This window comes from Nostoc sp., assembly GCF_036919575.1.
Lineage (GTDB): Bacteria > Cyanobacteriota > Cyanobacteriia > Cyanobacteriales > Nostocaceae > Nostoc.
In genome coordinates this window covers 57,672-115,342 of sequence record NZ_JBALBY010000067.1, presented here as the reverse complement: position 1 = coordinate 115,342, position 57,671 = coordinate 57,672, and the positions used below count along the sequence as shown (strand labels likewise).

Here is a 57,671-nt window from a genome sequence, read left to right as displayed (position 1 = left end):
GGCTAACCAACAGTTCAGGAGACGGTGCTGATGGAAAGTCTCACAGTGGCAACTATGAAGTTAGCATAAAAGGTGTGCCTCCCGTAGCAGTACCAGAACCATCAGTAATGCTTGGTCTGCTAGGTGTTGCGGGTGTGTTTGCTACCCAACGCAAATTTAAAAAAGCATCTATTTAAGATTGAGGGTTCAAAACTACAAATAAGTCAGGGAGCTGTTAGCTCCCTTTTTTTTGAATAAGCTAATCGGCATTTAAACTGCATCATAGCCACTATTTCCCTTGTTTTTATCTTTCGATGCCACTTAATGACTAACTTACCCTGATTCAATTTTATTTAGCTAATTAGGCGCACACTAGATAAGCCATCGAACTCACGTTAAATCTACGTTGCTCTGATTAACTTTTAAAAAAAGGTAGCAGATGGGTAATTTTTACCCCTCTGCTACGAGCAAACGGAGGTATAAACTTGATTATTTAATTGGCATGAACCAATTCTTGAGGCGCTGCGGCATCATATTCTACAGCTTTAACAAATTCCTTGAGAACATCTTTGAGTCTTTGCTCAATTTCCTCATCTAACAGAACGCTGTTATCAGCTTGCCGTTGAACTTGTTTGTCTATCGCATAAATAGTTGCTAGGATATGCCGCGCTCCTAATTCAGATAACACAGGTTTCAAGGCATATTCAATTGCCAATAAATGAGCGATCGTCCCACCTAGAGCAATTGGTAACACGGGTTTACCTGTGAATGATTTTTGTGGCAGCAAATCTAGAAATGTTTTCAGCACTCCTGTATAAGCAGCTTTGTAGATTGGGGTGGCAATAATCACACCATCTGCCTTTGCTAATAAAGCTTTTGGCTGTTCTAAAGCAGGGCTGTCATATCGTCCAAAAATTAAATCTTCAGCAGGCAAATCCCGAACTGAAATAATGTCTACATCCAAGCCTTCTTGTTGTAAAAGCTTGGCAGTGTATTCGACAACACCATAGGTTCTAGATGGATGAGTTGGACTACCAGCGATCGCTAGAATATGAGTCATTCAATTAAACTCCCAATTTCTAAAATGGGTTGAGTATGTTTTGTGGTTTTGGTCTTCATAGCTGATGCTGTGTTAACCTTCTCACTCAGACGTTTGTAGGGACGGCGCAAGCTCATACTCTCTACTTCCCAGATGTAGCCATGAATAACTACATCCTGGGGAATTAAAGCAGAATTACGCAGCAATTCCACCTGCTGTATGCAGATTTCATCCACATCGGTAAACGTTTTGATCCATTTGGAAAAAACGCCTTTTGGTAGCTTCAACTCTGGCAAAGCAGGATCGACACTAACTTGATCCACATCAATACCTTGATTTCGCAATACCTCACTGAGAAAGTCTCCTGATGCTGTCATCATGCCACATTCGGTATGATTAATAACGATGATTTCTTTTGTGCCAAAAAACTGTGTAGTTAACATCGCTGACCGAATAGCATCATCTGTAACTAACCCCCCGGCATTACGGAAAATATGAGCATCTCCTTCACCAATTCCTAATGCTTTCTCCACAGGTAAACGTTCGTCCATGCAAGCTAGCACCCACAAGCGCTTATTGTTAGGTATCCCCACCTGACGACGCAATGCCCACGCTTCTTTTTCTGAGATTTTTTGGTCAATTTGTTGGTGCAACATGGCTGGTAATCTACTAGTTCTTAATTACTAGGATATGGACGTAGCTCTTTCTTGAGGCTGTTGCTTAGGGAAATCTTCATTTGCCACAATCTCACCAAATGGACTCAAAACATGTTGTTTTTCCACTGCTGGCAGATTCTCTAAGGGCAGATGGGGAAATAGAAGTTCTGCGACTCGATAAGCTTCCTCTAGGTGGGGATAGCCAGAGAGGATAAAGGACTCAACACCCAAAGCAGCGTATTCCAACATCCTGGCGGCAACAGTTTGGGGATCGCCTACTAAGGCCGTTCCCGCACCACCCCGCACCAAACCGACTCCCGCCCAGAGGTTCGGGCTAATCTCTAGCGCCTCACGATTACCGTGGTGTAATTGGGTCATCCGCCGTTGTCCTTCTGAATCCATCCGGGCATAAGCTTTTTGAGCTTTAGCGATCGCTTCCTCATCCACATACCGAATTAAGTCATTCGCCGCATCCCAAGCTTGACTCTCGGTTTCGCGCACAATCACATGTAGGCGAATCCCAAACCGCAAAGTCCGGCCTTCTACTTCTGCAAGTCTGCGAACTGATGCAATCTTCTCGGCTACTTGCGCCGGTGGTTCGCCCCAAGTTAGATAGACATCTACATGTTTAGCAGCAATTTTTTGAGCAACAGGAGAAGAACCGCCAAACCACAAAGGCGGATGCGGCTTCTGAACGGGTGGAAACAGTAGTTTCCCATCCTGAATGTTGAAATAGTCGCCCTGGAAATTAGCTTGTTCACCACTAGCGATCGCTCGCCATACTGTCAAAAATTCATCTGTTAATTCATAGCGCTGATCGTGACTTAAATGCAAGCCATCTCCCGCCAACTCCACAGGATCGCCCCCTGTCACAACATTAATCAGCAACCGTCCTCCAGAGAGGCGATCAAAGGTCGCCGCCATCCGCGCTGCTACCCCAGGTGATACCAAGCCGGGACGAATCGCCACCAAAAAACGCATCTGTCGCGTCAGTGATACCAGCGTTGACGCTACAATCCAAGCATCTTCACAAGAGCGACCCGTAGGCAACAATGCCCCTGTATAACCAAGGTCATCCACCGCTTGGGCTATCTGCCGCAGATAAGGAAAGCTTACTGCCCGTCCGCCTGTAGCAGTTGCAAGGTAACGTCCGTCGCCGTGGGTTGGGATGAACCATAGTAGCTGCATGAGTCTTGTCCTTTTAAACTACGATAAGTCGATAGAAATACCGTGTTTTGTTTATAGTTCTGAAAGTACCACATATTCTACTTAATTAAGCAAGAAGTTTTCAGAAAACTACGGTATCTCTATCAAACCAATGTATATTAAGCCGTGTTCAATCAGGTGGCGATCGGAAAAATTGGGTATTGGGTATTGGGCATTGGGCATTGGGCATTGGGCATTGGGCATTGGGCATTGGACATTGGGCATTGGGTATCAATTGTCCCCATGCTCCCCTGCATTGATGTCAACTTAAGCCAAAACCCTTTTCAAACCTCGTTTCCAGCCTCTGGCTGGAAATGATGCTCGTTGCGGCTCTGCCGCAAGTCTTGAGGCGGCAGCCCCCTAATAGGCATTCCCAGTCGGAGACTCTTAACGAGACAATCTCTAAAAGCTACTTATAGACTGGCTTTCAGCTTAAGTTGACACCTATGGCTCCCCTGCTTCTCCTACAATCTATGCACGACCTGTAACACACATCCAGGTATACTGTCCAAAATCAGGTCAAGTTGATCGGATTCCCATGCAGTATTTTGTTATTTCTTAGCTAATTTTAATGAGATTATCAGGGCTAATTCAGGGCGATCGCTGATTATAGTCATGAAGTAGTGAATCCCGTACTGGAGTTGATTGGCCAGTTAAGGGGAAAATAGAAAATAATAGATATATGGACAAACGCTATTTTTTACAGGCTAGTGCAGTAATAGTCGGCACAGCATTGTTATCAAGGTATATCAATTGGGAGTCAGAAGCGATGACAACTTCTCAGAGTGGATTTGAAATTACCAAACCAGAGTCAGAGTGGCGCACGATTTTAACGCCAGAACAGTTTAGTGTGTTGCGTAAGCATGGTACTGAACGCCCTCATACCAGCCCATTGGATAAGGAATACGATAATGGCACTTATTTTTGTGCCGCATGCGAACAGCCACTGTTTACATCTGATACAAAATTTAACAGTGGTACTGGCTGGCCGAGCTTTTTTAATCCAATTGAAGGTGCGATCGCTCTAACTGTAGATAAGTCGTTGTTTATGACCAGAACTGAAGTACATTGTAGTCGCTGTGGTGGTCATCTGGGTCATGTTTTTGATGACGGGCCTGCACCGACAGGTAAGCGTTACTGCATGAACGGTGTTTCGCTGAAGTTTGTTCCAGCTTGATTAGAGTCATCGAGGGTAACAGCCCGTCGTAGACATCGCACACACAAACCTAAATCATCCTATTTGCTTGGCTCTTGTTTCTCCTTTTTGTCTTTGGGATCTTTTTTAGGTTTTTTAGCTTCTTTATTACTTTTTCTTTCCTTAGACATCAGCGTTCTCCAACTAGGTTAATCAGTGAAAGCTTCCACATTCTGCCGTCAGTAAATCAGGAGATGACTTACCTGATTTTTTTTTAAGGCAAAAAAGAAAGTATCAGACATGAATGCTACCAACTACCATCATAGGGTGTTGTTTCATTCACTGTCGGTTAAATCTATATTGCCAGAGGTTGCCTAAATTCCATAAAGATTTAGGATACAGAATACAGAGGATAATTTTCTTGACTCTCACCTGTAATCTCTCTCCTTCTTAACAAAGTTTAGGGGTTTAATTCCCCCCTCTTGACAGGCAGCAAGTATGTAAGTCTTGTTCTAAATCCCCACAGCATTACTTAATTACGTTCGCGTAGCGTGCCGGAGGCTCTATTACGAATTACGAATTACGAATTATTTAACTCCTAACTCCCTTTGCTAATTGCTCTAATGATTTTATCCTCTGCCACCAACGATTTAGGGGATAATAGACTACAGGTGCCCACAGACTACTAAGAATGGCAGATGCTAGGGCGACACGTTGGTAATATGTCCAAATATCTGTTATTTTGCGTAGGCTGTGCCCGCCTTCGGCATCGTCGCTGATCAAAGTTAATTGCAAGCCAAAGATAGTTTCTGCCAAAACTGCCATACCAAAGACAATTACAGCAATCGAAATAAAATCTTCTTCGATAAAACGTTGTTTTTGGAGCAGACTAGTTAAAATTCCCACTATACCTAAACTGAGCGCATGGGTAGGGTTAGGTGATGTCATTGAATCTTGAAGTAGCCCCAGAACTATACCTGCGAATGCTCCAAAAAACACTGGGCGCTTCACACTCCAAGCTACCACCCAAATTAACAGCCAATTGGGGCCAATTCCCAATAATTCCATACCTGGGAAGCGGGTTGGCAATAATAATAAACATAACAGCACAGATCCAACCGTCACTATCCAACCCAACAACTGACGTATACCGGGATGCCAACGAGAAAGCGGCTGGATTTGGAATTTCGATTTTAGCTCTGACGATTTTGGCTTTCTCTGCCTGCTGTTACCAAATGCAGGAATCTTCATTTTTATATGGATTTTCTCAAAGAATTTATTTAGACTTTTGCGGCACTTGATTTTCTGACTCTTGGTTTTCTGGCTTTGGATAAACAGCTACCCAATCGAGAGAGCGGATTGGCGGAAAAAGCTCAATTTTTGCCACTGATGCGGGAAGTTTCTTTAAATCTAGCGATTTAATTCGTCCTACTGCCAAGCCAGAGGGAAATTTCTGACTATAAGTAGATGTGGAAACTAAATCTCCTACCTTGACATTTGGGACTTTTTCATAAAACTCCAGCACAGCTTCCGCCGAAGAATCTCCTCGCAAAACGCCTTTAGCTGACGTGCGGCTAACTGATACACCCACTTGACTATTGAGGTCACTGATTAACAACACGCGGCTAGTATTGGGAGTTACACTCTCCACCAGACCCACCAATCCGCCATCTGCCTTGACTATGAAGCCTTCACCAATCCCCACATTCGCACCGCGATTCAGTGTAACTTGTTGCCACCACTGGTCAGCACTACGTCCTACCACCCGTGCTGGAATTGGCCGTGATGCCAGTGGCTCTTTTTCCACATAACCTAATAAATCTTGTAGCTTTGTCTTTTGACTTTCCAAATCTACTATCCGAGTTTGCAATTCCAATATCCGGGCATCTCTAAGACGTTCTTCTGGAGTTGGCCCTGACTGCAACATCTCTAATGGACGGGTAATTGCCTGGTATGTCTCAAGCACCAGTTCACCTTGAGTCTGTCGCAATATCCAAGCACTACCAACTACTAGAGCTAACAACCCGATTTGTAACCCTTTCCGATCCCACCAACGCCGTATTGTAACCATATATACCTTTGTATACTTATACAGATTAAGTTCTACTTGGATTCTATTTATATAGAACCCAAATAGAACTCAAATAGAACTCAAATATGATATTTTTTTTGCTACATATTGCGAGAGCTTTCGGTGACAACTCGTTCCAACTGTTTAAAGTTTTCTAACACACGACCTGTTCCCAGGACAACACAACACAAAGGATCGGCAGCAATGTGGGTTATAATCCCTGTTTCATGGCTAATTAAGGTATCTATGCCTTTGAGCAAAGCACCGCCACCAGCTAACATAATACCTCTGTCAATAATGTCTGCTGCCAGTTCTGGAGGTGTCCGTTCCAGTGTCCGCTTCACAGCTTCTATTATTACTGATAGTGGTTCCAACATGCTTTCACGGATTTCTGGGGCTTTGATTGTGACAGTTCGCGGTAGACCAGAAAGCAGGTGTAAGCCTCGGACTTCCATCATGGCTTCATTATCATCATGAGTCGGATAGGCAGAACCAAGCCGAATCTTGATGTCTTCGGCAGTACGTTCACCAATGACTAAGTTATGAACTTTCTTAATATACTGAATGATCGCTTCTGTCAGTTCATCTCCAGCAATGCGTACTGATTCGCTGATTACCGTACCCTGAAGACTTAGCACCGCAACTTCTGTTGTCCCACCACCAATATCGATGATCATGTTGCCAGTCGGTTCGGCAACAGGTAATCCTGCACCAATTGCCGCAGCTATGGGTTCATCGATTAAATACACTTTTCTTGCCCCTGCTTGATGGGCTGCATCCATCACAGCTCGCCTTTCTACTCCTGTGACACCACTGGGAATACCAATGACAATCCGGGGTAAAATTAAGGATCTGCCTTCATTTACACGCTGAATAAAGCTTTTCAGCATTAGCTCGGCTATATCGAAATCAGCGATTACACCATCACGCAAAGGGCGGAGGGCAATCACATTTCCGGGTGTGCGACCGAGCATTTTTTTGGCTTCTTCTCCGACTGCTAGTGCGACCTTTTCGTTGACATCGATCGCAACTACAGAAGGTTCTTGTAGTACAATACCTTTACCAGATACATAAACCAGAGTGTTAGCGGTACCGAGGTCGATACCCATATCCCATGATGTGCGAAAGTTCCTAAAAAGACCCACGCGTGTCTAAGCCCCCTATCTGCGATACTTTTTGACTACAACGGTTAGAGTTAATCGTGCTGGATTTGATGAAGTTTGTATCCTGAGTTGAGTAAACTAGACTATATTTTTAGATTATTCTCAGGAATATTTACTATGTCTCAGGCTTCTATTTTTTGATATTTTCTGGTTAACTAAGTATATCTGTATACTTTTATGTGTTTCTCCAAGTAGTATGTATAATTTTTCAATTCAACTATATTGTTAACTGTTTAACAGATTATTTTCAAGTGTTTCACAATTCGCTATGATGAAAGTCGGAATTAACGAGTACACCTGTACTTAAAGGTAACGCACATGAGTATTAATATTGTCACCCTTGTTGGTCGTGTAGGCGGCGACCCTGATATAAAATATTTTGAATCTGGTAGTGTTAAGTGTAGATTGACACTAGCTGTAAAAAGGCGATCGCGCAACAGCGATGAACCTGACTGGTTCACGCTGGAATTATGGGATAAGACGGCTGAGATAGCAGGTAATTATGTCCGCAAGGGAAGCCTAATTGGTATCAAAGGTTCCTTAAAGTTTGACACATGGAGCGATCGCCAAACAGGAGCAAATCGTTCTACACCAATTATTAGAGTAGACCAACTAGATTTATTAGGCTCTAAGCGAGATGGAGAAGGCGGTACAGCAGATACGTCTTCAGAACATTTTTAATTGGGCATTGGGCACTTGTACTGAGCGAAGCCGAAGTATTGGGCATTGGGCATTGATTATTAGTAGGTTGGGTGGAGGCTTTGCGTAACCCAACATCCTGATATATGTTGGGTTGCGCTTCGCTCCACCCAACCTACGTCTAAGCGAGATGGAGAGGACAGTACAGCAGATACGTCTTCAGAACATTTTTAATTTATCATTGGTCATTAGTTCTTAGTAATGCTAATGACCAATGACCAATGACCAATGACCAATGACTAATGACAAATGACCAATGACAAATGACCAATGACTAATAACTAATTTGCAACGTCACCGATGCTTCTACTTCCTGTTCACCGCCAATTACAGGGGTGGAAGCATCAGCTGACTTGGCAGCCTCAGCCCGTAAAAACATGGGTGGTCGAGGTGGACTGGCATTATTAACTTGAATGCTCACTATTTCTTTGGATTTGAAACCCAAGGCACTGAAAACAGCATCAGCTTGCTGCCGCGCGTCTTGAGTAGCTTCTTTTAATGCTTGTTTTTGAGCAGCTGCGATCGCTTCATCATTCGCAACAAAACTAATGCCGTTAATTTGTGTTGCACCGGCTTTCACTGCATCATCCAATAATGTACCAGCTTGCTCGGTAGGAATGCGAAAACTCACGGTGTTATTGGCAGCATAGCCTGTAATCCTCTGCACATTATTGGTGTAGCTGTAAACTGGGTTGAGACTGATACCAGTAGTTTGTAATTTTTCGACATTTTTGCTCTTGAGAAACGCAACTACAGCAGATGACCTCCGGGCGGCTTCTTGCTGTACCTCCTGTGCTGTTTTCCCCTGAATCTCTACTCCTAAACTGACTTGCGCCAGGGTTGTCGGAATTGTTTCGACTCCTCGACCACTGACACTAAGGGTTCGCCACAATTTCTCTTTTTCTTGTGCCAACGCAGGTAGTACAAAAGTTGCACATAAAAGCATTGCTAAAGGCAGTATTTTCCACAGGTTTCCATTGGGAAACTGAGAACCGGGTAAAGTGGCTCTAGTCATAAGATTTGCACTCCTCAAAGTATCCACAGATGTTTTTAACAAACGTATGTAACAATCTTTTGGTGGCCGTTGAGACTCAACGGCTACCACAAGTTTTTCATAACTTAAGTGCGATCGCACTTATCCGATTTGTATGTTCTTACTTTGACACTGCGATCGTCAAATGCTGAAATGGTTACATTTTTGGAAACTCAAAAAATTACACTCGCCTTTTTGGAGATTTTGTCGTGGCGTATTGGCTGCTGAAAACTGAACCGGAAAATTATTCTTACTTCGATTTAGAACGGGACGGCAGTACAGTTTGGGATGGAGTCAATAATTCCCTAGCGCTCAAACATATACGTACCATGCTTCTTGGTGACTTGGCGTTAATTTATCACACAGGCAAAGAACGTCAAGTCATTGGTTTAGCAGAGATAATTGGTCAACCCTATATCGATCCAGCACTCAATGACAGCAAACGGGCAGTTGTAGATGTGCGGGCATTACGAAGAGTACACCAACCCGTTACCCTAGCCCAAATAAAACAGGACAATAAATTTACAGATTTTGACTTACTGCGACTTCCGAGACTGTCTGTAGTCCCGGTTGGGGAAGTCTACTGGCAGCGCTTGATTGAGTTGACAAATGGTACAAAGTAAGGTTTGAAAGCTGCCAATTACGTCTCCATTGATGGATGTTTTTCAGAAACGCGTCAGAATCAAAGAGAAGGATTTTCACAGAACCCATGCATTTGTTAGATCCAATCAGCTTCTCTTTTCCTCTGCTGGCCAGCGCAACACAAGCCGCAGACAGTTCAATGGTAGTCGCAGCAGTGCTACTAAGCTTAGTAGTCATTTATCTCGCTAGCAAAGTTGGTGGAGAGTTATCAAACCAAGTGGGTTTGCCGCCCGTCTTAGGAGAACTCGTAGGTGGTGTGATAGTTGGCATCTCTGCTTTCCATCTTTTGGTGTTTCCAGAAGGCAGCACAGACAGTTCTAGCTCTTTGATCATGTCCTTCCTTCAAATCACTGCTGGTTTAACACCTGAAGCCACTCCAGGGGTGTTTGCAGCGCAGTCCGAGGTCGTTTCCGTTTTGGCAGAATTGGGTGTGATCATCCTGCTCTTTGAAATCGGCTTAGAGTCAAATTTAAAAGATTTAATGGCAGTTGGTATCCAAGCTACCGTCGTCGCAATAGTCGGGGTAGTAGTACCCTTTGCTGCTGGGACTGTGGGACTGATGACTTTGTTTGGTATCAATGCAGTACCCGCAATTTTTGCCGGGGCAGCTTTGACTGCCACTAGTATTGGGATTACTTCCAAAGTGCTGTCAGAATTGGGGCGACTCAATTCTAAAGAAGGGCAGATTATTTTGGGTGCTGCCGTAATTGATGATGTACTAGGAATCATCGTTTTAGCGGTAGTTGCCAGTTTAGCTAAAGATGGCGTGGTGGATGTGAGCAAAGTCATTTATTTGATGATCAGCGCCACTGGTTTTATCTTGGGAGCAATCTTACTGGGTAATGTTTTCAATAAATCCTTTGTAGCGATCGCTGATCAACTCAAAACACGCGGTGGACTGGTAATACCAGCATTCATCTTCGCCTTTGCTATGGCATACTTTGCCGCCGTCATCCACTTAGAAGCAATTCTGGGAGCTTTTGCGGCAGGTTTAGTCTTAGAAGAGACAGATAAGCGCAAAGAACTGCAAAACCAAGTCTATCCCATTGCCGATATATTAGTGCCAATTTTCTTTGTGACTGTTGGGGCAAAAACCGATTTGGGAGTGTTAAACCCAGCAATTCCCGACAATCGTGAAGGTCTAATTATGGCAACTTTCCTGATCGCAGTAGCCATTCTCGGTAAAGTAATCACAGGTTTAAGCGTGTTTGGTCAACCGGAAATCAACCGTTTAGCGATCGGTGTGGGGATGATACCTAGAGGCGAAGTCGGGTTAGTGTTTGCTGGTGTTGGCGCTGCCAGTGGCGCTCTCTCGAAACCGTTAGGGGCGGCAATTATCATGATGGTTATCTTGACAACCTTTTTAGCTCCTCCTTTGTTACGATTTGTATTTCCAGATCCAAAAACTGTAGATGCAGGCTCAGAGCAACTAATTTTAGACGGTTCCTCTGGGACATCGTTGGTAATTGAACCACCTCCGTCGAGGGTGCCAGCATCAAATGACAGTGGCAATTTGGAAGTAACCCCAGATTCAGGCGATCGTTAATCATTGGGCATGGGGCATAGGGCATAGGGCATGGGGCATAGGGCATAGGGCATTGGTTATTTCCATCTTTCTCCCTCATCTCCCTCATCTCCCTCATCTCCCTCATCTCCCTCATCTCCCTCATCTCCCCCATCTCCCAAAGGCTATCTCAAGTGCCTTGGGATGTTGCGATTGTGCAATGGAAACTTCTGTTCCCAAATCTCCGTCCCGTGTGATTGTAGAATAATCGTTTGTTTGTAATTTCTACCAGCATTCAGAATGTTACTTATTTCCGTCTCAGTTGTCAGTCCTCGGCTTGTGAGCCTTTATCTGAATATTTTCCAGGTAATTGGGAATAATACCCATAGATTTTGCTAGATCATCTGACAGTAATGGGAATAATTTACTCAGTGCATCAATGGCAAAAAAGAAGAAACACTTATCAGTGAACCGCTATCAGTTATCAGTTTTCTAGCTTTATTGGGAGTCAGAGTCCCCCACCTCTCCTCTACAGGTGGATATTTCGCATGGGGATTTAGACCCAATATGAAACCTGATAACTGATTTAAGTGTCTACTTACAGCAGTTTTCAAGTATTTAGACTACGACTGAGACGGGAGTGGGGAGTAGTGTAGTTCAATTACTTGAAAAGTGCTGTAATACCAGCTTAAAAATCAAAAAAGGCATCAGAGGTCAAGTTGAGGTGGTGACGGTGTGATGATTTACCAATAAGTTGAGATATTGACGGCTCCCATGAACGTGAATTAGGAGAAAGGACTGTGAAATTACACTGGTTACTACCCAGCACTATTGGAACTATCTTCATGCTATCGTCGCCGGCAATGGCCGCGAGACTTGAATCTTGGCGCTTTGATGCCAATCAAAACAGGCTGGAAATTAATACTGTGGGAACAGTTCAACCCCAGGCACAACTAATTTTCAACCCGACTCGGCTGGTAATTGATTTGCCAGGAACTACATTTGGGCGTCCGCAGCTAACCCAACAGGTAGGCGGTGGAATTCGCTCGATCCGTGTTGGCCAGTTTGATACAGAGACAACCCGGATAGTCATCGAACTGACTCCTGGTTATACTTTAGACCCCAAACGAGTCCAATTTGTTGGGACAACTGGCGATCGCTGGACGGTGCAATTACCTAGACCGGAAGTTGATAAAGTTGCCTCATCTCCGAGAAGTGCTTACAGTGTAGTCACCCCAGACTCTGAGCCTCAACCTCGGATTTCAAGGGTTGCCACTACTACACGAGGGGCGACTCAACTTGAGAACTTACAAGTAACAGGCGATGGATTGTTCATTCGCACCAGTGGTGGTAATCCTCCGATTCAGGTAATTCGCAGCCGCGATCGCGCTACCATCTTCATGGATATCTCTGACGCATCTTTATCACCACGTCTGGCGCAACACAATAATATACCCGTTAACAAATATGGTCTTAGCCGCGTCGAATTCACCTCATTGCAAACCCAACCTCCTGGCATCCGCCTGACTTTGCGCGTAGATAAAAATAGCCCAGATTGGCGAGTAACTAATAGTAACGGTACTGGTTTGGTAGTTCTACCTAGTCGCCTTGTCAGACTGCCTGGAAGTAATAATTCAAACAACCGACCGGACAATCAATCAGATGCCGTTTCCTTTCCTACCAGACCATCTGCCAACAACTCGCCAGCCACAATTGAGTCTGTGCAACTGGCTGATAATGGCACACAATTGCTAATTAGAGGCGACCAACCTTTATCTGCTACGGGAACTTGGGATAGAGCCTCTGGTCTGTTCCGCGTCACAATTCCCAATGCCAAATTAGCTCCCAGAGTCACAGGCCCTACCTTTGCTGCCAATAGCCCCATTCTCCGGGTACGTTTGCAACCCCAAAAAGCCAACACTGTGATTGTCTTAATTCAAGCAGCAGGCGGAGTGCAAATTGGGCAACCCAAGCAAATCGGCGACGGGCTTTTGTCTCTACCAATACAAGGCTCTCGGCGAGTTGTCGCCCTCCCCGGAAGACCCCCCTTTGCTTTACCGGGGCTACCACCGCCAAACCGGGGGCCATTCCCAGACCCAAATAATCCCAATCTCCAGCCTCTATTACAACCACAGCGCCGAGTTAGCAATGGGCGAGTGGTAGTGATTATTGACCCTGGACATGGCGGTAAAGACTCAGGAGCGCTTGGCCTTGGGGGGGCACGCGAAAAGGATGTTATCTTGCCTATTGGTAGGAAACTTGGTCAGATTTTACAGCAAAATGGCATACAAGTAATTTTGACACGAGATTCTGACTATTTTGTTACCCTTCCGGGACGAGTGCAATTAGCAGAGCGAGCTAATGCTGATGTGTTTGTGAGCATCCACGCTAATTCAGCAGGTGCGAGTCGTCCCGATGTTAATGGTTTGGAAGTGTATTATTACGACAGTGGTCTAGATTTAGCTCGGATTGTCCGCAGTAGCATTCTTCAAAGTATTGGGACTCTCAAAGATAGGGGAGTGCGACGAGCCAGATTTTATGTCCTCAGAAAAAGTTCTATGCCCTCCATTCTCGTGGAAACGGGTTATATGACTGGTCGAGAGGATATGGCTAGGCTGAGAACTTCAGCTTACCAAAATCAAATGGCAGAAGCGATCGCTCGTGGCGTCCTTCAGTATCTAAAGAGAAGATAAGTAATTTAGTCGAAACTATTGAGTAAATACATCTAATCTTTACCATTTTTATCCAAGTTTAGTAGTACAACGATTTAAGTATTCTTGCTGCGGGGCAAGAGTAGCTTCTTTGTTATTGTCGTCTGATAGCTTGCAAGTAAGCAGATTTTAGACTTCGCTCAGTGCAAAGACGCTACTTCTCTACGAGAGGCTACGCCAACGGCAAAGCTCAGTACAAGTTAGTCGAACGCTTTTAGATTTTAAATTTGCGATTTGTGTCACTCACAAGGAGTCTTAGCGTAGCGGGACATTAGTTCAGCATGAACCTAAAATCGGTTTTTCTTGAATTGGGAATCTAAAATCTAAAATTTGCAGTCAAATTTATATGGGCTAATGGCATGGCAAAATCAGAGGAGCATGATATATTCTACGCCATTAGCTGTGTGTTAATAACAGCAAAAAACTCAAGTGTGTGCGGTGATGGTGTGAGGATTTGCCAATATGTTCAGATGTTGACGGCTGCCATGAATGTGAATCAGGAGAAAGGACTGTGAAATTACACTGGTTACTATCCAGTACTATTGGAACTATCTTCATGCTATCGTCGCCGGCAATGGCCGCGAAACTGGAATCTTGGCGTTTCGATGCCAATCAAAACAGGCTGGAGTTTAATACTTTAGGGAATGTTCAACCCCAAGCACAATTAATTTTTAACCCGACTCGTTTGGTAATTGATTTGCCAGGAACCACATTTGGGCGTCCGCAGCTAACCCAACAAGTGGGCGGTGGAATTCGTTCCATCCGGGTTGGGCAGTTTGACGAACAAACAACGCGGATAGTCATTGAATTGACACCTGGTTATACTCTTGACCCCAAAGGAGTGCAATTTGTAGCCACAACTGGCGATCGCTGGACAGTGCAATTACCTACGCCAGAAGCCGAAAATGTCCCTTCAAAAAATACTGAGGGGCAGCAAGGAGAAGTTATAGCCAGAGAAACTTCACCAAGAACATCTACACCAACATTCTCCCCAAGGAATATTTACAATGTAGTGAGAACCGGCTCTCTGAATCCACTTAACAACAGAATGGTTGTCGCCAGAGTTACTCAAATTGAGAAATTACAAGTCACAGGCGATGGTTTTTTCATCAGTACAAGTGGTGGTAATCCTCAGATTCAGGTAAATCGGAGCAACGATCAAAAAGCAATCAACATCGACATTGCTGGCGCAACTTTATCACCCAATCTAGAGCAGCGAGATTTGTCGATTAATCGCTTTGGTGTCAGCCGTATCCAGTTCACCCAACTGCAAACAAGCCCATCTGTTGTTCGCCTGACTTTACAGGTGGATGAAAATAGCCCAAATTGGCGAACAACCACTAGCAGTGTTGGTGGTTTTGTGATTCTACCCAATCGTGGCGTTGCCCAGTTGCCTGGAGGTAATAGTCCACGCCCGATTATACAACCTGCTAACACCTCCTCAACTGCTACAATTGAGTCTGTGGAACTGGCTAATAATGGTACACAACTGCTGATTAGAGCCAACCAAACTTTATCTGCTACAGGCGGCTGGGATAGAACCTCTGGTTTGTTCCGCATCACTATTAACAATGCTAAATTAGCTCCCAAAGTCATAGGCCCTGCTTTTAATGCTAATAGCCCTATCCTGCGGGTACGCCTGCAACCACAAGAATCAAATACTGTCGTCGTCTTGGTTCAACCAGCAGCCGGAGTGCAAATTGGGGAACTCAACCAGGTTGGCGACCAGCTTTTGGCTTTAGAATTACAACGCTCTAGTAGCAGTAGCATCACACCCCCCATTACTTTACCTCCCCTGCCATCGCTAAACTCAGGACAATTCCCAAATCCCACAGATAATCCTCGGACAATCTCCCAGCCACGGACACACACATCGGTTCCCAAAGGGAAATTGGTAGTAGTTATTGACCCAGGACATGGTGGAAAAGATTCAGGTGCCCCCGGTCTGGGCGGACTTTTAGAAAAGGATGTAATTCTGCCTATTGGTAAAAGGGTAGGAGCAATTTTAGAGCAAAATGGTGTACAAGCGGTACTAACGCGGGATGCTGACTTTTTCGTAGAACTTCCGGGACGGGTAGAGATTGCGAAACGAGTTAACGCGACTTTGTTTGTTAGCATTCACGCTAATTCGGTTGATAATCGCCCTGATGTGAATGGGTTAGAAGTATATTATTACGACAGTGGTTATGCTCTGGCTGAAGTAGTTCGCAATACCATCCTCCAGGACATCGGTACGATCAAAAACCGGGGAACCCGCAAAGCCAGATTCTACGTTCTCAGGAAAAACTCTATACCTTCTATTTTAGTGGAAACAGGCTATATGACTGGTTACGAGGATAATCCTAGATTGGGAACACGAGAGTATCAAAATCGCATGGCAGAAGCGATCGCTCGTGGTATCCTCAAATACTTACACCGCTAATATAGTACAAATTACTCATTCAAAAGGTGGTGTTTAGACTTCTTTTCAGTGCAGAATTTAGTAGTAAATTAGCGAATTCTCTGCTAGATTCTGTATTTTATAAGAAGAATTCAGAACTCAGGAGCGGAGCCGGAGACGCTCCGCCTCCGGTCAGAATTCAGAATTGAATTCTGTACGAGTGGATGATGAATATTGGTTAAAACCTCGCCCGAACTCAAGCGAAAAAAATTAAAATATTCTCGCCTTAAAACTCTATCCCTTTATCGGTGGAGTATTCTGAATTCTGAATTCTGTATTCTGACTCCTGTTTTATATCCAAAAACCTAAATCAATATCTGCCTGTGTATTCATCTTCCATCTTTGAAGGAAATCTTGACGGGTTTTCAGATCAAGAACCCCAACGTGCCCCAATTGGCATCTTTGATAGTGGTGTGGGTGGTCTGACAGTATTGCGACAACTCTATCGGCAACTCCCCAATGAATCTATTATTTACTTTGGGGATACAGCTCGAGTTCCCTATGGCATCCGCTCACAAGCAGAAATTATCCAGTTTATGCGTGAAATCCTCACCTGGATGGAAAAGCAGGGTGTGAAAATGGTTGTTATGGCTTGCAACACCAGTTCGGCACTAGCGCTGGAGACAGTAAGTAAGGAATTTTCTCTACCAATCCTTGACATTATCTTACCAGGGGCAAGGGCAGCAGTACAGCAAGGAAAACGCATTGGTGTAATTGCCACTCCAGCTACGGCTAAGAGTAATGCTTATAAGCACGCCATACTCGAAATTGATCCTAATGTCCAAGTTTGGCAAGTTGGATGTCCAGAGTTTGTGCCACTCATCGAGCAAAACCGCATTCACGACCCTTACACTGCTGAAGTAGCACGAGCCTACCTAGAGCCTTTATTAGAGAAGGAAATTGACACCTTAGTACACGGATGTACCCATTATCCCCATCTTACACCAGTACTGCGATCGCTCCTCCCCTCTCAAGTCCAGTTGATTGATCCAGCTGTTCATGTTGTAGCAGCTTGTGCCCAAGAGCTAGACTTACTAGGCTTAAGAAATACTCACCCACCACTACCAACTCGCTTCGCTGTGAGCGGTTGTCCGCAACAGTTTTCCCAGTCAGGATTGCAGTGGCTAGGCTATACCCCAATGGTTGAAGAGGTTTCCTTCACTGATATCGCTATTTCCCAACTCCAATAAAACTAATTTGTCCTTAGTACAGAATTTCATAAGTTCATAGCGAATTAAAATTGGCAAAACTCAGCGCCCCTCTGCGGTTCCCTCAGCGTCCCTCTGCCTTTAAAAAAGCTACGAATTTCGGAAATGCTGTACTTAGTCCTTAGTCCTTTAGTCAAAACAAATGACGAAGGACGAAGGACAAATGACAAATGACTATTGACTATTAACAGCTTGAGTCACCTTTGTCCTTACTGATATCTCCTGCTTATGTTTTCCTTCAGCAGATGAAGGCAAACTTCTTGTAGGAACAGTCTTTGTACCCGTTCGCTTCGCCAGTGCTAATAACAGGTAGACTGTGAACAAATATCCAGACGCTAAAATAAAAATCATCATAGACATACTTCCGTAAATCATTAGTTCTACCAGCACCTTTTTAAACAAATATAAAATAAGTAGAACCTCAGCCAACCAAGTACATTCTTGATGGCTATAGTTTCCTATGGTAAAATTACCTATAGAGATAAAGTTATCTACGGACAAAGAGTTTATTATCTAATGCGACTTCTTGCAGACCATAGATCCCACAGCAGTTAGATTGCCAAACGGCAATCTAAAACTACGATTCTCACCGGTCTACTTGATCTGCTTTATTTTTTGCTCAAACTGTTGTGACAAGAGCAATGCTTACGCTCAACGTGCGCTGAAGACGTGTAGCGGCTTCCCATAGGGATATCGCATAGCTCCAAACCCGGAGTTTTGCATATCGTCGGAAAAATCAAAGGAATTATTCCCTTAATCTTAGCTACGACCAATTATTTTAGACTCACATCACCAAGTCAGTAAAATCAACTAGTAGGTGACTTACTTTTGGGGTGTGAATATCTGAAAAATTTAAAATTCCTATATTTTAGCCTAACACAACCACCAGGAATTTTGAGCTGACTCGGCTGCTAAATTTCAAATTTTTTGGATAACTGCACTTCAGTTTTGGAGAAACTTAGTCTTACCCATTGCCGACAAATTTAAATTTTATCCATTTTGTCAATAAGTAATATTGCTTAGATTATGTTTTTAACTGTGGCGGGAAACGTAAACGGGGAAACTACTTAACACAATTTAAGCTTATATCTATTCCCATATACTGAGAATTCAGGTTTGAAATTAGCTTAAAACCTGATCCTCGAAAAAATAAGCATAATTGCTTATTGACATAACCACTACCAACCTTAATTATCACCCATAGACTCATAAATATGGGATTACTTTATGAAAACTTTGCGCTGGCACAGGGTTATCTTAAAATGAGTGTAGGATATGTAAACTTTCGTAACCTAAGTCAGAGTCCGCCCATCCATGACCCCAGCCACCTCCCTGTTTACCCCTGTGGAAGCAGACCTGCGACTACTAGCAGATAACCTAAAGCAGCTAGTTGGAAATCGCCACCCCATTTTGTTTGCAGCAGCCGAACATTTATTCGGAGCTGGGGGAAAGCGTATCAGACCAGCAGTTGTCCTGCTAATATCGCGGGCGACAATGTTAGAACAAGACATTACGCCGCGTCACCGCCGCCTTGCTGAGATTACAGAAATGATTCACACAGCAAGCTTGGTACATGACGATGTGGTAGATGAATCAGACGTGCGGCGAGGCGTTCCTACCGTTCATAGTTTGTTCGGAAACCGCATTGCCATCTTAGCAGGAGATTTTCTCTTTGCCCAATCGTCCTGGTATTTAGCAAACTTGGACAATTTGGAGGTGGTGAAACTGCTCTCAGAAGTGATTATGGATCTGGCTACTGGGGAGATCCAGCAGGGACTAAATCGTTTTGATGGTAGCATCTCTATTGAAACTTACCTCCAGAAGAGTTATTACAAAACAGCTTCGTTAATCGCCAACAGTTCTAAAGCTGCTGGGTTACTCAGTGAAGTCTCACGAGAAACTGTTGAGCATCTGTATAGCTACGGTCGTCATTTTGGTATAGCATTTCAAATTGTTGATGACATTCTAGATTTCACTAGTACAACAGATGCCTTGGGTAAACCAGTGGGGTCGGATCTCAAAAGTGGTAATCTGACTGCACCCGTTTTATTTGCTTTAGCCCAAAAACCAGCTTTGGAAGTGCTGATTGAGCGAGAGTTTGCTCAAGAAGGAGATTTAGAGCAAGCACTGGAACTAATTCAAGATAGTCAAGGTATACAGCAGGCGCGAGAGTTAGCTGCTGACCATGCTAAGTTGGCAATTGAACATCTTGCAGTTCTCCCACCCTCAGAATCCCACCAGGCATTGATTAACATTGCTGAGTACACACTCAGTCGCCTCTATTAAATCAGTTATCAGTTAGAAAGTGAGGATTTAGGTGTAGGGTGTGTTACCAAGTCGCAAGTTGCAAGTCGCAAGTCGCAAGTAAGTTTTGTGGTTAGAAAGTGGGGATTTAGGTGTAGGGTGTGTTACGGCTTCCGACTCTGCTTCACTGGAAAACTAAAACTTGAAAACGGAAAAATGTTCACTGATAACTGTTTTTTCAGAAATTTTAGGTTTCACCGAGAGTTTAGTTCGTTGTGTGGTGTAAGGGAAAGAAAAAATTTCTTTTTTCCCTGATTTAGAAAACTTTTTTAAAGAAATTTGAGATTTAAAATTTTGGATGTGGGATTGTATCTAAAAAACCCCACATCCAAATTTTTTCTATGCAATATCAGGGGGTATCTGTTTAGGCGATCGCGGTTGTCGTAACTGTTGCTGCATCAGTTTTTCTATTTCCGATCGCCGAACTTCGACGGTATGAGTGGTCTTACCCGGCGTTTCCAAAAAAACGATACTATCTACGGGTTCTAATGCCACCATTTGGAACAAAATATGGGTTACAGGAACAATTTTAGCTAGCATTTGAGGGTCAAGCCCAGCAGGGGAAATTAGAGAGACATCTTGTATGGTAGGGAAAGCGTAAATCACACGCTTTTCCAATCCTGGATTAGTCCGATTGCTCAATGTAGTTAAAACCCAACTTTCCTCTGAATTTTGGAGAATATAGTATTGGGAGTAACGTAATTTTTGAGCGATCGCTCTCAGGGTAGGAGCAATTGCTGCAACAAGATGTGGTGTCATACCATCGCGGGGTGCATTGTCAATCAGCAATTGAATTTGTGCTTCTAAATCCATAATGACTTGTCTACGACTCCTGGGTAATGGCAATAACATCTATCAAAGTGTGAACAATCCCATGAAAGTTGGGAATAATAAAATCAGCCACATCCTAAATATAGGATTGGTCTGCGTTTAGCTTATACGTAAAACCAAAAAAGCCAATACCCACAGTCGTACAGGTTGTATTTAAATACTTAGGGTCTTTTCAAAACCGAGACTATGAATTCAGCCGCAACCGCAACTATTCCATCTGCAACTCTTCTGGGAGAAAATTCTAAAGGCGTGGAGGTGATCTTTCAACTCCTGTCCAGGGAGTTTCAGCAGTCAACCAAAGCTTCGGAACAGAATCGCCACGATGTCGCAAGACGTATTACTACCGAAGTCTACCGGATTTGTCATGAAAGCAAACGTATCCAAGCTTCTGGGTCTGTAGAAAGCTCGGCAATGACCCTGGCTCGGCATCGGCTGCAACAGTGTCTCAGGTACTATCAGTTGGGTTCAACTCGCGGCAGGGTGGAATTACACAGTACTCTGAGTGCAATTATTTATCGATATATTAATCCCCCTCAGAAGCAATTGAGCTATCAAGGGCGGCTGACTATAATTGAAGATTTCCTCCAGAGTTTTTATCTGGAGGCGTTGAACGCTTTCCGGCGAGAAAATCAACTCGGTGCTACTTATCGCCCTCAGACGCTTTTGGAATTGTCTGAGTATATGGCATTTACCGAGCGCTACGGCAAGCGACGCATTCCTTTACCAGGCCGTCAGCAGCAGCTAATTATCCTGCGGGCGCAAACTTTTTCTCAACAGCAGCCCCCAGAAACCAGCGTAGATATAGAACAAGCATCAGAAGGTAGCAATAATGAAGGTGACGGTTCTTGGGAAGAGCCAGCAGTTCATCAATTGCGCTCCACAATGGCAACGCAAGCCGAACCCGAACCTGAAGAAGACACTTTGCGCTCCGTTGTCGTTACAGAATTAATGAATTATCTCGAACAACGACAACAATCTGACTGCGCTGATTATTTTTCCCTCCGCCTCCAGGATTTATCAGCACAGGAAATTGAGTCGATTTTAGGCTTAACCCCTCGTCAGAGAGATTATTTGCAGCAGCGCTTTAAGTATCATTTAATTCGGTTTGCCTTGTTACACCGTTGGGAATTAGTTCACGAGTGGCTGGAAGCTTCCTTGCACACCAATTTGGGCTTAACTCCCCAACAATGGCAAACATACACAGCACAACTGGACAATAAGCAACGATCTTTATTAGAGTTGAAGCAACAAGGACAACCCGATGAAAAAATAGCAAAAACTTTAGGGCTGTCAATGGCACAACTTCAAAAACGATGGTTTAAGATTCTTGAGCAAGCTTGGGAAATTCGTAACTCATTAGTATCCGGATCAGGTGCATCTACTCATGAATAGTGACTCAGAATCCTTACAAAGCCAGTTTCTCGATTGGTTATTGACAGATAATGTCAAAACTAATGAGCGATCGGTAGAATGTGAGGAAAATGACGGGGTAAAAAACCTCCTGAACGAAGCTGCTGCTTCAAAAAGCAGTCAGCCAAAATTGGGAGGAACGCCCCAGACCTTTCAAATGGGAGAAATTCCTACTGTGCAAGATCGTTTTCAAGCTGTCCTTAAGCGTCGGTTACAAATCCAAGTCCAAGACCATCCACCGTTGTTTCCTTGGGAAACACAATTGATCGACTATCCTGATTTTGTTGATGAGCCGTCAATGACACTCGTTCCGATGTGGGGATGGATGGTACAACAGTCGAAGTTGACCCTGCCAACTCGCTTACCGGAAAGAGTTTTCCAGCAATTGCTAGAACAGTGTCAGGCTTTGGTGACATCTTCAGTGCCTCTGGGGGCAAAATTAGTTCAGGTGGTGGAGAACTTTTTTCCCAACGAGTCTCAAGCCTTAAACGATATAGCGGGATTGGTGCTAAGAAGCACCTATCGGTCTGTAAATACTCTGGAGACAATGCCCACTATTCAGAGAGATTACTCAGATTTACAACCCCGTCAACAGATGGCTTTGTCGTTGCTAGCAGCTAAACAACTGCTGGAAAATCTGACTCTACCACTTTCAGCAACCAGTCCAGTGGTAGAAAGAGAATGGCTAACCAGTGTTGGTAGTTTGAATATCCGAGTAGAGTACCAGTCTCTAGGTAAACTTACGAGGTTACTTATTCAGGCTGAGTTACCTGTTAAAGGAACTTTGACGCTACGGGGAAGTGGCACCTTAGCAATGGCAACATCTTCGAGTCCCGGATACTTAAGTGTAGAGTTAGGCTGCGAGCAACTTAACCCAACTTATACCCTGGAAGTTGAGTTTCCCGAAATAGAGCAACAGTCGTTGTTGTTTGTGATTAGTCCCACTATTTAGTTTAAATTGCCACCGCTAGCACACTACGTCGATATATATTAAGAGGATTTTTCCTGGTTTTCGAGCTTATCTTATTTTTCAACAAGGGGTCATTAGGGCGTCTACGAGAAGCAGTTATTACAAAGATACGGATATGAATACACAAGAACACGGAGAGAGTATTTGATAATTTCTCCGCGTTTCGGCGTCTTCTTCCCTCTCGTGTCTCCCCCGATCGCTCATTTTTTTTTGACACAGTAGTAGGGTAGGCAATTACGTCGCCCGGATTGTGTCTGTTGCATCTACATTATTGCTTCGCTTAGACTCAAATGTTTAACTTATCCAGGATGAATCGGTTTTGGCCTCCCTCTGTAGGTAATCTCTGGCGGCGAAATCCGCAGAGGTGGCCTTTAATAGAAGTGGAAGATTCAATTTCCTTGCGGGTGCTGGTGCTAGCGTTGGTTATTTTGGGAATTGTGGCGACGGATATCGCCGCCGAGACTTCATTCAGTTTTTGGGCGTTCCCCCTGAGTGCGGTTGGTGCGATTTGGAGTTATTATCGTCGCCGCGATGCTAATGTTGCAGTTAAGTTCTGCATCGCCATCGGAATGTTAGTAGCACTGGGTGCTTTCTTTGGGCGATTAGTGGGGGAGTTGAATGATACGCGGTTGAGTTTGTCAGAGTTATTGATTCAACTACAGGTGTTACACAGCTTTGATACCCCCCGCCGCAAAGATTTGGGCTATTCGATTGTTATCGGACTGATTTTATTAGGTGTGGCGGGAACCCTAAGTCAGACTTTAGCATTTGCACCTGTGCTGCTGTTATTTTTAGCGATCGCTCTACCGACTTTAGTATTAGATTATCGCTCCCGCTTAGGTTTGCAGCCATTAAAAACTGAAAAGGAAAAATCCCATCAGAAGAATTATTCAACTCTTAATTTTAAATTTTTAATTCTGAATTTTTTGCTAATTGTCGGTCTGGGGCTGGCAATTTTTGCTATTTTACCCAGATTCCCTGGCTATCAATTACGAACGTTTCCTGTAAGTTCTGCTATTCAAGTAAAAGGTAATTTTACAGGACGTAGTATCATTAATCCCGGTTATGTCCACCAAGGTAAAGGTAATAATCAAGGCAGTGGTAGCGGTGGTACGGGACAAAATCAAACTGGTGAACCAGGTAAAGTAGATAATGACTTTTATTACGGTTTTAATAGCCAAATTAACCAAAATCTGCGGGGCGAGATGAAACCCAAGGTTGTAATGCGGGTGCGATCGCAAGTTGAGGGTTTTTGGCGAGTGCTAGGATTTGACCGTTATACAGGTAAGGGATGGGAAGTTTCCCGCAATGAAGATGTTACGACTGTTAGGCGATCGCCTTGGTCTTACCAAATTTTTCTTTACCCATCTGCGATCGTTGGTAAAAGCCAAGATGTAGTACAAACTTATACAGTGGTGTCGGATTTGCCTAACCTAATTCCAGCGATGACTTATCCGAAGGAGGTTTACTTTCCGACACCACTGATCGCTGTTGATCAAGAAGACGGATTGCGATCGCCTGTGGAATTATCAGAAGGTCTTACCTACACAGTAATTTCCGCAGTACCATACCGCGATCGCACTTTGTTAGGTAAAGCTTCTACTAATTATCCAAAACATATTAAAAAGTATTATCTGCAAATTCCTCCCGAAATTGCCGAAAAAGTCCGGCAACGCACCGAAGAAATCCTCGCTAGCTACAATCAAGATGGAGTCACCAAGTTTTCTAAAAGCCTGGATTCACCCTATGAAAAGGCTCTTTACTTAGCTCAATACCTAAAGCAACACTACTCTGTTCCCCAAAATCCCTTAGAATTGCCTTATTTAAGTGAAAAAGAAGACTTGGTAGAAACTTTTTTGTTTAAGCAAAAAGGAGGCTATCCAGACCACTTCTCGACAGTTCTCACGGTGATGTTGCGTTCCATTGGCATCCCAGCGCGGTTAGTGGCGGGGTTTAGTGCCGGAGAATTTAATCCATTTACAGGGCTGTATGTTGTCCGTAATACTGACGCTTATGCGATGACGGAAGTGTATTTTCCTAAATCTGGTTGGTTTACCTTTGACCCCATTCCCAATCATCCCCTGATTCCGCCATCTGTTGAAGATACTCAGACTTTTAGTGTGTTGCGCCAGTTGTGGCAGTGGGTTGCTGGATGGTTGCCGTCTCCGGTGACAGGTTTGTTGAATAATGTATTTGGGACAATATTGAGTTGGGTGATTAGAGCGATCGCTTGGTTTTTAGCTTTATTCTCTCAAGGTTGGTTTGGCGTATTGACTGGCTTAATCTTGGCAACCACAGCAGCTTTCTTTGGTTGGCTGGGTTGGGGACAGTGGCGAGAGTGGCGCAACCGTCGATGGTTAAAGAAATTGCCAGCAATGGAAAGCCTTTATCAACAAATGCTGCAATGGACAACCCAAAAAGGTTTAGGCAAACATCCAGCCCAAACACCCTTAGAGTATGCCAGAGTCTCATACGAGCATCATGCCCCAGCAACTGCTGAGGTAATAGATGAGATTAGCCAAGCCTATGTTAGTTGGCGTTATGGTGGTCACACGCCTAACTTGAAGCGATTGCGAGAAAGCTGGCAAGGTATCAAAAAAACTGCTAAAACTCCTAAGTAATTGTAAAATCTTTCTATAAGACTAGTATTTGATTTTTGAAATGCACGTAGTGGCTGTCTAGGCTAAAATAGTGCATTAGACGTAGACGTAGGTTGGGTGGAGCGGAGCGTAACCCAACATATATCAGGATGTTGGGTTACGCTTTGCCTCCACCCAACAAAGCAATTTTTTTTGCAACATTTTAGGCAAGAGAGTCCACTACAAGACTACCGATATTTTTTCAGAAATCAAATATCATTCCTATATCTCTGGTTTCTTTGCGTTTGGAGTAGTTAATAAGTAATTTATTGAACCGCAGAGGCACAGAGAACACAGAGATAAGATATTAGAGAGGAATTGATTTTCGAGAGATTAATCCTTATGACCTCACTTAGAGGTACAAAATTGTTCGCAGTCCTTCGTCTATTTCTTCTTGTAAATGTTCTGGTAATGAGCCAACGCGCTCTACTAAAAACGTTTTGTCAACAGTAAAAATTTGAGACACATTAGCGACAGAATCTCTGGGTAAACCTGTAGCTTCACGCGGTAACAAAACATTGCCTGGTGCTTGTGCTAACTGAGTGTTAGAGGTAATGATTACGACGATTACGGTGCTGATCCGACTTTGAGTAAAAATATCATCTTGAACAATCAAAATAGGACGACGATACCCAGGTTCCGAAGCGAGTGGATCAGGTAAATTTGCCCACCAAATTTCTCCGCGATACACTACCAATCCTCACAGGGCAAGGACATAAATTGTAACTTTGCCAATACTGGATCTAGTTCAGAAGACTCTTCAGCATAAACTGTATTCAGTTGGTTCAACATTTGATTCCGGTTGTACTTCCGCAAATATGCTTTCAAAGCTTTTGTGTAAAGTTCACTACGAGATACCCCTAATTCTCTAGCCAGTGCTTCTGCCTCTTCAAAAACTGAATCTGGAAGCGAAATTGCAGTTTTCATTGCTACCTTTGTTGTGGTCACTACACTTTGGGTTATACCCTGGTTATACCAATTTTCAAATATTCGTGCAAAATGTTAGCCAACCGCTTCACCGACAACCTCACGCTACCTTAACCCTAAACACCGATCACCGATAATATCGCCCTGCGTTAGGCTTTAGCCTGCACCCTACTTAAGATTTACTACTGCACGCTATCAGTATTGTCAAAACAGTGTACCGTTCCTCGCCAATCGTCAATCTCCATTACCGTTTCTGTAAATTTTCCGGCTGTGTACTCTCCAATCACACGACGCCAGAATTTTCGAGCAACTACATTTGTTGTCAACTGATGGATCTCCCATTTCCCGCAGAATCGATCAAAGATTTGAAAGGCGACATTTTTACCAATTCCTTGTTGTCTGTACCTTCGTAAGATAAAGAACTCTGCGATTGAATACTGACTGCCTGGAATGTAAGTGTACTGATTCACCAAAACGAATCCGGCAAGCTTTCCCCCAACCCGCACAATGAAAGGGTAGCGATCGCTTTCAACCCAGTAGTAATCTAGGTATGGATAGCCAAAGTAACCATGCTCATTAAGATGCTTGTTTTCAAACTCTGAAAAGTCATATTGGTAAAGCTCCATCATCTGCTGGATGAGTGGTTTGTCGTCTATTGAAGCTGATAAAACTTCCACATACATATCAATGGAGCTAAAACACTATTGTTTCGACGAACTCAATGCATGGCTAGATATTTTGAGCAAGTTTACCAAATTAGCTGTTATTTTGGATTTCGTCTAACTTGGCACGCACTGCCCGGATATCCTGCCACATCAACCATTTCGGCGCACCTTGTTCCTTAGAAGGGTTACGCAGCAAGTAGGAAGGATGAAAAATTGGCATACATAAACGCCCTTCCCACTCCAACCACTGTCCGCGAATTTTCGTAATCCCCCGCTTATCGCCAGTGATACTTTTGACAGCAGTTGCACCTGTTAACAGAATTATTTTGGGGTCAACTAGGCGAATTTGTTCTAGTAAGTAGGGTAGACAAGCCGCCACTTCTACAGGAGTGGGAACTCTATTATCTGGTGGGCGACATTTATTAATATTGGCAATGTATACATCCTGCTCAGTAGTCAGATTTACAGATGCCAAAATTTTTTCCAACAACTGCCCTGATCTGCCGACAAATGGTAAACCCGTTTCATCTTCATTTTGACCAGGCGCTTCCCCTATAACCATAATTGGGGCTTTGAGATTGCCACGTCCGACAACAGCATGAGTCCGAGTGTCTCCCAATGGACAACGGTGACAGCGATCGCAATCCTGTGTCAACTCCGTTATGCTGGGATAAGTTCCCGGAGCGATCGCAATTTTCGCGTCTGTAGGAATCAGTTCTCGTTGGTTAAAGGTTGAGTCGTCGAAGAGGCTGAGTTGGGTTTCGCTGCTCATGAAAATCAGGATTTTGACATTAGCACCAGCTGTCTTATCTGAGTTAAATACCGCTCTAGCTGGAGATTTATCAGAATAAATAGACTTTTGCTGAATACTTATTATTTATACAAATCTGATTGTATCAGTTAATTTCAGACAAAATTCAGTCATCATAAAAGCAGTGCTGTCCTAAGATGCTGGGGGAAACCATGTCACATACCCCACTTTTCGCCGATCGCACCCATGCGGGTGAGGAGTTGGCGCGAGTGATTCATGATGTTTTGACTCAGCAAACTATTGATTCTGGGGTAAAGCCTGTACCAATTGTTTATGCTTTGCCAAGAGGGGGTGTACCAGTAGCGGCACCAATAGCACGTCTTTTGGATTGTCCGTTGACAATTATTGTGGCGAAAAAGATTAGCCATCCAGAAAACCCAGAGTTAGCAATTGGTGCAGTCACTACTTCCGGGAATGTTCTTTGGAGTGATCAAAAGCTATTTCGCCTTAAAAATGATCTGGGGAGGCGGGAAGTGGCTTTAAATAAAGCGATAAACCAAGCTAAGTCTCTTGAGGCTCAATTAATTTCGGCTTGTCCGCAGGTGAATGCAAAGGATGCCACGCTGATCTTAGTTGATGATGGCATTGCTACAGGTATGACAATAGCGGTAGCGGCAACTGCTCTGAAAATGCTTTCTCCAGCAGCAGTTTGGCTATGTACTCCAGTAGCGCCACGAAAATTGCTACCCTGGTTAGAACAGTGGGGCGATCGCATAATTGTCTTGAAAACACCGGAACCATTTTGGAGTGTGAGCAATTTTTACGCCCAATTTCCCCAAGTAGATACATTAGAAGTTCTGGTATATCTCCACCAACAAAAGACAATGAGGGGAATTGACCTGTGCGAATAATTTTGAATTTTGAATTGTTAATCGTCCCGATAAACTTCTCTACACAGATTAGCCACAGCCTAGTTATTACAAATAGTTGTCAATTGTTAAATACGTCCGCTTTTTCTTTTTCAGAAGAACTGTGATCGCCAAACTCATCAGAGCCTGTTCACGTCGCTAAGACGACTTAGTTTAACAGATCCGGTATATTCTGAAGCTGTTTTTTACTCATCCAAGTGATTCGAGATAGGGGCGCATCACGTTCTGCATTCGGCAAATCTTAGCATAATGCCAAATTTGATCTATGGTGCAGCGCCTTTCTCTCAAACACTCTCGCAGTGCTTCCAAAGCAACATCAAGACCAATTTTGTTGCGAAATTTAAAACAATCTACAACAGTTTTGGCAGGACAATAAACCGGAACACGCACTCCTTCAATTTCATGCTCTTCAATCCCGGATTCTAGAGCTTTACCCGACATATAAACAATCCGCAGAGGAAGAATATCTTCTTTAGGCGCACGAGCTTTTTGAGGTATCGCTAGCCATATCTCAAAGGGGGCTTGAGTTGTCAGTTCATAAAAGCTAAGGGCAGAAAGCAGACAGATTACACCATGAGGAACCCGTTTGACAGCCTCAACCAGACTATGACTCTCTGTAATTTCTGCAAGCGTGGAAGTATAAATACCACGGGCAGAACGAATGAGAAGTCCTTGTTGCTCAAGACGTTTGAGATAGTCTCGATGAATTCCTTTTGCTTCTGCATCTTTGGCACGGATCGCACCTACATTATGAGCTAGTTCCAATACTTGCTGCATTTTGGTCATACTCTGATCCACCGTTTGGTTTAGCTTCTATCTTTTCACCTATCAGACAAAAAGTTGGTATTTGTATATATCTACCGACACTTTAACACAATAATTTGAATAAATTGGCTATTTTGTGATGAAACGTTGGTATTTATCTAAATTAAATAACGTTTCATCATGAGCTTTTAAGCTCAAATCTTTATGGATAAATCTAATGGCAATTTCTCCACTACTCAGTTACAACGCCAAAGCGTTTATTCCACCGTATGTATACGCTGGTTTTATTGATTAGATTTTTTTTATTCAATTTAGTAAAAACTTTTGTATTATTAATATCTGTTTCAACCATAGCAAAAAGGCTCGATATAATTCTTAATCGAGCCTTTTTGCTATGACGCTCTAGCATAATTTTGAGCATTTGTCAATGCTTTTAAAAGATACTTACTTTTTTTTTTGGCGAATCAACCACTACAGCTATTGTAGCTATATTATTTTTTTTGAAAAATTCGATGAGTGCATCGATTAAGTTTCTCTCAGGACTTACGCAACTGGCACAAGCGACGGTGCGTAAGTCCTGGAGAAGACTCGCTATCAGTTGGGGATTTCGACCCACCACTACGAAAGTTGACCACCAAATCTACGATTTGGTGGGGGTCTAAAAAGAGTCTATTCATCCGCTTTTTCGGTTAAAATACCTAACATGAATTCTGACCACTGACGCCTTTATTCTGTATCGATAAAGAAAATCTGACTAGGGAATAGGGTAAAAGCAATGCCTCTTGTAGGCGGTCTTTTAACTCAGCACCCAGCACGGGCTAAACCTTAGCTATCTGCTAAGGGAACTCAGCACTCTTCATGAGTCACCTTGAAAGGGCTAGTTCTGGAATTGTTTCCCCGTCTTGCTTTTTAACTATTTGGAGATGTTCCCTGCTGGTATTGCATAGCTTTGGCATAATCACCCAAAGCGTAGCAAGCGACTTTCAGACTGGCAAGAGCTTGTTCTTCACTGCGACGGTCTTTGATATTCCTAGCTAACAGCAAACGTTCTTCATAATATGTAATTGCTTTGCTATAGTCACCGAAAGCTTCACAAGCAACTCCTAAACTACCTAAAGACTGTTCCTCGCCACGCTTGTCTTGAGTTTCTTTGGCTAATTGCAACCGCTCTTCATAATATTTAATGGCTTTAGCATAATCACCTAAGGCATAACAAGCATTTCCGAGATTTTTTAGCACCTGAGAAGCACTGCGAACATTTTTTAAGGAGCGTGATATTATTACACACTGCTCATAATAGGCGATCGCTTTTGGGTAATTGTCCAAAGCATACCAAGCATTACCCAAATTCTTGAGTACCTGTTCCTCGCCCCAATTATCTTTGAGTTCCCGGACAATTTCTAGGCTTTGCTGCTGATACTCAATTGCCTGTGTAAAGTTGCCTAAAGCTTTATACACCAATCCCAAATTATTCAGTGCTGCCACTTGACTGCGTTTGTCTTGTAGTCGCTGCGTTATTTTCAAACATTTTTCTAGAAACTCAACTGCCTTTTTATGGTCATTCAGATGACGGTAAGCATTGCCTAAATGGGAAAGTGCTTGCATTTGCACTGCTAAATCTGAGGTGTCTTCGCTCAAAGACAGACACTGTTGGGAGTAGGAGATAGTACCTTTGTAGTCTCCAGCGCTGTAAGTTACTAATCCTAAAAAAGAAAGTACCTGTGCTTGTTTTTGCAAATCCCCAACTGCCTGAAACAGCCCCAAGGATTGTTGTAAAGACTTCATCGCCACGATTAATTCACCAGCTTGCTGCTGTTGAATTCCTTGGCGTAGTAGCTTGGACGCTTCTGATAAATGGTCGTCACTTTCCCGTGGAGGTAGTATTTCTGCTTGCCAACCAGAGTCAAATTCATGGGTAATTGTATTACGCTTCACTGGCTTTAAAAATGTTATGGGTAATTGCAGGGGAACTGTATTTTTCGAGATGTTATTCCATTCGCCTTTAGACATCAATTCCTTCCTGTTAAGTCGAGAACACCAATTCAGTAATCCTAGAAGAACCTCTCCCCCAACCCCTCTCCGTTTCGGAGAGGGGAGTTTAGCTCCCCCAACGCTAATAGGGAAGGAGGTTTTTGATTACTGAATCGATGCTCTAGTGGTAAATCTAGTGTTCCCAAAACCAGAATGTATCTTTCATCAGCCTGGTTTACTACAGCGTAGGTTTAGGAGAGGTTAGTGGCTTATTTATTGGCAGGGTTAGCAAGGCATCCCTCATTATGCTAAGTTGCGTTCATTCACTTCAGAATGAGGTTTGGCTGAGAGAATACTTAAATTAGGCGGTATCTATAAACTACCATAATTGCCTGAGAAAATGCTGAGAATCACCTAAAATTTATCAAGGGATAAATTTATGAAAATCATGACTTAGTTTCAGATAGGCTTCAGTCCTAACAGAGATAGTTTGGTTATTCGGGATAACTCAAACATCAGGAGTAATATAGCAGTCTGCTTTGATTTCTGTTCGCGCAGCGTGGCGTAGCCATAATTATTTGCGTAGACAGGGAGTAGGGAGTGGGGAGTGGGGAGTGGGGAGTGGGGAAGATTTTTGGGGTGTACTGATTTTTTTCAAAAATCAAATACCAGTCCTATAGAATCGCCTTTACTACTATTATTCAAAGTTGTGTTAGAACCAAAGGCGTTATTTCATTGCAACGTAGATGCGATGCCTCGGGCGGCAAGCTACGCAGTAGTAAAAGTTTGATGGTGTCTTCTACCAAGTTGCCATCTTCGTTTACCCCAACAGCCTTGATTAATCTGCCTGTAGCTTAGTTTCCTCTGAATCAATCAATACAAAAAGAACTATCCCAAGGACGAAAGAAGACTATGAACTGGAAAACACTTTCTTTAATTGCTGGTCTGATTTTAACTACCAGTCTCACTGCTTGCTCTGGCACTCCTGAAACCAACAATCAAGTTGCTCCTGAAGCCACTCCTGCTATGAGTAAAGACAAAGCGGGCGATGCTATGAGTAAAGACAAAGCGGGCGGTGCTATGGGCAAAGATAAAGCGGGCGGTGCTATGGGCAAAGATAAAGCGGGCGGTGCTATGGGTAAAGATGCTATGGGTAAAGACAAAGCTGGCGATGCAATGAAATCGCCCGCTTCCAGCAAGCCCTAGCCACAACTAGCTTTGCATCTCACTTTTGTTGTATAGGACTTACGCAAAACCACACGCCCTCTGGGGCAATTCATGAATTGCCCTAAGAAGAAAATCACTCTTTTCGGCTATTGTTTGCGTAAGTCCTGTTGTACTGAGTACTAGGGACTGGTTCCACGAAAAACCTGATTCCAATCCCTATACTTTGGCGCTTTGACCTCAACAGGAGAAATTCTGATGAATCATAACCTGCTCCGCCGACGTCAGTTACTTTTTTACCTTGGGTTAGGAGTTGTCGGAATCGGTACAGCCACAACAGCTTTTCCCAACTTCAGAAAAGTGAATGCCCCTTCTATCTCTTCTGCAAATAGTAACAATACGCAAGGCTCGGAAACTATTGCAGTGAAACCTCCAGTAGGCAAGAGTTTGCCAGAGTTTCAGGGTATCAATCAGTGGCTTAATTCTACACCTTTGTCGATCGCTGACCTCAAAGGCAGTGTTGTTCTAATCCAGTTTTGGACTTTTGCTTGTATTAACTGCCAGCGTACTCTGCCCTACATCACTAGATGGCATCGGCAGTATGAGTCGCAAGGACTCAAGGTAATTGGCATCCACACACCAGAGTTTGGCTTTGAGCGAGATGCAAACAACATAAAAAAGGCATTACAACAACACAAAATTACTTATCCAGTTCCGGTTGATAACGAGTATAAAACTTGGAACGCTTACGACAATCAGTATTGGCCTCATCTGTTTTTGGCTGACCGTCAGGGCTTCTTACAATATGACCATATTGGTGAAGGAGAATATGAAAAAATAGAGCAAACTATCCGCCAGCTATTGGGGTAGAAGAATTATGAGGGAATTTTAGATTTTGGATTTTGGATTTTGGATTAAAAGATTCAAAACTCTGAAATCTAAAAAGGTTTCAGCAACCCTCTCTATTTTAACTATGGAAAAATCCCAAATCTCTAACCAGAGCCAATGTTTTAAGGCATAGGTCAATCTAAAATCTAAAATCTAAAATCCAAAATCCAAAATTGTGTGACGACTTCTACTTTATCAATCAGTCTGGCTTTATTGGGTGGAGTTCTGAATGTGCTTTCACCGTGTGTTTTACCGATTTTGCCTGTGCTATTGGGCCGATCGCTCCAATCGCATACTTACGGGCCAGTAGCACTGTTAGGGGGATTAATCGCTGGTTTTGCACTGGCAGGTAGTTTACTAGGTGTAACAGCAAGCTGGTTTACAGGCTTGGCTAATTTATTACGGAATGGTGCGATCGCACTGCTTTTATTTTTGGGATTACTGGCAATTTTCCCCACCTGGAGTTACCGAATATTTACTTATATTCCAGTTGGCAAGTGGGCTAAAAATAGTCCACGAATCGGACTCATGGGAGAGTTTTGGCTAGGGACTCAGTTGGGGCTGTTGTGGACTCCCTGTGCTGGGCCGGTTTTGGGGGGAATTTTAGTATTAGCAGCAGTTAATCATCAAGTCGCAGGTGCATTTTGGCTACTGGTTGCTTATGGAATCGGAGCCGGTTTGCCTCTATTAGCGATCGCCTATGGTGGGCGATTACTCAGCCAACGAATTCTCAATCTTCGCTCCCATAGTGCAATGTTGCAGCGAATCGGTGGCATAGCGATCGTCTCCACAGCAATTGCTATTCTTCTCGGTTGGGATGTCCAGATACAACTTTGGCTGGCTCCGTTCTTTCCCGCTCAATCTCTGTGAGACGCGCCAATTTTAGATTTGGGATTAGAAGACCCAATCCAAACTCTAACTGGGAACAATATAAAAATCCAAAATCCAAAATCCAAAATCCAAAATTGGTATGACTACATCAAAACGCAAAGTCCGCTCAACACCAAGTCAGACTTTTCTATCAAAGACTTTTCATTGGATTAATATCATCAGTCTCATCTTGATGATCGGTAGCGGACTGCAAATCTACAATGCTAATCCGGTATTTGGAGGACGTGCAGGTTGGCATTTTCCTGACTTTCTGTTGCTAGGAGGTTGGTTGGCGGGTGGCAGAAATTGGCATTTTGCTACTATGTGGCTGTTTTCGCTGAACTTACTTTGGTATGGAATCTATATCTTTGTAACTCGTCGTTGGCAGCGTCGATTTGCCGATCGCGGTGACTTAAAAGCATTGCAAGTCAGCCAGAACCCCAAGCGCAAGAACTACGCATGGCATCGGCTAGTTTATACTGCGATCATTCCAGTGCTGCTGCTAGCAATCTTGAGTGGTCTGGCGATGTACAAACCGGCTCAACTGCATTGGATTTCCGGGCTGTTTGGTAGTTGGCAAACTCTACGCACTGTTCACTTTATCACCGTTCCTACTGTCATACTGTTTACAATTGCTCATTCCTTACTTGCCCTGAAGGTAGGAAGCATCCGTCTAATTAAATCTATGTTCCTGTAGAGGTTCTTATGAGTCTGATTCTTCCCAAACGCACTTTATCTCGTCGCCGATTACTGCAAGTATCTGGACTTTCAGGGGTGGGCTTTCTTTTAGGTGGCTGTGGGACAAATTTGTTCTCAGATAACGTGCGGCAAATATCTGAGCCACTAAACCAACGTCTTCAAGCACTCTTGCTAACTCAAAAACCTATACCGGAATTTCCTGTCAGTGCCATAGAAGTAGATAAATTGTTAATTAATACCTTTGACTTCACCCCGCAAATTGATCCGGCGCAGTTTCGCCTGAAGATTGATGGTGAGGTTAGTAACGCCATGCAATTGAGCATCGCAGATATTCAAAAACTTCCCTTGACTTCAATGGTAATTCGCCATGTCTGTGTTGAAGGCTGGGCTGCGATCGTTCAATGGGGAGGCGTGCGATTGCGAGACTTAGTAGCGCTGGTACAGCCGAAGTCAAACGTCCGCTATGTCTACTTTAAATCTGCTGATGGCTACTATGAAAGCTGGGATCTTGCCTCTGCTGTACATCCCCAAACTCTCATGGCTTATCAAAAGAATGGACAACCTTTATCGGCTGATAATGGTGCGCCCATCCGCCTAGCATCTCCAATTAAACTGGGATACAAGCAAAGCAAGTGGGTAACTCAAATTACATTCGTCAGTAATTTGTTACCGATTAAAGGCTATTGGGAAGATCAGGGCTATGAGTGGTTTGCAGGGCTATAGTTAGGCGATGTGTGACTTATTCTTGTAATATGTCATTGCGATCGCAACGAGTGGAGTTAAGCAATCGTCAGGGTTTATTGCCACGCTCCGATCGCAATTGACTTGTGTTTAACCGCAGATGATATTATGGCGATCGCAAATTTGAGGCGATCGCTCTATCTATTTTTAATAAAAAAAGACTCACTAAGGGATTTCCAACAAATAAATTATCCAATCTTGTGGGGTGGGCATCTTGCCCGCCTTTAGCTATGGGCGGGTGAGACACCCACCCCACAATAAGTAGTTGGATATTTTTTTATTTGTCAGTCCCTAATCAACCGGACATGATATCAAAGCCTCGTTAACGGAGCTAAAAGACTCGTTAACGGAGCTAAAAGACCTTACGTAGTTTATCCGCCATCTCTGCATCTTTAGCGATCGCCTTTGAAAAAACTTTGCGATTTACTGAGTTTGTGCTGCTTTGCTAACAACCTCTCTACAGACTTGAGGGGCATAGGCCAAACAGGTAACTTCTTCCCCATGCCCAAAAACTCAATTCCCTTGAGTGGATGGAGTTTTTTATTTCTGGGAACTCAGCACTTATGAGGGGCATAGGACAGAAAGTTTACAACTGAATAAGTCACAGTTTTGACATTGCTTGGTAATAGCTTTGTCATAAAAAACTGGTAGATTCAAGTGTCCTTAAGTAAATAAACAAATTCAAAAGATGTTTTAAAAGAGCTTTTTGCTCTAATGATGAGTACTGCGAAGCATCCCAGCATATGCTTTAAACCTTCATTTGAACCTAAGCTCTGAAGGGTAAAACTATAATATCTTTCGGGAGGTTTGAAACATCCTCTTAAATAGCCTTTTGAGTTTTTTAATCTGACTCATAAAGCTGTAATCTTCATGTCAATAGCATTAGGAAAAGGTTTGAAACATCCTCTTAGAGGGTGTTTGAAAAGTATTTAGTTGTGATTTTAGGCACTTCTAGATCCCCCCTAACCCCCCGATAAATTGGGGGGAACCGGAATCAAAGTCCCCCAATTTATCAGGGGATTTAGGGGGATCTAGAACGTTTTGCTACCAAGAAGAGGACTTTTCAAACATCCTCTTAAATAGCCTTTTGAGTTATTTAACCTGACTCATAAAGCTGTAATCTTCATGTCAATAGCATTAGGAAAACGGTATAAACAATCACTATTTTCACCTAATTATCTATTTAGAGATTTCGGTATGGATTTTACCTCTTTGCTAACAAATCTTATAAGACAAGAGTCAGACTCTACCGCCTTGTCTTTTGCTCAACAGCGCCTGTGGCTTCTCGACCAGTTAAATCCTGGGAATCATACTTACAATATATCTGTAGCTATTCATCTGAAGGGTTTGCTTGACGTCAGGGCGCTGGATCAGAGTTTGGCTGAAATTGTGCGGCGTCATGAGGCTTTGCGAACGACTTTTACTGCTGTAGATGGGCAATCATTACAGGTCATTGCCTCAGACTTGAAGTGGACTCTGGCAATTGTTTCTCTGAGAGAGCTTTTTGAAACTGAGCGTCAACAAGAGAGTCAACGGCTGATAACTGAGTCAGTGCAGCAATCTTTTGACTTAGCCAGTGGGCCGTTACTGCGTGCAGTCTTGCAGGAATTGAGTGAAATTGAGCATATCTTGCTGCTAACGATACACGAGATTGTTGGCGATGACTGGTCGTTGGGCGTACTTTTGCAGGAACTTGCGACTTTATATGAAGCTTTTTCCAATGGCTTACCATCACCGTTGGTTGAACTACCCAGTCAGTATGCTGATTTTGCTATTTGGCAGCGTGAGTGTTTGCTTAGTGAAGTGTTGGAATCTCAGCTTGCCTATTGGAAGCAGCAACTAGGAGGGAAGTTACCTATACTGGAGTTGCCGACTGACCGTCCCCGCCCACCAGTGCAAACATATCGAGGTGCAAGACAATCTCTGAATTTGCCCAATAACTTAAGTGTATCACTTAAGTCTTTGAGTCAGCAGTCAGGAGTTACCTTGTTTGTGACTTTGTTGGCAGCATTCAAGACGTTGCTCTACCGCTATACGGGCCAAGAAGATATTATTGTTGGTTCTGCAATGGCTAACCGTAACCAACTTGAAGTTAAGGGGCTGATTGGATTATTCGCCAATAATTTAGTAATGCGAACTAACCTTTCAGAAAATCCAACTTTTCGGGAATTGTTAGGTCGGGTGCAGGAAGTAGTTTTGTCAGCTTATGCCCACCAAGACTTACCCTTTGAGAAGCTAGTAGAAGAACTACAGCCAGAACGAAATCTGAGCCACTCACCGCTATTTCAGGTAATGTTTGCCTTCCACAATACCCCAAGGGAACTCTGGGAACTTCCGGGATTGACCATTACTCCTTTAGAAGTCCATAGCGGTGCTGCAAAGTTCGATCTTACCCTTGACCTGGAAGAAACTTCATCGGGGATCAAAGGTGGAATTGAATACAACACAGACTTATTTGATTCGACAACGATCGCTAGAATGCTAGGGCATTTCCAAACTTTACTTGAAGGGATCGTCGCCAACCCAGAACAGCATATTTCAGATTTACCTCTGTTAACACCACCCGAACAGCATCAGCTACTAGTAGAGTGGAATAATACCCAAACTGACTACGATTTATCTCAATGTCTGCACCAGTTATTTGAAGCGCAGGTAGAGAAAACACCAGATGCGATCGCTGTAAAATTTGCAGACAAGCACCTGACATATCATCAGCTAAATTGTCGCGCCAATCAGCTAGCACACCACTTGCAAACTTGTGGAGTCCAGCCAGATGTACTCGTAGCCATTTGTGTTGATCGTTCCTTAGAAATGGTTGTGGGATTGTTAGGGATTCTCAAGGCTGGCGGCGCTTATGTCCCTCTTGATCCCGAATATCCCCAAGAGCGTCTAGCATATATGCTAGAAGATTGTCAAGCGCCAGTGCTGTTAACCCAAAAGAGTTTAGTTGAGCATCTGCCTACAAGTACCCAAAAAATTTGTTTAGATACCGACTGGGAAACAATCTCACAACAAAGCGATGGCAATCCCAATTCAAGGGTTAAGCCTGTGGATCTAGCTTATGTAATTTACACCTCTGGTTCCACCGGCAAACCAAAGGGCGCGATGAACAGCCATCGAGGAATTTGCAATCGCTTACTGTGGATGCAAGACGCTTATAAACTAACTGGAACTGATCGGGTTCTGCAAAAAACGCCTTTTAGTTTCGACGTTTCCGTTTGGGAGTTTTTCTGGCCTCTCTTGACAGGGGCGCGTTTAGTGATGGCTCAACCAGGCGGACAACGAGATGCAACTTACTTAATCAACACCATTGCCCAAGAGGAAATTACAACACTGCATTTTGTCCCCTCCATGTTGCAGATATTTCTCCAAACTAAAGGGCTAGAACGTTGCGGCGCTCTCAAACGGGTGTTTTGTAGTGGAGAAGCCTTACCAGTTGACCTCCAGGAGCGGTTTTTTGACTCGATGGGATGTGAACTACATAACCTCTATGGCCCTACCGAAGCAGCAATTGATGTCACATTTTGGCAGTGTCAAAGAGAGAGTAACTTAAAAAGTGTACCGATTGGCAGAGCGATCGCTAACACTCAACTTTATATCCTCGACTCCCATTTACAACCAGTTCCCTTGGGTGCGATCGGCGAACTTTATATTGGTGGTATCGGAGTTGCTAGAGGCTATCTTAACCGTCCAGACTTAACAGCCGAGCGATTTATTTCCCATCCCTTTAACGAAGGCGAAAAACTTTACAAAACTGGAGACTTAGCCCGATATCTTGGCGATGGCAACATTGAATACATCGGTAGAATCGATCATCAAGTAAAAATTCGAGGTTTCCGCATCGAACTTGGAGAAATCGAAACTTTACTAGCACAACACCCGACCATACAGCAAACTGTTGTCACAGCTAGAGTTGATCATCCCGAAAACCAGCGATTAGTCGCCTACATCGTTCCTCATCCAGAACAGACACCAACCACAGACGAACTGCGCCACTTCCTCAAACAGAAACTGCCAGAATATATGGTGCCTAGTGCTTTCGTTTTACTAGACACTCTACCCCTAACCCCCAACGGCAAAATCGACCGCCGCGCTTTACCAGCACCAGAGTCAACAAGGCTTGATTCCGAAAACACCTATGTAGCTCCCCGCGATCAATTAGAATTTCAGCTGACCAAAATTTGGTCAGAAATTTTAGGTGTCCAGCCTATCGGTGTCAGGGACAACTTCTTTGAGCTTGGAGGAGACTCCATATTAGCGGTAAAACTATTTTGGCAAATTGAGAAGATATTTAATAAAAATCTGCCTCTGGCGATTCTCTTCCAGTCGGGTACTGTAGAGGCTCTAGCCAAAATAATCTCCCAAGAAAAAGACATATCAAGAAACTTAAGTTTAGTAAATACCTTAGACAAATCCAAATCAAGCTGGTCATCCCTGGTAGAAATTCAACCCAACGGTTCCAAGCCACCTTTTTTCTGTATTCACGGACTGGGTGGAGAAGTCTTGTGTTTTCGTGAATTGGCACTGCATCTGGGGTCAGACCAACCATTCTACGGACTACAGCCACAAGGGTTAGATGGAAAACACCCCTTCCATACGCGGATTGAAGACATGGCAACTCACTACATTCAAGAAATTCAGACCCTTCAGCCCGATGGCCCTTATTTTCTGGGAGGTTATTCTTTTGGGGGTATAGTTGCTTTTGAGATGGCTCGGCAACTCCAAGAGCAAGGCGAAGAAGTTGGTATTCTAGCTATAGTTGATAGTTGTCGTCCAGGTTATAGCTGGCGGGCGTCATTTCTGAAGCGAGTTTTTTTGCATTTAAATAATATTATTCAAGAAGGGCCTACCTACCTTTGGCAAAAGTCTGAAGAATGGAGCTATTGGCGTAAGCAGCATCTCCAAAATAGATATAAACGTTACTTAGAAGGGGTAATTCATTTACCTGAAACTGACAAGCACTTAAAAATTATAGATACTAACACTCAAGCCATCAGTGAATATATCTTTTCACCTTATCTTGGTCGAGGTACTCTCTTGCGGACAGAGGATCAAAATCGCGGCGAAGCTATAGGCATACAATACGATCCTCAATTCGGCTGGGGCGACGTAGTGGTTGGAGGATTAGATATCCATTATCTTCCCGGTTCTCACCTTGACCTACTTAAGGAACCCAACGTACAGGTGTTAGCCGAAACATTGAGAAATTGCTTAACGCAGGCGCAGTCTCCAAAAAATTAATTTGAACTTTTCCCTTAGTTTAGGATTTCGACGGCAATGGGATAGCATCTATTCATATTTTATCCCAAAGTAATGATGGTATTTGGTATATTCTAAACTGATCAGAGGTTGTTTGAAAAGTAGTTAACTGTGATTTTATGCACTTGTTGATCCCCCCTAACCCCCCTTAAAAAGCGGGGAACCGGAATTAAAGTCCCCCAATTTATCGGGGGATTTAGGGGGATCTAAAACGTTTTGCTACCAACAAGAGGACTTTTCAAACATCCTCTCAGACTGGAACCCTAGTATTGGTATGTGTAATTCGTAATTCATAATAAGTAGATGGGTTGAATTATATATAAAATCGCTGTAGGGTAGGCAAGAATTTGACAGTAATCTGTTCACGGACGACATCTTTACCGGAGAGTTATTGCTCTGCGAGTTCCCGATTTGATATTAGAATTAACTCTATCGCTTCCCGTAGACTTTTTCTAGCTTCTTCCAGCGTTCTCTCTTGGACATTAGCACCGGGTAACTCCTGGACGTAGCCGATATACCAATCATCGATCTTTTCAAATACAGCAGTAAAAGAGTTTTCCATATAATTTTCTAGCTTAGAACACAAAAGTCAGCTTTATAACTTACTAAGATATAAATCCTAGAACAATAAGCCCTTGGCGAGAAGCTCTACTATAGATTTTTGGTAATCTATGTCTAGGTATTGGTACAAATCTCAGACGAATATAAAAATGAAGCGCCTTGGGAGCAGCAACCAGATAAATTGGTTGATTATTAACTTTCTGTATTATTGTTCGTACTAGATAGGAACCTAAACCTTTATGGCGATGATTAGACTTTACATGTAATTTATTAATTTCTGAATAGTTTTGAAGATGCGTAAAAATCGAGAAAGCAACAACTTTTCGTCTATATTCAATTACTAACATCTGTGATGTTTTTGATTCCTGTTTAATTGATACAATATGTAAACTGAGTAAAATAATTATAGGTATAATTATTGCTAAACATCCACTAGCCATAATTAATAGAATTGATTTTGTAATATTATCAGTAATTAATAAGTAAAGTCCAATTAATACTATACAAAAAAATAATGTTAAATGAAAAAATATATTATTTATTGATTCAAAATAATATATTTTAATAATTTCCCATATATCTTTATCTCTACCAGTCCTAAGTATATATTCTGATGGTAGAGAAGCAGATGTATTATTCATAATTAGCTACAAAGATGATCCTGTTATTTTTATAACATCTGATTTCCTAAACTGTAACGCCCTCTAATTCCTCATCTGTCAACTCATATAACTGGCGCAACTTATCTAACTTCTCACCATCAGCTTCCCAGAAACCCCGCCCATGTGCCTCCAACATTCTGCCTAAAATATTGCGAAAAGCTTCAGGATTTGCCTTACGTAATTTATCCGCCATCTCTGCATCTAAAGCATAAGTATCAGCCGCTTGATCGTAAACCCAATCATCAGTAAAATCGGCAGTACCACCCCAACCAATCAACGCCGTCATCCGTTGGGAAATTTCAAAGGCACCGCCAGAACCTTGATTCGCCATCGCTTGCGCCCATTTGGGATTTACCAACTTAGTGCGATACTCCATTCGCAGCAAATCATCTAAATTGCGGGGTGTAGTATCTTTGGAGAAACTTTCCACAAAGCTGGTTGAAACCTTCTTACCGCCTTGTTTTTCTGCTGCCCTTTTCAAACCGCCGGTATTAGCGTAATATTCTTGAATATCAGTTAAACCATATTCTACCGAATCGATTTCTTGAACAATGCGATCGCTAGTTTTTAACAGTGTATTCAACACTTCCGGTCTAGCTTGACCTTTATCTTCTCTCCCGTAGCTAAAAACATTGCGACTTTGCCAAGTATTGCCTAACTCCTCGCCAGATTCCCAATTCCCATCAACTACACTATCATTCACCAAAGAACCAAAATCACCCGCCGGATTAGAAAACAATCTCGCCGATACATTTTCTACACCTTGGGCTTTTAAAGCTAAAGCGTGTCTTCTAATAAAATTCTGATCTTCCGATTCATCAGCATCAGCCGCCCGTTGAAATAAATCATCCAATAATTCGATAATATTTACAAAACTATCCCGGAAAATCCCAGACAAATTACCCAACACATCAATGCGGGGATGTCCAACCTCCGCCAACGGTTTCAATTCATAACGAACAACTCTACCAGTTCCTTCCTTAACAGGTTCAGCCCCCACCAATTCCAAAAGAATCCCCAAAGATTCGCCCTTAGTTTTAATCGCATCTAATCCCCAAAGCATCACCGCCACCGTTTCAGGATATTTCCCATATTCATCCAAATGCTGGGCGATAATTTTTTGAGCAATTTCTCGTCCCCGTTGGTATGCCGCAGGTGAAGGCATCCGATAAGGGTCTAAAGCATGAATATTCCTCCCAGTCGGCAAAACACCAGCACCATCCCGCAACAAATCCCCACCAGGCGCAGGCGGAATATACTCCCCATTCAACCCCCTTAACAAATTTGTTAACTCATCCGTAGATTGCATCAACAAATCCCTTATTAGTCCTTCCTCCTCTTCTCTCTCCTCTCTGTGTTCTCCGCGCCTCTGCGGTTCGTCTCCAAAATAAGCCTCCAAATACGACCCCAATTCCTCCTCATTCGGTGCTGACCCCAAAGTATGCAACCCAGAAGAAAACAACCGATTTTCTAAAACTTGCAAATATCCATACAACTCCACCAAATAATCATCAAAAGCACGATTACTAAACATCCGCACATTTTCGGGAGTAAACGCAATCCCCAACTTCTTCGCCTCTATAAACGGACAATCTGCATCCAACCCAGAGTCCACAATTTTTTTACAAATCCCTTCCTTCAAGACATAATTCTTTTGTGGATCTTCACGATACTCCGAAATCAAATCTCGCAATGCTACCAATTCCTTATATAAACCTGCACGACCATAAGGCGGTACATTATGAGAAATTAACACACCATAACCGCGACGTTTTGCCAACATCGATTCCGAAGGATTATTCGCCGCATATATATATAGATTAGGCAAATTTCCTAACAGAATATCCGACCAAGAATAACCCGTATTACCCAAAGGAGAACCGGGCAACCATTCCACCGTTCCATGCATTCCAAAGTGAACTAAAGCATCAGCTTGAAACTCATTTTGCAGCCATTTATAATAAGCAGCATATTGAGGATGAGGCGTTAAATCTCGTTCAAACATTAAGCGCATCGGGTCGCCTTGTATCCCCAAAGGTGGTTGTACACCTATCCACACATTTCCTAATTGCACACCACCAATTTGGAATTCATCGCCATAGGTTTTAATTCCAGTGCCCGTGAGAGATTTCCATTGTTTTTCGATGCGGGAGGTTTGCAGATATCCCAACCATTTTTCTAATGTGCGGACATTTACAGTACTTGTGGGGTGGGCATCTTGCCCGCCATTGTCTACGGGCAGGCGAGACGACTGCCCCACAAGAGAATTAGCTTCATCTGCCTCTTTCACTCGGCGAATCAATTCTTCGCCATCTTCCGGCAAATCCCCGACGGTGTAACCTTGTTCTTTGAGTGCGTGGAGAAACTTCAGCAAACTACGCGGCACATTTAATAATGCAGCTGTCCCCACAGCACCATAACCAGGAGGAAACCCATATAAAACGATCGCAATCTTGCGTTCCGAAGCAGGTTTTTGCCGCAAAGCTACCCAACTTTTCACCCTACCAATTAATCTTTGTACCCGTTCGGGAACCAGATAAATATTTTCGCCCACCAAACCACCGAGGGGAATAGTATCAATAGCCCCATCCAATTCTGGTAATGCATACAACACGACACTTTGCAATCCGCCGACACCTTGGCGCGTCCACGAGTAAATATCTTGAATTAATAGTGGTGCAGCAACAATATAAGGTACATTCTTGGCAGTGAGGATGCGCTTTGCAACTTCCACCTGACGCCCAGCTTCCATTGAACCAGCCGGGCCACCCACCAGAGGAAAGCCAATTGTCGAAACGATCGCATCCACTTTTACTGCTTCACTAGAAAGTGAGGGAGTCTCTATATTATCTAGTTGGCGTTGCTGAATTTCATAGTCGGTTGTCATCCAATCTCGTACCGCCACATGTCCTTCTACGCCGTTGATAAAAATGGGTAAAGGAGTTAACCCAGCTTTTTCAAAACTGCGAATTAGTTGGGGAATGTAGGGTTGTTTGGTGATGACGTGTTTTCGGTAGAGGAGAATTCCGATAACTGGGGGGACGCGATTAGGGGAGACGCGATTAGGGGAGACGCGATTAGGGGAGACGCGATTAGGGGAGACGCGATGAATCGCGTCTCTACAAGAGGTTTTATACCATTCTAAATACTCGCGGGGCGATTCAAAAAACCCTGGATAGTCGGGGTGGAGTAATCCAATGTTGGGGGTTTCGACTAGCGGGGGAATGTCGCCGACTTTTAAACCCAAGTATTTTTCTGCTAGTGTCCAGAATAATGAAGCGACGTTTTCTGAACCGCCAGCATTCCAGTAACCATAGATAATTAACCAGTTGCGTAAGTCTTGGACTTTTTGCACTGGTACGTATTTCAGTAGTTTGGGGCCGATTTTTAAGAAGCTGATGTAACCAGCGAGTTTGTCTTCTTCTCGGCCGTTGCTAAATTTGTCAAGGATGAATTTAACTGGTTTGGGCATTCCTTTGGGGTTGTCGCCAATGGCAAAGTCACCCAGCTTCGTTAAACTCATCAATTCTAAGGCTGACTCAAACACTAGACGGATGGGAATTTGGGCAATGCGATCGCGCAACCACACAACCTGGTCATAATCAAATAGTAGGCTACCGAAAAATACATCCGCTTCATGAAGTGCTGCTTCTACCTCAGTGCGAATGCTGGTAAGATCGCGATCGCTAAATACCCGAATATCCAACTCCAGACAGCGAGAGTTAGCCAAAAAAGCTGCTTTTCTATACAAGTCAGCGTTGAACGATTCAAACCCAGCAACCAAGACGATGCGTTTCATGCCTGTAAGCTACGAAATATTTCTTTACTTAAATTTTAAACTGGCTCACAGATTGATTGTTAAATATCTACCCACAGATTTTGGTCAGTAGTTCCTTGAGGTAGGACGTAAATTCAGCTACCATCTCAATTAACCAGACAATTGCTTGAGCAACTGGTTAAAGGTCGGTAAACTTCCGCCACAGTGTACTAAGTACATTTATCAGCGTTATTATCTAAATAATCGAGGTAATTGCTGCATTTCAATTTATTGCAAAAATTAACTTTCATTCGGTGGGTTTAAGTCCCCGGCGACAAAAAAAGCCGCAAGTTTTGTGGCAATGAGTCTTTATCCCCTATACATTACTGTACTTCCGACTTCCGACTTCCGACTTCCGACTTGTTTAACGGGTTATTCCCGATTTTGATAAATTATAATGGTTGTGTTTTTGGTAGCAATATACCTTTTAATTAGTGGATTTTACCACAGAATAGTTGCTGTTCAGGTTCACCCAAAAACTAATTTTGTCTACCAGCGTAGTCATGCTTAAAATAATGTGGACATTCCCAACAAGTATTTCAAAAGATTTATTAGCAAAATTTTGTATCTATAATTGTAAGAGATTTTAACTAGTGTAAAAACAAGTAACTTGAGGATAAAATCATGAAATTTGGAATTGATAGCGGGCATAATTGTCCACCAGACACAGGAGCCAACGGGATTAAATTTGAGGATAATTTAACTCTAGATGTAGGTAATAGAGTTATAGCCAAGTTAAGAGCTTTGGGAAACGAAGTCGTAGTATGTAGACCAAGTAGTGCTCGTACAGTAACTGAATCGCTTTCAAAAAGATGTTCTACAGCTAATTCAAGTAAAGTAGATATTTACGTCTCGATTCATTTTAACTGCTTTAATGGACAAGCTAACGGCACAGAAGTATATGCAACTAGCGATACGGGAACAAAAATCGCTAAACCTGTACTAGATGAAATCGTCAAGTTAGGATTTTTTAATCGCGGCGTTAAGAGTGGTTCCCATTTGTATGTTCTGAAACATACAGATATGCCGGCGATTCTGGTAGAAGGTTGCTTTATCGATTCACAAAAAGATATGAATCTTTATAATCCTGAAGCAATAGCTAATGCGATCGTCAAAGGCTTAACTGGTAAAGTGCCAAGTGTTCCTGTTAAACCCGTACCAGATGAAGAGGAGAATGTAGATACCACTATTCTCAGACTGCAAAAATCCTTAAATCGACTCAAAATAACCGATAAAAATGGTAAGGCGTTAATAGAAGATGGCTTCACCGGGGATAACACCAAATCTGCTGTAGAAAAATTTCAGACTATTGTCGGGGTTCAGTCCACTGGAATTGCTGATGATGGTACATGGAATGCCATAAATCTAATTTTGGCAAAACGAATTATCAGACCAAACCATGCTGGTGGTGCAGTTGTCAGATACTTACAATATCGTGTAGGTATTGAGCCTGATGGTGTCTACGGGCCTCAAACAGAGGTTGCAATTAAGAACTTTCAAAAGCAAAATGGTTTAGATGCTGATGGCATTTTCGGGCCTGCTAGTTGGCAGAAATTAATTGGTTAGGCTGATAGAAAATGGCTCATCTGGATTATAAAACCATAGCGATCGCAGATGTAAATTTCTGCATCCGATGGTTTAATATCCCCACCAAATCGTAGATTTGGTGGGGGTATAAAAACGCCGTTTATATTGATGTAAATGAAATCCGAGATATTTTAGCTGATTTTTCTAGTGAGTCAGCTTGAAAACGCGATATGAACTTCAGTTTCCTGATCCTGCTTGGATTTGAGCGTGTTAGGATCTCCTACAAAATCAGGTAGAGAACAAATGAAAGCGATCGAAGTTACCGGCAGGATTGACTCTCAGGGAAACCTAGTTTTAGATGAGCCGATTCAGGGAACTACTTATTCTCATCAGGTTCGGGTAATTGTGTTAGTTCCAGAACCAGCAGAAGCAGAAGAGGTTGACCCTGATGATACACCCGTTGAGGAGATTAAAGCCAGCTTAAGGAGAGCCTTGCAGCAAGCAAAAGCTGGTCAAACTAGACCAATTAGTGAGCTATGGGACAGGATTGATGCAGAGTGATAGTGCGGTTTCAATTCGATTTTCCGATGAATTTGAGCAAGAACTTTACAGACTATCAAAGAGATTTCGCAATATTCGCTCTGATGTTCAACCGACTATCGAGCAATTACAACAAGGAAATGTTGTCGGCGATGCCTAGGGCGGGCTACGCCTACGCATTGCGGGCATTGGTGAACAGTATATTATTTACAAGGTGAGAGTTCGTAACAGTAGTATCCAAAAAGGTAAGAGTGCTGGATATCGATTAATTTATCAAGTTGAGTCACCTACAAGTATTTTACTACTAACGATTTATTCCAAGTCTGACCGAGAAGATATTGATCTAAATGAAATCCGAGATATTGTGGCTAATTTTTCTCGTGAGTCAGGTTAAAAACGCGATCTAAGCAAAATCACAAAACACTGCCAATACTGCGTAAGTCTTATGATTAGCACAAGCGCCACTTCTGAATATCTGGGAATGTGAGGAATGTCAATTTTTGTTAAGCGCAAAACCCGCGATCGCCAAATGCGATCGCCTGAGTGCGATGCCTACGGCGGGCTACGCCAACGGCAAGCGCTACAGCAAAGCGCCGAATATGAATTCAAACGCCAATTTTTCGGTTTACTGCTGGTAATTGTCACCTGGAGCCTAGCTATGGGCTGGCTTCTAGCTTTAGCAACTAACGCTCAAAGTGCCACTCCCTCCGCCGAAATTGGCACTGTTGACGTAGTGCCTGCACAGTACCAACTGGGGCAAGAACTGTATTTAGAAAACTGCTCCACATGCCACATCGGCTTACCACCAGCCGTTTTGCCCACCCAAACTTGGAAAAATCTTCTGGAAGACTCCCAGCACTACGGCGCACAACTCAAGCCTTTAGTCGATCCGCAGCGCATCTTAGTGTGGAAATATCTTTCGACTTTTTCCCGTGTCCAGCTAGACGACGAAGAAACACCCTATCGCGTCAACGACTCGCGTTATTTCAAAGCTTTGCATCCAGGAGTTAAGTTACCACGTCCCGTCCAGATTGGCAGCTGTGTCAGCTGTCATCCCAGTGCTAATGATTACAATTTCCGCCGCCTGACAGCAGAGTGGAAGTGAAGAGTTAGAAGTTAGGAGTTAGGAGTTAAAGAAGTCGGAAGTCGGAAGCGATGCCCTGAGCTACGCCGTTCGCGCAGCGTCTCGAAGAGAAGGGTAAAGTTTTGTAATGGGGATTTAACCCCAACACAAAACTTGCCGCTTCTTAGAGGCGGGGAATTAAACCCCCAAAGTTTGTTAAAAAATTCATAACTCATAACTCATAACTCATAACTCATAACTCTATTTATTCTCCCACTCCTTCTCTAGCCTCATCTGGGGGCAAAATGATACTATGAAGAAGGAGTAAATATAAGATAAGAGTTAAAACCAATCATTTAAGAAACTGATTACTTAGTTTTTCTCCTGTTTTTGAGGTAATTCTCATTTCACACCCATCCACGACCAAGACGGTTGGGTTGGGTTAAATGTTTATAATCGATGCCGAACCTTTAATCCCCATCCCCTTGATTCAGTTCTATAATCTGCCATGCTAAAACTTTTGTTGGGCGACCCCAACGCTCGTAAGCTTAAAAAATACCAACCTTCTGTTACTGAAATTAACCTTTTAGAGGAAGACATTAAGGTTCTTTCCGATGATGAGTTAAAAGGTAAAACTGCCGAATTTAAACAACGGGTTGCCAAAGGCGAAACTCTGGATGACCTATTGCCAGAAGCTTACGCCGTTGTCCGGGAAGCAGGACGGCGAGTCTTAGGTTTGCGGCACTTTGATGTGCAACTCCTTGGCGGGATCATTTTGCATATAGGGCAAATTGCCGAAATGAAAACCGGCGAGGGTAAAACACTGGTCGCCACCTTGCCGAGTTATCTGAATGCCCTCACTGGTAAAGGTGTACACGTCATCACCGTGAACGATTACCTAGCTCGTCGGGATGCGGAATGGATGGGACAGGTGCATCGATTCTTGGGGCTGAGTGTGGGGCTAATCCAGGCTAGCATGACCCCCAGCGAACGCCAGAAAAATTACGACTGCGATATTACCTATGTCACCAACAGTGAGATCGGGTTTGACTACCTGCGGGATAACATGGCGACATCAATGGCAGATGTGGTGCAACGCCCCTTCAACTATTGTGTGATTGACGAGGTAGACTCGATTTTAATTGATGAAGCGCGGACACCACTGATTATTTCTGGGCAGGTGGAAAGACCTACAGAAAAGTATCTGCAAGCTGCCCAAATCGCATTCACACTCAAAAAAGACGAGCATTACGATGTGGATGAAAAAGCTCGTAACGTACTATTGACAGATGAAGGCTTTGCTGAATCGGAAAATCTTTTGGGAGTCACAGATTTATTTGACCCAGATGATCCTTGGGCGCACTTTGTTTTCAATGCGATTAAAGCCAAAGAACTTTTTCTCAAGGACGTAAATTACATCGTCCGCAATGGGGAAGTGGTAATTGTGGATGAATTTACCGGTCGGGTGCTACCCGGACGGCGTTGGAGTGATGGACTACACCAGGCTATTGAAGCCAAAGAACACGAAGAAATTCAGCCAGAAACTCAAACTCTAGCGACAATTACTTATCAAAATATGTTTTTGCTGTATCCAAAACTCGGTGGAATGACCGGAACGGCAAAAACGGAAGAACCAGAATTTGAAAAAATTTACAAGCTGGAAGTCGCGGTAATTCCCACCAATCAAGCCAGAAGACGCGAAGACTTGTCTGATATGGTCTTTAAGACAGAACCGGGCAAGTGGGGTGCGATCGCTAAAGAATGTGCCGAAATGCACCAACTCGGCAGACCTGTATTAGTAGGAACCACTAGTGTAGAAAAATCCGAACTTCTCAGCCGACTGCTGAAACAACTAGAAATTCCCCACGAATTACTCAACGCCCGACCGGAAAACGTCGAGCGTGAAGCGGAAATCGTCGCCCAAGCCGGACGGAAAGGTGCTGTTACTATTGCTACTAACATGGCTGGTAGAGGTACTGATATCATCCTCGGTGGTAACTCCGAATATATGGCGCGTTTGAAGCTGCGGGAATACTTCATGCCCCGAATCGTCATGCCAGAAGATGAAGACAGCTTTGGAGTTCAAAAAGCAGCCGGATTACCAACAGGACACGGCAGTGGTCAAGGTTTTGCCCCTGGTAAAAAAGTCAAAACTTGGCGGGCTTCACCAGAGATTTTCCCCACCCAGTTGACAAAAGAAACGGAGAAATTACTTAAAGAAGCAGTAGATATTGCGGTGCGTGAATATGGCGATCGCAGTTTACCGGAATTGGAAGCAGAAGACAAGGTAGCGATCGCCGCAGAAAAAGCTCCCATTGACGACCCTGTAATTCAGAAATTGCGGGAATCTTACAACCGTATTAAGCAGGAATACGAACAATTTACTACCCGCGAACACAATGAAGTAGTGGAAATCGGCGGTTTACACGTAATTGGTACAGAACGCCATGAATCGCGGCGGATTGACAATCAGTTGCGCGGACGTGCAGGACGACAAGGCGACCCTGGAACCACGAGATTTTTCCTCAGTTTAGAGGATAACCTACTGCGGATTTTTGGTGGCGAGCGGGTTGCTGGGTTAATGAATGCCTTCCAAGTGGAAGAAGATATGCCCATTGAATCTGGGATGCTTACCCGCAGTTTGGAAGGCGCACAGAAAAAAGTTGAAACTTACTACTACGATATTCGGAAGCAGGTGTTTGAGTATGACGAGGTGATGAATAATCAACGTCGTGCTATTTATGCCGAACGCCGCCGAGTGTTAGAAGGTCAAGATTTGAAAGAACAGGTAATCAAGTACGCTGAAAAAACGATGGATGACATCGTTGACTACTACATCAACGTAGACTTGCCTTCGGAAGAGTGGGAGTTAGAAAAGTTAGTTGAGAAAGTCAAAGAATTCGTCTATCTGCTAGCGGATTTGCAGCCAAATCAATTAGAGGATATGTCGGTTAGTGAGATTAAAGCTTTCCTGCATGAACAGGTGCGAATTGCTTACGACCTCAAAGAAGCGCAGATTGACCAAGTTCAACCCGGACTGATGCGCCAAGCTGAACGCTTTTTTATCTTGCAACGCATTGATACTCTGTGGCGGGAACACCTGCAACAAATGGATGCCTTGCGCGAATCGGTAGGATTGCGTGGTTACGGGCAAAAAGATCCGTTGATTGAATACAAGAGCGAGGGTTACGAACTCTTCTTGGATATGATGGTTAACATTCGCCGAGATGTAGTGTACTCGTTGTTCATGTTCCAGCCGCAACCTCAGCAGATGATGCAGGCTTCGTCTGAGATGGTGTAGGAAGTTAGAAATAATATCTCACGCAAAGGCGCTAAGACGCAAAGGTTTCTTAGCGCTTTTGCCTTTTGATACATCGTTTAAAGATACTCTATTTTCAGGATTTTGCTGAAATGGGTAAGCTAGTAATCCCAAATTTTCAAGGTAAGCGGACTATAAGATAATTTCCATCTAATTACTGTTAGACCTCGCGTAAGTTTGGGAACACTGAGAACTAGGATCTAGTAAACCACAAACAATCTTCGTGAGGTCAATAATGGAAGTGAATGAACTTGGTTTTACTGCTGAAAAAATGGCTGAACTCGACTCTAAAGGTTGTCAATTATACCAGCAAGCCGAATCTAATCCTAGTGCAGCAAACTACTTTAAAGCTGGAGAAGCATACGACCGCAGCTATGAAAGCCGTTGGGGGGATTATGTCTTTGCAGGCAGTAGTTGGCAAGAGTTTATTCAAAATCTTGGTCTTTCTCCAAAGATTGCGATAGAGAGTAATGTCAAAAAACTGATGATGGAATCTCAAGAATCACTTGTAATTAGCTGCGGGTGCTACATAAAAGCTCTGAGGCAAGACTCTAGCCACTATTTCGCTAATCTTCATTTAGCTACGGCTCTCACTGCGGCTCTCCAAGTAGAAGCGTCAATCGCATACTGGGCAAACGCGCTGAAATTACAACCAAGAGACACACTCAGAGCTTTAGTAGCAGATTCCCAAGGGCCTAATAACAAAGGGGTAGCAACTAAACTCGTTACAGAGTATTTAGGTTTGGGACAGCTTAATTACACAGCTTTGTTATTAGAACCCGATACTAGGATTTATGGTGAGATAGCTTTACAAGTAGACAAAACCCTTGATATTCTCAAATCTCTACTGCCTGAACGTTATAAGCAAGTATCTATTCAAGTTTACCAAGAACAAAAAAAGCTTGCTGAAAATTTGTTGAAAATTAGTCCTTTGCTTCAAACCAACATTCAATATTTAAACTCTGATAAGAGTAGCCAGTTACAACAGCGTCAAAGCACTCAGATGCAAAGTGATACTCAAAATACAAGTTCTCAATTACCCAGATTGTCCTCACAAGAAATTAACCAGCATGACAAGCAAAATGTAGAGCGCCCAAAAGGATTTGAAATACCATTTCAAAATACGAACGAAAACTTGAATGAAGAAGTTAAAGAGGCAAAAAGAACAAACTCAAGACCTACAGCAATCAAAGTGATTTGTATTTTTGGGTTTATTGGCGCACCAATATCTATGTTGCTAGTCTTCTCTCCTATTACAGCATCAATTGCTTCCTGGTATCCTCTCCTTATTGCTTTATCATCAGCTGGTGGCTTGGTCAGCTTTGTTGGTATGTGGATGATGAAAAAATGGGGCGTATATACCTATACATCATTAACTGCTCTAGGCCAAGTTGTGCTTTTAGGACAAGGGTTATGGAATCCTTTTTCACTTGTAATTCCTCTGATTGTTATCTGGATTGGATTTAGCAATATCTCAAAAATGTCATGATAATTGATGTTTATGCTAGGCAATCTCCTGACACAAATAGAAATGTGTACTGTTGCAATAATCTTTGAAATTATAGAGGTATTTATATCCAAAACTTTTATACCTGGCTTACTGCTCGACAACATAATATTCATCAAGCAAATTTAGAAAAGCTTGAGAAAATGCAGAAAGAACTTATGATTTAAGTGAGGCGATCGCAGAGTAAGCTATAAGTAAAGCGCTGTTTTTGGTTATGAGTCAATTTGTGAGTTCAATTAACCTACAATTATCTCCAGATTCCATAACTCAAGGTGAGCAGGCTATTCGTCAGGAAATTGCCTTGCAGTTATACGATCAAAATATTTTTACTTTTGGTCAAGCACGCCGCTTGGCTAATCTATCTGTATGGGAATTTCAGCAACTTTTAGGGCAACAAAAAATTCCACGCCATTATACTGAAATGGATTTAGCAGATGATATTGAGTCAATTAAAACAGGTTCTTGGTAGTTGTGACAGTTATTTGCAACGCGACGCCTTTGATTAACTTCGCTCCTATCAATTGTCTTGATATTTTACAGGCAGCCGTTTTTGCATATTGCTGCATTGCTCAAAAATACTGTATTTTCAGGAGTTTGCTGAAATGGGTAAGCTGGTACTACCAAATCTTCAGGGTAAGCAAATGGGGCAAGTAATAGTTACCCTCACTGTCACAAATCGAATTGATCAAGGTTTGGCACAGCGAGGCTTTATTTCTTCGGAGGAAGTTCGCTCTTATACTCTGGATAATGTTTTAGTTGATACAGGTGCAACTTTGCTCTGTTTACCTGCTAGCATTATTAGTCAACTAGGTTTAGTCCAAGGTGGAGAAGCCCAGGTAGAGACTGCTGCTGGAGTGCAGCAGGGGCGGATTTTCCGAGATGTTGAACTTAGTATTGCAGAGCGTCAAGGAACCTTTGATTGTTTGGAACTCACAGAAGTACCATATCCCCTTTTGGGCGTAACGCCAATGGAAGTTTTAGGGTTAGAACCAGACCTGAAAAATCGGAAGTTGCGGATTTTGCCGATGAATTCTGAGCAAACTTACCTTAGTGTATTGTAAGCGACCATCTCAATTCAGAAGGGGCACTATGAAACAGAACAATAGAAGTGATTTCACTTACCGTCAACTGGAAAATAATTTAATACATATTTCTGAATCAATTATTCAGGGTTTAAAATCTAACAAGTGTGAATTAAGAACTTCTACTGACTATGAAGAAAATGATGCATCATCTATAAGGTTATCTGAAATAGATGTCAGTCTGGAAAAATCTTTTATTGAGCTAGGAGTTTACTTCAGTTGGCCAAATGATATGTATATAATTCGTGTATGGGATAAAAGCATTACTCCTTCAGAGAAAGACAAAAAAAATTGGAAATCAAAAGAACCATGTCCTGGCCATTTAGTATGGCAAGATGAAGACGAAGATTTATCATCAGAGCAAGGATTTTCAAATTTTGATTCAGATTTGCACAAACTTGTTTACGAGTACGTTAAAAAAATTCAGGATTTTTATTTATCTGCTGGTGGTGTAAGTCCTGAAATAAGGAATCTATTGTAGTAAAATTTTTATGTTAGAGATATAACAGCTTATAATATAGTTAGCAGTCAAGAGGTCTGACCTTTTCAGATCGCGGAAGCTAGGTCTTCCCTTGACTGATTTTTATTGTCTAAGAATAAACACCACACTCTAATCCAACTTTCTGAAGTTGAACAAGATACGATCGCTTCTACTTGGCGTAGTTTTGGGGTTGTCTGTGGTGCGATCGCTCGTAAGATGCGATCGTTGAATAATTTGAAGACTTGTCTGTAGAGCAATCTCATCTCACAGAACGTTTATATAGGATCGTGCTATGCTATTGGGGTGTCTAATGAAGAGAGTCATGACTGCTCCAGTGGAAGAATTATTAAGCACCTTTGATCGTCTGCCAGAGTCAGAGAGACTGGAAATAGCTCTAGAGATTTTAAAAAGGGTCAGACATTTGGATTTTCCATATTTGTCAAATGAAGATTTGGTTTGGAATGCAGAAGAACTTTTTTTGGAATTAGATCGGCAAGAAGCTTCCTATGAGTAGCCCTGATCGTGGAGAAGTTTGGCTTGTCGATCTTGGCTACAGAGCAAAAGTTAGACCATGCTTAATTATCAGTATTCCTGCCTTAGATCAAGATCGAGCATTAGCAACCCTAATTCCTCATACAACTAGCTCACGCGGTTCAAGATTTGAGGTGGCGGTAAAGGTAAACTTTCTCCGAGCAGGAGTGTTTGACGTACAAAATATTATTACAATTCCACATGCAAAGTTGCTCCGAAAGTTGGGAGACTTGACACCAGAACAACTAGTTGAAGTTGAAAAAGTATTACTCTTTTGGCTGGGATTGGAGCAGAGAGATTCTGAGAGCGATGAGTAGCAACTAAAGATAGGTGAAAATCCTGGATTCAAAGGCTTCTAAAATCCGATCGCTTCATATTAATTAATGAAAAAGCTCTTATTTATCTGTAGCCAGAATAAACTGCGAAGTCCCACCGCCGAAGCTGTATTTTCTGAATATGAAGGATTTGAAACAGACTCCGCAGGTTTAGATCGCTATGCCGAAGTACCATTATCAACAGAGGCTATTATCTGGGCTGATATTATCTTTGTAATGGAAAAATCCCATAAAAACAAACTATCGAAAAATTTTCAGCCTTTTCTGAAAGATAAAAGAATTATCTGTTTAGATATACCAGATGATTATGAGTATATGGAACCAGCTTTAATTGAATTGTTAAAACAGAAAGTTCTACCTTTATTAAAAATTAAAAAATGAATATTCAAGAAGCTTTTAATACTGCCGCAGTCGATTACGATTAGAACTACAGAGTACTGGAGGCTATTGCCGATGAATTGGAACTACATCTGTCTGACGGCGGGGTAGTTCACTCTGCCAGTCTTGTCACGTTTACAATGGGGAGAAGATCACACTTCAGGAAAGCGCACCATGCCGAAAATTACCCTGGAAGTATCAGAAGAACTATCTAAAAAACTAGCACAAGTAGGCGATCGCTTACCTGAACTACTTGCTCACTTATTTGACCAGTTAACCGTGAGTGGAACCTATATTCCGGTTAATCTTCGCCGGCAAACTACAGATGTGAGTATTGCCAGTTACCCGCAGCAGTCACCTTTTCAGAACTCGATCTGCTAGAATTAACGCCTCCAGGACGTACAACAATTAGATTGCTACAAATAAATAGCGACGAACGACTAGCTGAACGGCACAGATTGCGCTGAATAAAGAAGTGTAAGTCACTGTTCAGAACTGCCGTGGGTATTTACTTACTCTCGTTACAATGATGTGAAGGAAACTTTCAGCAGAACACACAATGCTGAGAATTAGCCTAAAAATATCATTTGGTGCGATCG

At 43.0% G+C, this 57,671-nt stretch carries 53 protein-coding genes and 2 pseudogenes (1 of these 55 only partly in view); 36 read left to right on the top strand and 19 right to left on the bottom strand.

The window, feature by feature from the left end; genetic code table 11:
- Positions 1–176 carry the final stretch of an NF038130 family PEP-CTERM protein gene (locus tag V7K27_RS18345; protein WP_334949517.1) on the top strand. It extends 772 nt beyond the left edge of the window, so 176 of the gene's 948 nt are visible here — the last part of the coding sequence; its start codon lies off the left edge, out of view; the stop codon is at positions 174–176.
- 296 nt (positions 177–472) lie between these two features.
- Here the strand turns inward: V7K27_RS18345 and ssuE are convergent, their stop codons facing one another.
- From ssuE to ssuD, 3 genes are read right to left on the bottom strand one after another with little or no spacing between them, the layout of a single operon-like run.
- On the bottom strand, positions 473–1,039 hold the full coding sequence (ssuE, locus tag V7K27_RS18340; protein WP_334949516.1) for an NADPH-dependent FMN reductase: 567 nt from the start codon (positions 1,037–1,039) through the stop codon (positions 473–475).
- Complete coding sequence (locus V7K27_RS18335; protein WP_334949515.1) at positions 1,036–1,674, bottom strand: beta-class carbonic anhydrase; 639 nt, start codon at positions 1,672–1,674, stop codon at positions 1,036–1,038. Before V7K27_RS18335 ends, ssuE begins: the two co-directional genes overlap by 4 nt.
- Positions 1,675–1,701: 27 nt before the next feature.
- Positions 1,702–2,862 carry an FMNH2-dependent alkanesulfonate monooxygenase gene (ssuD, locus tag V7K27_RS18330; protein WP_334949514.1) on the bottom strand — a complete coding sequence of 387 codons (1,161 nt, stop codon included), beginning with the start codon at positions 2,860–2,862 and terminating at the stop codon, positions 1,702–1,704.
- A gap of 144 nt (positions 2,863–3,006) precedes the next feature.
- Between ssuD and V7K27_RS18325 the strand changes: the two genes are divergently transcribed.
- Complete coding sequence (locus V7K27_RS18325) at positions 3,007–3,198, top strand: hypothetical protein (RefSeq protein ID WP_334949513.1); 192 nt, start codon at positions 3,007–3,009, stop codon at positions 3,196–3,198.
- A gap of 364 nt (positions 3,199–3,562) precedes the next feature.
- Positions 3,563–4,057: a peptide-methionine (R)-S-oxide reductase MsrB gene (msrB, locus tag V7K27_RS18320; RefSeq protein WP_334949512.1), complete on the top strand. Its 495-nt coding sequence runs from the start codon at positions 3,563–3,565 to the stop codon at positions 4,055–4,057.
- Between the two features lie 549 nt (positions 4,058–4,606).
- On the opposite strand, the gene mreD is transcribed toward msrB, so the two are convergent.
- The 3 genes from mreD to V7K27_RS18305 all read right to left on the bottom strand — a co-directional run bounded on the left by mreD (position 4,607) and on the right by V7K27_RS18305 (position 7,195).
- Positions 4,607–5,266, bottom strand: a complete 660-nt coding sequence (gene mreD, locus V7K27_RS18315) for a rod shape-determining protein MreD (protein ID WP_334949511.1) — start codon at positions 5,264–5,266, stop codon at positions 4,607–4,609.
- A gap of 25 nt (positions 5,267–5,291) precedes the next feature.
- Positions 5,292–6,086, bottom strand: coding sequence for a rod shape-determining protein MreC (mreC, locus tag V7K27_RS18310; RefSeq protein ID WP_334949510.1), 795 nt, complete (start codon positions 6,084–6,086; stop codon positions 5,292–5,294).
- Between the two features lie 101 nt (positions 6,087–6,187).
- A complete protein-coding gene (locus tag V7K27_RS18305; RefSeq protein WP_292793711.1) occupies positions 6,188–7,195 on the bottom strand; it encodes a rod shape-determining protein in 1,008 nt (335 codons plus the stop codon).
- Between the two features lie 372 nt (positions 7,196–7,567).
- On the opposite strand from V7K27_RS18305, the gene V7K27_RS18300 reads away from it, so the two are divergent.
- On the top strand, positions 7,568–7,930 hold the full coding sequence (locus V7K27_RS18300; protein ID WP_334949509.1) for a single-stranded DNA-binding protein: 363 nt from the start codon (positions 7,568–7,570) through the stop codon (positions 7,928–7,930).
- 292 nt (positions 7,931–8,222) lie between these two features.
- On the opposite strand, the gene V7K27_RS18295 is transcribed toward V7K27_RS18300, so the two are convergent.
- Positions 8,223–8,963, bottom strand: coding sequence for an SIMPL domain-containing protein (locus V7K27_RS18295; protein ID WP_334949508.1), 741 nt, complete (start codon positions 8,961–8,963; stop codon positions 8,223–8,225).
- A gap of 29 nt (positions 8,964–8,992) precedes the next feature.
- Here V7K27_RS18295 and V7K27_RS18290 point away from each other — a divergent pair, with 29 nt between their 5' ends.
- The 6 genes from V7K27_RS18290 (at position 8,993) to murI (ending at position 17,468) form a co-directional block, all read left to right on the top strand.
- The gene (locus V7K27_RS18290; protein ID WP_334949507.1) at positions 8,993–9,133 is read left to right on the top strand and encodes a hypothetical protein; all 141 of its coding nucleotides are present in this window, start codon (positions 8,993–8,995) and stop codon (positions 9,131–9,133) included.
- 57 nt (positions 9,134–9,190) lie between these two features.
- Entirely contained in the window at positions 9,191–9,604 is a 414-nt protein-coding gene (locus V7K27_RS18285; protein ID WP_334949506.1) for an EVE domain-containing protein, read from the top strand.
- 86 nt (positions 9,605–9,690) lie between these two features.
- Positions 9,691–11,169 carry a cation:proton antiporter gene (locus V7K27_RS18280; protein WP_334949505.1) on the top strand — a complete coding sequence of 493 codons (1,479 nt, stop codon included), beginning with the start codon at positions 9,691–9,693 and terminating at the stop codon, positions 11,167–11,169.
- A 758-nt stretch (positions 11,170–11,927) separates the two neighbouring features.
- Entirely contained in the window at positions 11,928–13,820 is a 1,893-nt protein-coding gene (locus tag V7K27_RS18275) for an N-acetylmuramoyl-L-alanine amidase (protein ID WP_334949504.1), read from the top strand.
- 529 nt (positions 13,821–14,349) lie between these two features.
- Entirely contained in the window at positions 14,350–16,260 is a 1,911-nt protein-coding gene (locus V7K27_RS18270; protein ID WP_334949503.1) for an N-acetylmuramoyl-L-alanine amidase, read from the top strand.
- A 341-nt stretch (positions 16,261–16,601) separates the two neighbouring features.
- Positions 16,602–17,468: a glutamate racemase gene (gene murI, locus V7K27_RS18265; RefSeq protein WP_334949502.1), complete on the top strand. Its 867-nt coding sequence runs from the start codon at positions 16,602–16,604 to the stop codon at positions 17,466–17,468.
- Between the two features lie 192 nt (positions 17,469–17,660).
- Here the strand turns inward: murI and V7K27_RS18260 are convergent, their stop codons facing one another.
- Positions 17,661–17,861: a hypothetical protein gene (locus tag V7K27_RS18260; protein WP_334949526.1), complete on the bottom strand. Its 201-nt coding sequence runs from the start codon at positions 17,859–17,861 to the stop codon at positions 17,661–17,663.
- Between the two features lie 939 nt (positions 17,862–18,800).
- Between V7K27_RS18260 and sds the strand changes: the two genes are divergently transcribed.
- Positions 18,801–19,772 carry a solanesyl diphosphate synthase gene (sds, locus tag V7K27_RS18255; RefSeq protein WP_334949501.1) on the top strand — a complete coding sequence of 324 codons (972 nt, stop codon included), beginning with the start codon at positions 18,801–18,803 and terminating at the stop codon, positions 19,770–19,772.
- 357 nt (positions 19,773–20,129) lie between these two features.
- Here the strand turns inward: sds and V7K27_RS18250 are convergent, their stop codons facing one another.
- Positions 20,130–20,603, bottom strand: coding sequence for a hypothetical protein (locus V7K27_RS18250; RefSeq protein ID WP_334949525.1), 474 nt, complete (start codon positions 20,601–20,603; stop codon positions 20,130–20,132).
- 204 nt (positions 20,604–20,807) lie between these two features.
- On the opposite strand from V7K27_RS18250, the gene hetZ reads away from it, so the two are divergent.
- The 3 genes from hetZ to V7K27_RS18235 all read left to right on the top strand — a co-directional run bounded on the left by hetZ (position 20,808) and on the right by V7K27_RS18235 (position 25,622).
- Positions 20,808–22,013: a heterocyst differentiation protein HetZ gene (hetZ, locus tag V7K27_RS18245; protein WP_334949500.1), complete on the top strand. Its 1,206-nt coding sequence runs from the start codon at positions 20,808–20,810 to the stop codon at positions 22,011–22,013.
- Positions 22,006–22,983: a PatU gene (locus V7K27_RS18240; protein ID WP_334949499.1), complete on the top strand. Its 978-nt coding sequence runs from the start codon at positions 22,006–22,008 to the stop codon at positions 22,981–22,983. Before hetZ ends, V7K27_RS18240 begins: the two co-directional genes overlap by 8 nt.
- Positions 22,984–23,291: 308 nt before the next feature.
- The gene (locus tag V7K27_RS18235) at positions 23,292–25,622 is read left to right on the top strand and encodes a transglutaminase TgpA family protein (protein WP_334949498.1); all 2,331 of its coding nucleotides are present in this window, start codon (positions 23,292–23,294) and stop codon (positions 25,620–25,622) included.
- A gap of 370 nt (positions 25,623–25,992) precedes the next feature.
- On the opposite strand, the gene V7K27_RS18230 is transcribed toward V7K27_RS18235, so the two are convergent.
- The 4 genes from V7K27_RS18230 to V7K27_RS18215 form a co-directional block, all read right to left on the bottom strand.
- Positions 25,993–26,331: a type II toxin-antitoxin system PemK/MazF family toxin gene (locus V7K27_RS18230; protein ID WP_334949497.1), complete on the bottom strand. Its 339-nt coding sequence runs from the start codon at positions 26,329–26,331 to the stop codon at positions 25,993–25,995.
- Entirely contained in the window at positions 26,331–26,567 is a 237-nt protein-coding gene (locus V7K27_RS18225) for a CopG family ribbon-helix-helix protein (protein WP_334949496.1), read from the bottom strand. Before V7K27_RS18225 ends, V7K27_RS18230 begins: the two co-directional genes overlap by 1 nt.
- Positions 26,568–26,749: 182 nt before the next feature.
- The gene (locus V7K27_RS18220) at positions 26,750–27,250 is read right to left on the bottom strand and encodes a GNAT family N-acetyltransferase (protein ID WP_334949495.1); all 501 of its coding nucleotides are present in this window, start codon (positions 27,248–27,250) and stop codon (positions 26,750–26,752) included.
- Positions 27,251–27,323: 73 nt separating this feature from the next.
- Entirely contained in the window at positions 27,324–28,004 is a 681-nt protein-coding gene (locus tag V7K27_RS18215) for a uracil-DNA glycosylase (protein WP_334949494.1), read from the bottom strand.
- Positions 28,005–28,195: 191 nt separating this feature from the next.
- On the opposite strand from V7K27_RS18215, the gene V7K27_RS18210 reads away from it, so the two are divergent.
- Positions 28,196–28,894: a phosphoribosyltransferase gene (locus V7K27_RS18210; protein WP_334949493.1), complete on the top strand. Its 699-nt coding sequence runs from the start codon at positions 28,196–28,198 to the stop codon at positions 28,892–28,894.
- Between the two features lie 207 nt (positions 28,895–29,101).
- On the opposite strand, the gene V7K27_RS18205 is transcribed toward V7K27_RS18210, so the two are convergent.
- Positions 29,102–29,698 (bottom strand): type IV toxin-antitoxin system AbiEi family antitoxin domain-containing protein, encoded by a 597-nt coding sequence (locus V7K27_RS18205; protein ID WP_334949492.1) that lies wholly within the window; start codon positions 29,696–29,698, stop codon positions 29,102–29,104.
- A 491-nt stretch (positions 29,699–30,189) separates the two neighbouring features.
- Here V7K27_RS18205 and V7K27_RS18200 point away from each other — a divergent pair, with 491 nt between their 5' ends.
- Positions 30,190–30,339, top strand: a complete 150-nt coding sequence (locus V7K27_RS18200) for a hypothetical protein (RefSeq protein ID WP_334949491.1) — start codon at positions 30,190–30,192, stop codon at positions 30,337–30,339.
- 247 nt (positions 30,340–30,586) lie between these two features.
- Here V7K27_RS18200 and V7K27_RS18195 read toward each other — a convergent pair whose 3' ends face one another.
- Positions 30,587–31,687 carry a tetratricopeptide repeat protein gene (locus V7K27_RS18195; RefSeq protein WP_334949490.1) on the bottom strand — a complete coding sequence of 367 codons (1,101 nt, stop codon included), beginning with the start codon at positions 31,685–31,687 and terminating at the stop codon, positions 30,587–30,589.
- Positions 31,688–32,560: 873 nt separating this feature from the next.
- Between V7K27_RS18195 and V7K27_RS18190 the strand changes: the two genes are divergently transcribed.
- From V7K27_RS18190 to V7K27_RS18170, 5 genes are all read left to right on the top strand, one after another.
- Positions 32,561–32,854, top strand: a complete 294-nt coding sequence (locus V7K27_RS18190) for a hypothetical protein (protein WP_334949489.1) — start codon at positions 32,561–32,563, stop codon at positions 32,852–32,854.
- A gap of 216 nt (positions 32,855–33,070) precedes the next feature.
- Complete coding sequence (locus V7K27_RS18185; protein ID WP_334949488.1) at positions 33,071–33,682, top strand: thioredoxin family protein; 612 nt, start codon at positions 33,071–33,073, stop codon at positions 33,680–33,682.
- 195 nt (positions 33,683–33,877) lie between these two features.
- Complete coding sequence (locus V7K27_RS18180; RefSeq protein WP_334949487.1) at positions 33,878–34,570, top strand: cytochrome c biogenesis CcdA family protein; 693 nt, start codon at positions 33,878–33,880, stop codon at positions 34,568–34,570.
- A gap of 100 nt (positions 34,571–34,670) precedes the next feature.
- Entirely contained in the window at positions 34,671–35,267 is a 597-nt protein-coding gene (locus V7K27_RS18175; RefSeq protein ID WP_334949486.1) for a cytochrome b/b6 domain-containing protein, read from the top strand.
- Between the two features lie 8 nt (positions 35,268–35,275).
- A complete protein-coding gene (locus tag V7K27_RS18170) occupies positions 35,276–35,992 on the top strand; it encodes a molybdopterin-dependent oxidoreductase (RefSeq protein ID WP_334949485.1) in 717 nt (238 codons plus the stop codon).
- A 124-nt stretch (positions 35,993–36,116) separates the two neighbouring features.
- Here the strand turns inward: V7K27_RS18170 and V7K27_RS18165 are convergent, their stop codons facing one another.
- Positions 36,117–36,266: a hypothetical protein gene (locus tag V7K27_RS18165; RefSeq protein WP_334949484.1), complete on the bottom strand. Its 150-nt coding sequence runs from the start codon at positions 36,264–36,266 to the stop codon at positions 36,117–36,119.
- A 959-nt stretch (positions 36,267–37,225) separates the two neighbouring features.
- Between V7K27_RS18165 and V7K27_RS18160 the strand changes: the two are divergent.
- Positions 37,226–41,251 (top strand): annotated as a pseudogene (locus V7K27_RS18160) (non-ribosomal peptide synthetase); the annotation flags it as partial.
- Positions 41,252–41,657: 406 nt separating this feature from the next.
- Here V7K27_RS18160 and V7K27_RS18155 read toward each other — a convergent pair.
- The 3 genes from V7K27_RS18155 to bchH are packed head-to-tail and all read right to left on the bottom strand — an operon-like array spanning position 41,658 to position 46,291.
- Complete coding sequence (locus V7K27_RS18155; RefSeq protein WP_334949483.1) at positions 41,658–41,831, bottom strand: type II toxin-antitoxin system HicB family antitoxin; 174 nt, start codon at positions 41,829–41,831, stop codon at positions 41,658–41,660.
- A gap of 43 nt (positions 41,832–41,874) precedes the next feature.
- Entirely contained in the window at positions 41,875–42,471 is a 597-nt protein-coding gene (locus tag V7K27_RS18150; protein WP_334949482.1) for a GNAT family N-acetyltransferase, read from the bottom strand.
- Between the two features lie 46 nt (positions 42,472–42,517).
- On the bottom strand, positions 42,518–46,291 hold the full coding sequence (gene bchH / locus V7K27_RS18145; protein ID WP_334949481.1) for a magnesium chelatase subunit H: 3,774 nt from the start codon (positions 46,289–46,291) through the stop codon (positions 42,518–42,520).
- Between the two features lie 642 nt (positions 46,292–46,933).
- Here bchH and V7K27_RS18140 point away from each other — a divergent pair.
- From V7K27_RS18140 to V7K27_RS18070, 14 genes and pseudogenes are all read left to right on the top strand, one after another.
- Positions 46,934–47,875, top strand: a complete 942-nt coding sequence (locus V7K27_RS18140) for an N-acetylmuramoyl-L-alanine amidase (protein ID WP_334949480.1) — start codon at positions 46,934–46,936, stop codon at positions 47,873–47,875.
- Between the two features lie 264 nt (positions 47,876–48,139).
- Positions 48,140–48,397, top strand: coding sequence for a type II toxin-antitoxin system RelN family antitoxin (locus tag V7K27_RS18135; protein ID WP_334949524.1), 258 nt, complete (start codon positions 48,140–48,142; stop codon positions 48,395–48,397).
- A pseudogene (locus tag V7K27_RS36515) lies at positions 48,387–48,770 on the top strand (type II toxin-antitoxin system RelE/ParE family toxin). Before V7K27_RS18135 ends, V7K27_RS36515 begins: the two are co-directional and overlap by 11 nt.
- A gap of 96 nt (positions 48,771–48,866) precedes the next feature.
- Positions 48,867–49,481, top strand: coding sequence for a cytochrome C (locus V7K27_RS18120; RefSeq protein WP_334949477.1), 615 nt, complete (start codon positions 48,867–48,869; stop codon positions 49,479–49,481).
- A gap of 466 nt (positions 49,482–49,947) precedes the next feature.
- Entirely contained in the window at positions 49,948–52,740 is a 2,793-nt protein-coding gene (gene secA / locus V7K27_RS18115; protein WP_334949476.1) for a preprotein translocase subunit SecA, read from the top strand.
- A gap of 253 nt (positions 52,741–52,993) precedes the next feature.
- Complete coding sequence (locus V7K27_RS18110) at positions 52,994–54,247, top strand: hypothetical protein (protein WP_334949475.1); 1,254 nt, start codon at positions 52,994–52,996, stop codon at positions 54,245–54,247.
- A gap of 232 nt (positions 54,248–54,479) precedes the next feature.
- Positions 54,480–54,734 (top strand): UPF0175 family protein, encoded by a 255-nt coding sequence (locus V7K27_RS18105; RefSeq protein WP_334949474.1) that lies wholly within the window; start codon positions 54,480–54,482, stop codon positions 54,732–54,734.
- Positions 54,735–54,867: 133 nt separating this feature from the next.
- Entirely contained in the window at positions 54,868–55,326 is a 459-nt protein-coding gene (locus tag V7K27_RS18100) for an aspartyl protease family protein (RefSeq protein WP_334949473.1), read from the top strand.
- Between the two features lie 28 nt (positions 55,327–55,354).
- Positions 55,355–55,828: a hypothetical protein gene (locus tag V7K27_RS18095; RefSeq protein ID WP_334949472.1), complete on the top strand. Its 474-nt coding sequence runs from the start codon at positions 55,355–55,357 to the stop codon at positions 55,826–55,828.
- A 105-nt stretch (positions 55,829–55,933) separates the two neighbouring features.
- On the top strand, positions 55,934–56,080 hold the full coding sequence (locus tag V7K27_RS18090; RefSeq protein ID WP_334949471.1) for a hypothetical protein: 147 nt from the start codon (positions 55,934–55,936) through the stop codon (positions 56,078–56,080).
- Between the two features lie 70 nt (positions 56,081–56,150).
- The gene (locus tag V7K27_RS18085) at positions 56,151–56,342 is read left to right on the top strand and encodes a hypothetical protein (protein ID WP_334949470.1); all 192 of its coding nucleotides are present in this window, start codon (positions 56,151–56,153) and stop codon (positions 56,340–56,342) included.
- Positions 56,335–56,676, top strand: a complete 342-nt coding sequence (locus V7K27_RS18080) for a type II toxin-antitoxin system PemK/MazF family toxin (protein ID WP_334949469.1) — start codon at positions 56,335–56,337, stop codon at positions 56,674–56,676. Before V7K27_RS18085 ends, V7K27_RS18080 begins: the two co-directional genes overlap by 8 nt.
- A 66-nt stretch (positions 56,677–56,742) precedes the next feature.
- A complete protein-coding gene (locus V7K27_RS18075) occupies positions 56,743–57,075 on the top strand; it encodes a low molecular weight protein tyrosine phosphatase family protein (RefSeq protein WP_334949468.1) in 333 nt (110 codons plus the stop codon).
- 123 nt (positions 57,076–57,198) lie between these two features.
- Positions 57,199–57,453 (top strand): hypothetical protein, encoded by a 255-nt coding sequence (locus tag V7K27_RS18070; protein WP_334949467.1) that lies wholly within the window; start codon positions 57,199–57,201, stop codon positions 57,451–57,453.
- The last annotated feature ends 218 nt before the right edge of the window (positions 57,454–57,671 follow it).

What these genes read in the sequence shown, in the direction of transcription:
- ssuE (WP_334949516.1), bottom strand. Translation starts at nt 1,039, where the DNA reads ATGACTCATATTCTAGCGATCGCTGGTAGTCCAACTCATCCATCTAGA.
- V7K27_RS18335 (WP_334949515.1), bottom strand. Translation starts at nt 1,674, where the DNA reads ATGTTGCACCAACAAATTGACCAAAAAATCTCAGAAAAAGAAGCGTGG.
- ssuD (WP_334949514.1), bottom strand. Translation starts at nt 2,862, where the DNA reads ATGCAGCTACTATGGTTCATCCCAACCCACGGCGACGGACGTTACCTT.
- msrB (WP_334949512.1), top strand. Translation starts at nt 3,563, where the DNA reads ATGGACAAACGCTATTTTTTACAGGCTAGTGCAGTAATAGTCGGCACA.
- mreD (WP_334949511.1), bottom strand. Translation starts at nt 5,266, where the DNA reads ATGAAGATTCCTGCATTTGGTAACAGCAGGCAGAGAAAGCCAAAATCG.
- mreC (WP_334949510.1), bottom strand. Translation starts at nt 6,086, where the DNA reads ATGGTTACAATACGGCGTTGGTGGGATCGGAAAGGGTTACAAATCGGG.
- V7K27_RS18305 (WP_292793711.1), bottom strand. Translation starts at nt 7,195, where the DNA reads ATGGGTATCGACCTCGGTACCGCTAACACTCTGGTTTATGTATCTGGT.
- V7K27_RS18300 (WP_334949509.1), top strand. Translation starts at nt 7,568, where the DNA reads ATGAGTATTAATATTGTCACCCTTGTTGGTCGTGTAGGCGGCGACCCT.
- V7K27_RS18295 (WP_334949508.1), bottom strand. Translation starts at nt 8,963, where the DNA reads ATGACTAGAGCCACTTTACCCGGTTCTCAGTTTCCCAATGGAAACCTG.
- V7K27_RS18290 (WP_334949507.1), top strand. Translation starts at nt 8,993, where the DNA reads ATGTTTTTAACAAACGTATGTAACAATCTTTTGGTGGCCGTTGAGACT.
- V7K27_RS18280 (WP_334949505.1), top strand. Translation starts at nt 9,691, where the DNA reads ATGCATTTGTTAGATCCAATCAGCTTCTCTTTTCCTCTGCTGGCCAGC.
- V7K27_RS18260 (WP_334949526.1), bottom strand. Translation starts at nt 17,861, where the DNA reads ATGATTTACGGAAGTATGTCTATGATGATTTTTATTTTAGCGTCTGGA.
- sds (WP_334949501.1), top strand. Translation starts at nt 18,801, where the DNA reads ATGACCCCAGCCACCTCCCTGTTTACCCCTGTGGAAGCAGACCTGCGA.
- V7K27_RS18250 (WP_334949525.1), bottom strand. Translation starts at nt 20,603, where the DNA reads ATGGATTTAGAAGCACAAATTCAATTGCTGATTGACAATGCACCCCGC.
- hetZ (WP_334949500.1), top strand. Translation starts at nt 20,808, where the DNA reads ATGAATTCAGCCGCAACCGCAACTATTCCATCTGCAACTCTTCTGGGA.
- V7K27_RS18240 (WP_334949499.1), top strand. Translation starts at nt 22,006, where the DNA reads ATGAATAGTGACTCAGAATCCTTACAAAGCCAGTTTCTCGATTGGTTA.
- V7K27_RS18235 (WP_334949498.1), top strand. Translation starts at nt 23,292, where the DNA reads ATGTTTAACTTATCCAGGATGAATCGGTTTTGGCCTCCCTCTGTAGGT.
- V7K27_RS18225 (WP_334949496.1), bottom strand. Translation starts at nt 26,567, where the DNA reads ATGAAAACTGCAATTTCGCTTCCAGATTCAGTTTTTGAAGAGGCAGAA.
- V7K27_RS18220 (WP_334949495.1), bottom strand. Translation starts at nt 27,250, where the DNA reads ATGTATGTGGAAGTTTTATCAGCTTCAATAGACGACAAACCACTCATC.
- V7K27_RS18215 (WP_334949494.1), bottom strand. Translation starts at nt 28,004, where the DNA reads ATGAGCAGCGAAACCCAACTCAGCCTCTTCGACGACTCAACCTTTAAC.
- V7K27_RS18210 (WP_334949493.1), top strand. Translation starts at nt 28,196, where the DNA reads ATGTCACATACCCCACTTTTCGCCGATCGCACCCATGCGGGTGAGGAG.
- V7K27_RS18205 (WP_334949492.1), bottom strand. Translation starts at nt 29,698, where the DNA reads ATGACCAAAATGCAGCAAGTATTGGAACTAGCTCATAATGTAGGTGCG.
- V7K27_RS18200 (WP_334949491.1), top strand. Translation starts at nt 30,190, where the DNA reads ATGAGTGCATCGATTAAGTTTCTCTCAGGACTTACGCAACTGGCACAA.
- V7K27_RS18195 (WP_334949490.1), bottom strand. Translation starts at nt 31,687, where the DNA reads ATGTCTAAAGGCGAATGGAATAACATCTCGAAAAATACAGTTCCCCTG.
- V7K27_RS18190 (WP_334949489.1), top strand. Translation starts at nt 32,561, where the DNA reads ATGAACTGGAAAACACTTTCTTTAATTGCTGGTCTGATTTTAACTACC.
- V7K27_RS18185 (WP_334949488.1), top strand. Translation starts at nt 33,071, where the DNA reads ATGAATCATAACCTGCTCCGCCGACGTCAGTTACTTTTTTACCTTGGG.
- V7K27_RS18175 (WP_334949486.1), top strand. Translation starts at nt 34,671, where the DNA reads ATGACTACATCAAAACGCAAAGTCCGCTCAACACCAAGTCAGACTTTT.
- V7K27_RS18170 (WP_334949485.1), top strand. Translation starts at nt 35,276, where the DNA reads ATGAGTCTGATTCTTCCCAAACGCACTTTATCTCGTCGCCGATTACTG.
- V7K27_RS18155 (WP_334949483.1), bottom strand. Translation starts at nt 41,831, where the DNA reads ATGGAAAACTCTTTTACTGCTGTATTTGAAAAGATCGATGATTGGTAT.
- V7K27_RS18150 (WP_334949482.1), bottom strand. Translation starts at nt 42,471, where the DNA reads ATGAATAATACATCTGCTTCTCTACCATCAGAATATATACTTAGGACT.
- bchH (WP_334949481.1), bottom strand. Translation starts at nt 46,291, where the DNA reads ATGAAACGCATCGTCTTGGTTGCTGGGTTTGAATCGTTCAACGCTGAC.
- V7K27_RS18140 (WP_334949480.1), top strand. Translation starts at nt 46,934, where the DNA reads ATGAAATTTGGAATTGATAGCGGGCATAATTGTCCACCAGACACAGGA.
- V7K27_RS18135 (WP_334949524.1), top strand. Translation starts at nt 48,140, where the DNA reads ATGAAAGCGATCGAAGTTACCGGCAGGATTGACTCTCAGGGAAACCTA.
- V7K27_RS18120 (WP_334949477.1), top strand. Translation starts at nt 48,867, where the DNA reads ATGTCAATTTTTGTTAAGCGCAAAACCCGCGATCGCCAAATGCGATCG.
- secA (WP_334949476.1), top strand. Translation starts at nt 49,948, where the DNA reads ATGCTAAAACTTTTGTTGGGCGACCCCAACGCTCGTAAGCTTAAAAAA.
- V7K27_RS18110 (WP_334949475.1), top strand. Translation starts at nt 52,994, where the DNA reads ATGGAAGTGAATGAACTTGGTTTTACTGCTGAAAAAATGGCTGAACTC.
- V7K27_RS18105 (WP_334949474.1), top strand. Translation starts at nt 54,480, where the DNA reads ATGAGTCAATTTGTGAGTTCAATTAACCTACAATTATCTCCAGATTCC.
- V7K27_RS18100 (WP_334949473.1), top strand. Translation starts at nt 54,868, where the DNA reads ATGGGTAAGCTGGTACTACCAAATCTTCAGGGTAAGCAAATGGGGCAA.
- V7K27_RS18095 (WP_334949472.1), top strand. Translation starts at nt 55,355, where the DNA reads ATGAAACAGAACAATAGAAGTGATTTCACTTACCGTCAACTGGAAAAT.
- V7K27_RS18085 (WP_334949470.1), top strand. Translation starts at nt 56,151, where the DNA reads ATGACTGCTCCAGTGGAAGAATTATTAAGCACCTTTGATCGTCTGCCA.
- V7K27_RS18080 (WP_334949469.1), top strand. Translation starts at nt 56,335, where the DNA reads ATGAGTAGCCCTGATCGTGGAGAAGTTTGGCTTGTCGATCTTGGCTAC.
- V7K27_RS18075 (WP_334949468.1), top strand. Translation starts at nt 56,743, where the DNA reads ATGAAAAAGCTCTTATTTATCTGTAGCCAGAATAAACTGCGAAGTCCC.